This window comes from Vreelandella sedimenti (genome assembly GCF_013416325.1).
Taxonomy (GTDB): domain Bacteria; phylum Pseudomonadota; class Gammaproteobacteria; order Pseudomonadales; family Halomonadaceae; genus Vreelandella; species Vreelandella sedimenti.
In genome coordinates, this window is sequence record NZ_JACCGK010000006.1 from 115344 (window position 1) to 172815 (window position 57472).

Consider the following 57472-nt stretch of genomic DNA (forward strand, 5'->3'; position numbering starts at 1 on the left):
TCCATGACTACCTGGGTGGTGCCATCGGGTAGTGTGAGGCGAAAATAGCGCCGAAAACTTGCATCGCCCACGGCGGATGAAAGCGAAATATCGGTCTCAGAGAGACCGTTTTGTTGGGCGGCCCACATGGTGAGGGCGTTAATCCGATATGAGAACATGCAAGCTCCTTGCTGGTCGGGCATCATGCGGGCTGTATAATACCGATTCTGGATGCCAAGGATAACGAACATGGGCAAGCGATTTTCGCGCACGTTGCCGGTTGCGCATACGCTGATGGGCAGTTTGCTTGCTGGCGCCTCGTTTACAGCGGTGGCTCAGGGTCAAACCATGTCCGCTGAAGCGCTGGATTGGCAACCCTGGGGAGAAGAGGAAGCGGCTAACCAACTGTGCCGGGGCCGCTATGTAATGCCCAGCTACCGTTTGCCAGCGGAAGATAACCCGGAAACCGTCTCGTTGGAGGCCCGGGAAGTCGATTACGCTGCCGATGGCGAGGCATTGCTACGCGGTGATGTGGTACTGCGTCGCGGCAATGAAGAAGTTGAAGCGGAGCGTATCTTTTTACCCGCCGACCGTCAGCAGGTCGATGCAGAAGGTAATATCGCCATCCGCGATGGGCGCGCTTTGGTGCGTGGCGAACAGGCGATGCTCAGGCTAAACGAAGATCGGGCCACCCTGGGTGACAGCCACTATGTGCTCTACGAGCAGCATCTGCGCGGTCAGGCTAGTCAGCTAGAGCAGACCGGGGAGGGCGAATACCGCCTGCAAGACGCAAGCTTCACCACCTGTGACCCAGGCACTAATAGCTGGCAACTGGTCAGCAGCGATATTCGCTTGAACCAGGCCGAAGGCTTTGGTACTGCGCGTCACGCCCGTTTACAGGTAAAGGATGTGCCAGTATTTTACTGGCCATGGCTGCGTTTCCCCATCGATGACCGCCGCCATACCGGGCTGCTTTCCCCATCAATTGGCTTCTCATCGGACGGCTTTGATTACGCCCAGCCGTTTTATTGGAATATCGCCGCTAATCACGATGCCACCATCACGCCGCGCTGGATGAGCGACCACGGGCTGTTGATGAACGGTGAGTACCGCTACCTGTTTGAGGAGAGCTCGGGCATCGTTGAAGGCGGCTATTTAAACAGTGATGACGGTGGCTCTGGGGGCGGAGAAAATCGCTTTGAGGGTGATGATCGCTGGTATGTGGATGCCCGCCATGCCGGGCGGGTAAACGAGCGCAGTAATTATCGGCTGCGCTACGGGGCGGCCAGTGACGGACGCTATTTCGATGACTTCGGCGGTGAGTTTGGCGAGAGTGATCGCGCCAGTATGGAGCGTTTGGCTCAGGTCGATTACCGCGGCCAGCGCTGGCAGTTGGATGCCCGCGCCCAGGGTTTTCAGCGCTTGGAAGACCCACTTAGCGATAGCGATAAACCTTTTTATCAACTGCCGAGTCTGAGCGCGAATGCCAACTGGCAGTTCGACAATGGCCTATACACCCAGTGGCGGTCGAACGCGACCTATTTTTGGCGCGACGTGGATGAGCGCCGCGTACCGGAGCGCGAAGCGGCCACCGGTAGCCGTTTGCACCTAATGCCTGCGGTTGGCTGGCGTTTCGAGCGCCCTTGGGGCTACCTGGAGCCGCGTACCGAACTGTGGAACACTGCTTACGAACTGGATTACGGCGAGCGCGATACGCAGCGTAGCGACTCACCCAGCCGCAGTGTTGCGCTGACCTCCATCGACAGCGGGCTCGTCTTTGAGCGTGAACTTGCCTTGGGAGGGCGGGACTACCGCCAAACCCTAGAGCCGCGTCTGAACTACGCCTATGTGCCGCGTACCGATCAGAGCGAACTGCCTGACTTTGATAGTCGCGAACGCGCTTTCTCATGGGATCAGCTTTGGTCAGCCCAGCGCTTTTCCGGCACTGACCGCGTTGGCGATCTCAACCGGCTCTCTTACGGCGTGCAGTCGCGCTTATTGGAAGACGCCTCCGGTCGTGACCGGCTCTCGTTTGGGGTAGGTCAGAGCGTTTACTTTGATGACCGCCGCATCGATAGCGAGGGCGATGCCGATACGCTGCCGGATCGGCCGGAAGATAACCCAAGCGTCAATCCGGAAAGCCGCTATCAGGCCACCCGTGATCGTTCGCCGCTGGTTACCCGCCTTGACTGGGAGATCAATGATCGCTGGAGCAGCGGAGCAGAATGGCTCTACGATGACCACCGGGAACGCACCGAACGATCAAGTGTTGATGTTGGTTACCGGCATCCCGAAGGGCACGTAGTGAACCTTGGCTACCGTTGGGAGATCGAAGGATTCGACCCAGGTGTATTGCCGGGCGATGATGGCTTCCGCGACTATAACCGCGAAGAGTGGGATCTCTCATTTGCCTGGAAAGCCAGTACCAACATTGATTTGATTGGCCGCTACCTGCACGATCAAACCAATGAACGCTCACTGGAGCAATTGGCAGGCGTGCAGTGGAACAACTGCTGTTACGGTCTGCAGTTGGTGTGGCGCGAATGGGTAGATGACAATGACACCGCACCCATTGATGATGACTTTAATGATCGCGGGCTATTTTTACGCTTCGTATTCCGTGGCTTAGGCGGCGTTGGTCAGGATGCGGATAGCTATTTTGAACAGACCATTCCTGGCTATCGTCCGACTGCCCTGTAAATGACTTCCATAGAATGGCTAATGAAAGAGACGTTTGTTATGAAAATGAGAAAGCCCCTGCTAGGCCGTATGAAACAGCTATCTGCTGGTAGCCTGCTCGCTTTGTGTGTAGGCGCAGGCCTTGCATTGGCCCCGCTAGCCCTTCAGGCGCAGAACTTCCAGTCCACTCAGCGCCAAGTGCTGGACAGCGTCGTGGCCGTGGTCAATAACGATGTAATTATGCGCAGCGAACTAGACGATCGTATGGCGAAAGTCGAGCAGCAGGCCCAGGCCCAGGGCGGTAACCTTCCCCCGCGCTCCCAGTTGGAGCGGCAGGTGCTTGAGCGCATGGTGATGGAAGAGATTCAACTGCAAATGGCGAAAGATGCCAATTTAAGCATTGATGATACCGAACTCAATGGGCAGGTGCGCTCGATTGCCGAATCCAACGGCATGACGCTTGATGGGTTTGCCGATGCCGTGGAAGCTGATGGTATGACGCTGGCCAGCGTGCGCGAAGATATTCGCCGCGAAATGCTGATGCGCCAGGTGCAGCAGCGTCAAATTAGCAATCGCGTATCGGTTAGCGACCGTGACGTTGAACGCTTTTTAGACCAGCAGCCAAGCCAGTCCGGTGAGCAGAACTTTATTGAAGAGACCCGTGCCCGCCACGTGCTGATTACGCTGACCCCGAACCGCGATGAAAACCAGGCCCGTTCACGAGCGGAAGAGGTGCGCCAGCGGCTGATGCAAGGCGAAGATTTTGCCTCGGTGGCACGTGAGTATAGCGATGATAGCGGTACTGCCCTCAACGGCGGTGAGCTGGGCTGGGTTCGCCCAGGGCAAACTGTACCCGCCTTTGAAGAAGCGATGCGCGAACTGGATGTTAACCAGGTATCTCAGCCGGTGCGCTCTCAGTTTGGCTACCACGTCATTGAAGTAGAAGAACGTCGTCGTCAAAACGTTACCCAAGAGAGCCAGCGTGAGCAGGTGCGCCAAGCGATCTTCCAGCGCCGTGCGAACGAAGAGCTAGAGACCTGGCAGCAAGAGGTGCGCTCTCAGGCCTTTGTTGATATTCGACTCTAATGGTAGTGGGCACTTTATCTTCCGATAGCGAGCTGCCGGTAGTGGTGACCACCGGCGAGCCGTCGGGCATTGGCCCCGAGTTAATGCTGATGTTAGCGGCCCAGGGCATCCTCCCCGCTGGAACCGTAGCGATTGGCGACCCGGATATGTTGCGCCAGCGTGCAGCAGCGCTGGGAATAAGTGTCACGGTGATTGAGTGTTCGCCTGGCGAGTGCCCAAGTGGCGCCCATAGTTTGCCGGTCTGGCCGGTTGCTCTGAACGAACCGGCCACGCCGGGCGTTCTCAATCCGGCCAACGCTGACTATGTGCTGGCTACCTTGGCGTTGGCGGTGGATGCCTGCCAAAAAGGTCAGGCGGCCGCTATGGTTACGGCGCCACTCCATAAAGGCGTCATCATCGAAGGTGGTCACCCAGCCTTTACCGGCCACACTGAGTGGTTGCGAGATGCCTGCGGTGTCAATGAGGTGGTAATGATGCTCGCCACCGATACGGCGCTGCATGCGGCGTCACCAAGCTGGCAGGGTAGTGGCGATCTTCGTGTGGCGCTGGTGACTACCCATTTGCCGCTGCGCAATGTTGCCGACGCCATTACCTTTGAGCGGGTAACCCGTATTAGCCGACTGCTGGCGGCTGATTTGCAGCGCCAGTTTGGGATTGCCCAGCCACGTATTGCGGTATGTGGCTTAAATCCCCACGCCGGTGAAGATGGTCACCTGGGGCGCGAAGAGCTGGATATAATTATTCCTGCGCTTGATGCACTGCGCGCTGAAGGAGTGGATATACTTGGCCCCTTGCCCGCCGACACGCTGTTTACCCCCAGGCATTTGGCAGGTGTCGATGCGGTGCTGGCGATGTACCATGACCAGGGGTTAGCGGTATTAAAATACGCAGGTTTTGGTCAGGCCGCTAATATTACTTTGGGCTTGCCATTGGTACGCACTTCGGTTGACCATGGCACCGCGCTGGATCTGGCAGGCAAAGGCGTGGCAAACCCCGGCAGCCTAAACGTCGCTATCGCCCTTGCGCGCCGTTTAGCCGCAAGGCGGTTGTCTGCTGCTGAAATTTAATCCGGTGCCAGGATAGGTTGCAGCGAGGGTCTTTTTCCAGGGCCGGAAAATGTTCCTGACAATTCCGGCATTTACGCCATCCATGGCGGTCAGATGGAAAAAGTAGCGCCCAAGGACGGGTTCACAGCGCCCTCGCGGAAACCTACTCTGGTACTGATGCAAGCAGACGACCAGTTGCAACAGTACTGGCTACTACATACTCCCGATTGAATCCGCACCCCAAGGAACACCGTTTGATGTCTACTGTGCCCCAACACCGCGCTCGTAAACGCTTTGGTCAGAATTTTTTACGCGACCTCGGCATTATCTCGCGGATCGTTCGCGCTGTTGGCCCGCGCTCGACGGATCGCCTCGTCGAAATTGGCCCAGGCCAGGGAGCGCTGACCGAGCCGCTGCTGGAAGCCGCGGGGCACTTGGAAGTGATCGAGTTGGATCGCGACCTAATTCCCGGTCTGCGGGTACAGTTTTTCAACTATCCCGATTTTGTGATTCATGAAGGAGACGCACTGAAGTTCGATTTTGCCGCGCTGAAAGGCGATGGCCCCTCGCTACGCGTGGTAGGCAACCTACCCTACAACATCTCCACACCGCTGATAATACATCTGCTGGCTGCAGGAAGTGCCATAGAAGACATGCACTTTATGCTGCAAAAAGAGGTGGTTGAGCGCTTAGCCGCAGAGCCCGGTGGCGCTGATTGGGGACGTCTATCTGTTATGGCTCAGTACTACTGCCAGGTCGAACAGCTGTTTATTGTGCCGCCGGAAGCCTTTGTGCCACGACCCAAAGTCGACTCTGCCATTGTGCGCTTAACCCCCCATGAAACGCTGCCTCATACGGCGGATGATCCAGAGATGCTGTTTCAGCTGGTGAAACTCGCCTTTGGCCAGCGGCGCAAAACGCTGCGCAATAACTTCAAAGGGCGGGTGAGTGCCGACACTCTGGAAGACCTGGGCATTGACCCCATCCGCCGTCCGCAAACGTTGACCGTGGCGGAGTACGTGGCGATTGCTAACCGTGTTGCCGCCGATGAGCAGGCAAGCGGTGAGCGGGGCAGCCAAACGTGAGTAGCCTAGCAATCAAAGTCAGCGTCGTCCCTAGCTACCGCGCTGACGAGTCTAATGATGACGAGTCGCGCTATGTGTTTAGCTACACCGTGACTGTCCACAATCAGAGTCCCCATAGCGTTCAGCTGATGGCGCGCTACTGGAAAATCACCCAGGGTAGCGGCGACTGCCAGGAAGTGCGCGGCAAAGGGGTCGTCGGCCAACAGCCGCTGGTTGGCCCCGGTCAGAGTTTTCGTTACACCAGTCGCGCTATTCTACAAACCCCAGTGGGGGTAATGGAGGGTGCCTATACGCTGTTAGATACCTCTACTCAACGTGTTTTTGAGGTAGCCATTAGCCCCTTTAGGTTAGCCGTGCCGCTTCAGCTCCATTAGGGCCTGTTGACGTTAGCCTACTCTCTAGATGGTCGCAAAGCCGCAGGGCCAGCTGCACAAGCGTTAACGTAGGGTTGGCGTGTCCGGCGCTGGCAAAAACGCTGGAACCCGCCACGTAGAAGTTATCCTGGGCAAACAGTCGGCAATCTGGATTAACGATGCCTTGCTCGGCATTAAGGCTCATGCGCGTGCCGCCCATATGGTGACGGCCAGCCAGCTCGCCCTCGGTGGGCAGCTGTACCGGCGTATCGGCGAGCCAGTCAGCCAGTTGTAGCCTACCTACCTCATTGTCGCGCAGATACTCCCCCAATAGCAGCATGCTCTCGCGGATAGTATGACGATCCAGCTCGGACTGCTGCCACATCAATCGGCCGCGGGGTACGCCCAGCTCATCCAGCTCTTCGCTTAACTCTATGCGATTGTCAAAGCGAGGTTCTTGCTCCCAGGCAGCTCTTAGCACCGCGCCGTGTATCACCCGCCCCTGGGCCTGCCAGATACGCAGCCGTCCCGCCAGCGTGGGGGCCTGATTCGCGAGCTCGTCAATCAGTTCCTGGGTGGCTTCAGCGCTCATGCGGTGCAAGCGCAGTCCACAATTCAGTATTTGGCGTGAGCTAACGGATTGAGCGGTGGGGGAGAGGAACACGTTATAATCCTCGTCCAGGCCCAGGGCCGCTGGCTCAAAAATTAGCGCCTGACCCACCGTGGCGTGGGGATGCTCCATCCAGTAGCGCCCTAGGGTGTTAGCTTGAGGTATAAGCTGGCCATTTAACTGCTGGTTGCACCATAACAGCAGGCGCGAGTTTTCGATGCCGCCACAGGCCAGCACAAAGTAGCGCGCCTGAACCTTGCGGTAATCGCCTTGGTAGTTTTTGAAAGTAGCGCCGGTGACTTTGCCCTCCTGGCTTTCCAGCGCCACCAAGTTGGCCGTTAGGCAGCACTCCAGCGTGGTCGATTCGCTTAGCGTGGTGGCATATTTCTCCTTCAGGCGCGTCGGATGGCCCAGTGAGAAATAGATGCGCTTGAGCCCAGAGTCCGTGATCGCTTGATCAGCAGGCGTAGGCGCCAAGTCGAGCACGTTAGCGGCGGCGCGGTAGTAGGGCGATAACGCATCCTGGCCAATAGGCCAGGCCGTCTCACTGGCAGCTCTTTTGGCGGTAAAGTCATAGCGATCAAGTGGCCGGCAGATGCCGCCCCAGTGGTTGGTCGACCCGCCCAAATGGCGCAGGCGTGCGCCATAGAGTGGAATATAAGGGTCGCCGATGACTTCGCCCCGGTAGCACTCCTGTGAGCGTTCGCTGTAGTCCGCATCGCCCCCTTCGCAGAGCAGTACGCGGTGCCCCCGCTCCGCCAGTGTAGCGGCCATGGAAATGCCCGCCGCACCCGCGCCGATAATGCAGACATCCACAGCATCGCTGTGTTCGTTGATATCCTCAAAAGCGATATACATCAGCGGTCATTGCTGCCCAGTAGCCAACCATTAACCGTTACCGCAGCGGGCGGTGGGTCAAGCTTGGGAGCGGCGGCTCGTGCGGCTGGAAGAAGCGTTGTGCCGGGGAGTATAAGTGCGCCAAGACCTGCCAGCGTTGCTGCTCGCAGCAGCCCGCGTCGAGAGTAATCCATTGTCATAAGCGTACCGTTTTCCTTAACAGTTGTTGCGAGGTGGCTATTCGATTGACCAACTACTCAATTGACCAACTACGCGATTGAGTGGCTAAGCTAGCGAGAGGCTTAAGAGGGTCAGAGCGTACTTTTTATAGTGATCCAGGTTTGCCTTTTTTACCAGTGTTAATCATCAACATAAACTGCCAACAACAGGCAGAGGGTGTTGGTGAAGTGGTAGTATTTAGCCCACTCATTTTATTAAAAAGGCCTCGCGCATGAGTACCTATGCGATCGGCGATCTGCATGGCTGTCACGCTGAATTTGTAGCCCTTCTTGAGAAGCTCAGCTTCAACCCCGCGCGGGATACGCTATGGCTGGTGGGCGATTTGATTAATCGTGGGCCTAGTTCATTGGAGTGTCTGCGAGAAGTGCGCACGCTGGGTAGCTCGGCACGCAGCGTATTGGGCAACCACGATTTTCATTTGCTGGTCGTGGCGCGCGGCGGCGGCAAGCTGAAAAAAAACGATACCCTGAGCGATATTCTTGGTGCGCCTGATCGCGAAGTACTGCTGGATTGGCTGCAGAGCCAACCGCTTAGCGTGTTTGAAAACAGTACGCTAATGACCCACGCTGGGCTGCCTCCCCAATGGAGCGTAGCCCAGACCGAGTCCCTGGGGCGTGAAGTGCAGGCGGCGCTTTCGAGTGAAGCATCCGGTGAGTTTTTAACCCAGCTATTTGGCAATCAGCCGGATAGCTGGCACGACGATTTAGACGGCATGGATCGGCTGCGCCTGACTGTCAATGTGCTGACTCGGATGCGCTTTATTGATGCCCAGGGCCGTTTGGACTTTGCTGCCAAGGAGGGGCTGGATAGCGCGCCAGAGGGCTTCCTGCCTTGGTTTCAATACCCGCGTGACGATGACACCCGGCTGCTCTTCGGTCACTGGGCGGCACTCAAGGGGAGCACACCCCAGGCGCGGGTACCCGTTGAGGCGCTGGATACAGGCTGTGTTTGGGGTGGTCGACTGACCGCGCTCAATCTGGACAGCGGTGAGCGAACCAGTGTAGCTAGCCTTCCGCGGGGAAAACGACAGTGAAAGAGACAGACAGTGATCCCCGCCTAGCGGGCTTGAACGTGTACAGAGTGGGCGGCGCCGTACGTGATGAGTTACTTGGCTGGCCGGTATATGACAATGACTGGGTCGTGGTGGGCGCTACGCCAGACGCCATGCGCAAGCGTGGTTTTAAGCCCGTGGGGCGCGACTTTCCGGTTTTTCTGCATCCTGAAACCGCTGAGGAGTACGCACTGGCCCGCACCGAACGCAAGTCGGGACACGGCTATGCCGGGTTCGAGGTACATGCCAGCCCCGATGTCAGCCTGGAAGAGGATCTGTTGCGGCGTGATTTAACCATTAATGCCATTGCCCAGAGTACCAAGGGCGAATTAACCGATCCATTTAATGGTCAAGGCGATATCGAACGGCGTGTGTTGCGACATATCTCTGCGGCATTTAGCGAAGACCCGCTGCGAGTACTGCGTACCGCACGTTTTCTGGCCCGCTATGCGTCACTGGGCTTTACTATTGCCCCTGAAACCCTGACGCTAATGCGTAAGGTGAGCCGCAGCGGCGAACTTGAGCACCTGGCCGCCGAGCGGGTGTGGGTCGAAACGGAAAAAGCGCTGGGTGAGCCAAGCCCAGAGGTCTATTTCACCACCCTTGAACGTTGCGACGCGCTCAACGTCTGGTGGCCAGAATTGGCGGGCGAAGTGTTAGTGAAGGGCTTGGCAGCGATGGCTCAGGTGCCAGATAGCGACATGTTCCCATTGGCTCATTGGCGCCATGCTCAGTTGGTATCGCCGCTAAGCGATGAGCAGCGCGATGCCTTATCGGAACGACTCAAATTACCCAATGCCGTTGCCCAATTAGCTCGCCATACCGCGCTTACCTATTCTTTAATAAACCATTCGCTAACAAACCATGCGCTGCCTGCCGACGCATTAGAGGGCGCCAGCGTGTTGCGGTGGCTGGAGCGTTTGGATGGTTGGCGTAAGCCAGAGCAGGTCGAGGGACAGCTGGCGTTAGTCAAGGTGCTGGCGCCTGAGCAGGTTGGCCCGCTTGAAAGCGCCTGGAAAGCTGCTCGGGAGGTAAGCCCCCAAGCACTGATAGCCGAGGGGTATCAAGGGGCGGCGCTGGGAGAGGCCTTGCGCGAGCGCCGAGAGCAGGCCGTGGAAGCTGCGCTAACCTAGCAGCTTACCGGCGTGCCGCCGCCAGCAGGGGCTGTTCGTCAGCTTGGGAGATCCAGCGGCCGCGCCAGCTGAAATCCACCGCCCAGAGGCGTTGGCTGCCTAACTCGAAGGCACTCCATAGCGCGGCATAGGGCGTGCCACAGCGGGGGTGACGCTGATTGGGCAGCAGCTCAGCAAGCGGCTGTAGCACGAACGCATTATGGGTAATTTCGCTACGCGGTAAGGCGATTTCGTCAACCGTGCCGCAAAGGCTGCCCACGGTGAGCAAGTCGATATCCAGCGCGCGGGGGCTAAATTTGGCAAGACCAGGCAGGCGGCCATGCTCTATTTCCAGCTGCTTCCCCCACGCCTGAAGTTCGCCGGGTGTCCAGGCGCTGTGAAACGCCACCACCAGGTTATAGAAATTGCGGCTGTCGGCGAAACCTACCGGCTCGCTTTCAAACACACGGGAGATTTGCAGGGGGCCGAAGGTATCAGCAAGCGCATCGAGGCAGCAGCGAATATGCCGAGTAGGGTGAATATTGCTGCCTAAGCTGACGGTCACCAGGTTCATGCGCTGATCTCCTGGGTTGCCTCCGGCAGGTTGCCGCGGGTGATTTCCAGGCCGACGCTAACGGCGTTGGCAACCGCGCCCGGTTTACGTACCGTCAAGCGTAGCCAAGTGATAGGGAATTCCGTCCGTAGGCACTCAGCGAGGCGTTCGGCGAAAGTCTCTACCAGAGCGAATTGATGGGCATCGGCAAACTGCTGAATGCGCTGGCAGATAGCAGCGTAATCCAGGGTGAGGCGTAAATCGTCGGTGGCAGCCGCCGAGCGAATATCGGTCGCCAACACCAAGTCTAAGCTTAGCGACTGTTGAATCGAGCGCTCCCAGTCGTAGACACCAATCACGGTATCGACGCTTAACGCTTCAATCAAAATACGATCCATCCAGCTTCCCTCTACGGTAACAAGCGGGCGATTGTACGTTAGGATGGGGCTAAACGACAGCGGGCCGGGCTAACGAGACGGTCTACAACGCGAGTAGAGCGCCATGCTATGGATAGTGGTGGGGTATTTAAGCGGCAGTTGGCTGGCAGCGCTGAGCGTCTGCCGCTTGGCGGGCGTGGGCGACCCCCGCCAACATGGCTCATTGAATCCCGGCTTTTCCAACGTACTGCGCCTATATGGCCCCCGCTTGGCGGCAGCGACACTGCTGTTAGACGCCTTAAAAGCCATGCCTGCTGTTTTGGGTGCAAAGCTGATGGGCTGCCCGGTCTGGCTGCAGGGAGTAGTGGGGTTGGCAGTATTATTAGGTCACAGCTTTCCACTGTGGCATGGCTTTCGTGGCGGTAAAGCGGTCGCCAGTGCCTTCGGTGTGTTGTTGGTGTTGGTGCCCCAGGTGGCGCTACTGAGTGCAGCGATATGGGTACTGCTGGCGTGGCGATTAAAAACGGCGGCATTGGCTTCGTTAGTGAGCGCACTCGTGGCGCCGCTGGCCTGTGGCTGGCTAGCACCGGAGTACGTCATGGTAGTGGGTGGATTCAGCCTGTTGGTGCTGGCCCGTCACGGGCTTAATATTCGCCGACTGCGACGCGGTGAAGAGCCGCCGTTTCGTGGTTCTTAGCGTGAGGCAGGCGGTGTCAACTGATCCAGCGGCCAGCGGGGCGTCGCCTGCATGATTCCAGGGGTGTCGCACTCTCCCTCTGCCAGGCGTTGAGCACCGACATAAGCAATCATGGCGCCATTGTCAGTACAGAACCGCCCGCGTGGGTAGTAGGCGCAGGCTTGGCGTTTTTCACACTCAGCCTGCAGTCGTTCGCGCAGGCGATGGTTGGCGCTGACTCCGCCCGCCACCACTAAGCGCTTCAAGCCGGTTTGATCCAGCGCTCGACGGCACTTAATCACCAGCGTATCGACAACGGCCTCTTCAAAGGCGCGGGCAACGTCGGCGCGGGCCTGGGCGTCGAATTCGTCGGCTATATCCAGCTGGCGAATGGCCGTCATGGTGTGGGTTTTTAGGCCCGAAAAACTGAAGTCTAGCCCTGGCCGGTCGGTCATGGGGCGCGGGAAGCGAAAGCGCTTTGGGTCACCCTGTTCCGCCAGCTTGGCGACCTGAGGGCCGCCTGGGTAGGCCAGTCCGAGCATCTTGGCGGCTTTATCAAACGCTTCACCAGCCGCGTCATCCACCGATTCGCCGAGCAGTTGATAGCGACCCAGCCCCTGAACTTCTACGAGCTGGGTATGGCCGCCGGATACCAGCAGCGCCACGAAAGGGAACTCGGGTGGCTCGTCTTCCAGCATCGGTGCCAGTAAATGGCCTTCCATATGGTGTACGCCGAGCACGGGGATGTTCAAGGCGCGAGCCATTCCGTGTGCCGTACTGGCACCCACCATTAATGCGCCGACCAAGCCGGGGCCTGCGGTGTAAGTGATGCCATCCAGGTCGCCGCGCGTTAGCTTGGCGTCGCCGAGCACTTGCTCGATCAGCGGCAGCAGTTTGCGGGTGTGATCGCGAGAGGCGAGTTCGGGCACTACGCCGCCAAATTCTGCATGCATGGCGATTTGGCTATACAGCGCATCGGCAAGTAGCCCCTTGCCGCCGGTTGACGAGGTGTCGTAAAGCGCGACACCCGTTTCGTCGCAGGATGTTTCAATGCCCAGAACTCGCATAAAAAGGGACTCTCAAAGGCTATTCAAAAGATGTAAAGGTGAAAAACACAAGAGCACTAGTCTAGCATTGTCGTCCTGGGTCAGCGTAAGCATTTGCAAAGATGGCCAACGGCGACTAAACTACTGTGCGCTGTAAAACTGGGTCGTACACCGCGTTCTAAATGTAATATCGCAGTGTACGTACTATCCGAACTCAAGACTCCTTAAGGTAGGTGAGTGCTTAATGCCTTCTGTAAAAGTACGTGATAACGAGCCGTTTGACGTCGCCCTGCGTCGCTTCAAGCGTTCTTGCGAAAAAGCCGGTGTTCTTTCTGAAGTACGCCGTCGCGAGCACTATGAGAAGCCGACTGCTGAGCGTAAACGCAAAGCGGCAGCTGCCGTAAAACGCCACGCTAAGAAAGTTCAGCGTGAGCAAAAGCGTTTCGAACGGCTCTATTGATCCGTACCCGAGGGGGCCGGAGCAGTTAGCTGGTCGTCTCAAGAGGGATGCCAAGCGGCCGCCACTAGGTGGCCGTTTGTTTTTGACTGTTGTTCTTCAAAGCTATCGTTTTTCAAGGCTGTCCTTCAAGACCGTCGTTGCTAAAGAACGTCGCTGTTTATGATGATCTGATCTGGCAATGGGTCTGATGACTTTAAGCAGTGCCTTAAAAAACTGGTTTTGAAAACAGTCTCGAAAGTTAGCGCTTTGCGCGAGGATGCCCGTAGTTCATGGCAGGCCAAATTCCACAGCGTTTCATTGATGATCTGTTAGGCCGCGTTGACGTGGTCGAGGTGGTTGGTGAGCGCGTGCAGCTTAAAAAGGCTGGCCGTAACTACTCTGGGCTGTGTCCCTTCCATCAAGAGAAAACCCCATCGTTTACCGTCAGTGCTGATAAGCAGTTTTATCACTGCTTTGGCTGCGGAGCTAATGGTAATGCACTACGCTTCTTGATGGAGTACGACAAACTACCGTTTCCTGAGGCGGTAGAGCAGTTGGCCGGTCGCCTGGGTATTGAAGTGCCGCGTGAAGGCGCTGATGACCCGCGTGCCCAGCAGCGTGAAAAGAAGCGCAAAGAGGGCGTTAACCTGCTCGAACTCGCCGCCAGTTTTTATCGCGAGCGATTAAAGATGCAGGAGGGTCAGTCTGCCCAACGCTATTTGTCGGGCCGTGGGCTCTCGGACGAGGTGATCAAGACCTATGGCATTGGCTATGCCCCGGCGGGTTGGGAGGCGCTAAAACAGCACCTCAGCGAGCGCGGTATTGGTGAGCCAGTGCAGGTGGAATACGGCCTGCTGATTCACCGTGAGGATACCGGGCGTACCTACGACCGTTTTCGTGATCGGGTAATGTTCCCCATTCGCGATTTGCGCGGTCGTACGATTGCCTTTGGTGGTCGAGTGATGGGCGATGATCAGCCCAAATATCTCAACTCGCCGGAAACGCCTGTATTCCATAAAGGTCGTGAGCTTTACGGCTTGTATGAGGCGCGCCAAGCCTCGAACAAGCTTGAGCAGTTGGTCATGGTCGAAGGCTATATGGATGTGGTGGCACTGGCGCAATACGGTATTCATAATGCTGTGGCGACGCTGGGTACCGCCACCACGGAAGACCATTTGACCCGCCTGTTTCGACTGGTAAGTCGCGTAGTGTTCTGTTTCGACGGTGATCGTGCAGGGAGGCAGGCGGCTAGCCGGGCGTTGGAAACTGCACTGCCGCAAATGATAGATGGCCGTGAAGCGCGCTTTCTGTTTCTGCCCGAAGGTGATGACCCGGACACCCTGGTGCGCCGTGAAGGCACCCAGGCATTTCAGGATCGCGTGACCTGCGCCATGCCGCTGTCGGAGTTTCTATTCGAACAGGCAGCCCAAGGGCGCGACTTGAATACCGTGGAAGGACGCGAGAGGTTTGCCAGTCAGGTGCTCGAAGCATTGAACAAAGTGCCTGAAGGCATGCTCAAATCGCTATTGCTGGAGTCATTGGCAAAGCGTAGTGGGCTATCGCAAGAGCAGTTGAAAGTGCTGCTCGAAAGGCGTGCCCAGGCGTCGCAGCGATCCGTCACCCAAGGTGATGTTTCGCAAGAGCCGGCAGAGCAGTTGGAGTCCGAATCGGCCTCATCCGCCATGAATGGCGCTGTTTTGGCAGCGCCAGCCCGCTCGTCGCGCTCACGTTCTCAGGCGCTCCCCCCGGTTGGGCGTATCGTGCAGTTGTTATTGCATGAGCCCAACTTGGTGGCCACGCTCCCTGAACATTTGGAATGGTTGCCGGAAGATGACGATGCACCGCTATGCCGCGAGCTGATTGAGTTGCTCAAGGCGGGGCGCTACCGCAGTCCACAAGTGGTGTTGGCGCATTTTCAAGGCAGCCAGCAGGGGCAGGCCTTGGCGGCTTTCGCCAAGCGCGAGCTGTTGATTCCCAAAGCAGATCGGGAAGCAGAGCTGAAGGGGTTGGTTGAACACTTGCAGTACGTTCAGCGCCAGCGTTCTCCCCAAGAGGAGTACACGGCGTTGCTGGCGCAGGAACGCGCCGGACAAAAGTTAGATAAGGAGCAGCGCCAGCGTTTGGCAAGCTTGGTAATGGAGCTTGCTCAGCGCCAATGAGGCGGTGTCTTGGGCGATGGGGGTTGAATTCCTAGCGTTTCAGCACCAGATATAGGGTCAGCCACCAAACGTTGGCCTAACCGAACAAACTAACACACCTGAATTGCCGCGCAAATACGTCGAGCTGGAAAATTTCCTGCTTTTTACGCTATACTGTACGGCTTGTTGAGTTTAATCGATTCAGCGCTCCAGGTGTTTCATTCTTCTTCGTCGAGATAGGGTTTCTATGGCTGGAAATGCGCAGCAGCAGTCGCGTCTGAAGGAGTTGATCGCTCGAGGCAAGGAACAGGGTTACCTGACCTATGCCGAGGTCAACGACCATCTACCCGAGGATATCGCCGACCCGGATCAAGTGGAAGACATCATTGGCATGATCAACGACATGGGTATAAGTGTCGCTGAAGAAGCGCCAGATGAAGACACTTTGATGATGTCGGATCAATCCACGGACGAGTCCGCTGCGGAAGAGGCCGTAGCGGCCCTTGCCGCCGTGGAAAGCGATGTAGGCCGCACCACTGATCCCGTACGCATGTATATGCGTGAAATGGGCACGGTTGAGCTTTTGACCCGTGAAGGCGAAATTGAAATCGCCAAACGGATCGAAGAGGGTACCCGTGAAGTGATGTCGTCTCTGGCCTATTTGCCGGGTGCCGTCGCGTCTATTTTGGACGCCTATGACGCTACCCAGGATGAAGAAGCGCCGGGGCGTCTTTCGGATCTGTTTTCTGGTTTCATCGATCCCGATGAGGGTATCCCCGGCGTTGCCGAAGCAGAGGTGCCCGAGCCGGAGCCTGAAGCCGAGATTGACGACGACGTTGAGAGCGACGGCGACGATGAGGATGAGGATTCTACGGCCAGCGAGGGCGGTCCGGATCCCGAAGAGGCGCGTGCGCGTTTCGAGCAGATTCGCGAGCAGAACGCTTTGGTGGAAGAGGCGTTTGCCAAGCATGGCCGCGGCAGTGCTGAGTTAAAAGCCGAGCAAGCCCGCTTGGCTGTGCTTTTCTCGCCTATCAAGCTGGTGCCTAAGCACTTCGAGCGCTTGGTCGGTCAGGTGCGTATCAGCGTTGAGCAAGTGCGTGCCCAAGAGAAAGCGGTCATGCAGCTGTGCGTGAAAAAAGCCAAGGTGCCGCGTAAGACGTTTATCAAGTCGTTTCCTGGTAATGAATCGAGCAAAACATGGCTGGATGAATTCCAGGCAGCGCAGAGCAAGTACGCAGATCGCCTTGAGCCGCTGCGCGCCGATATTGCTCGTGCCCAGCGCAAGATCGCCTTCGAAGAGGATATGGTGCAGCTCTCGGTTGCCGACCTTAAAGAGGTGAATCGCAAGCTCTCGATTGGTGAGGCGAAAGCTCGCCGTGCCAAGAAAGAGATGGTTGAGGCTAACCTGCGCTTGGTGATTTCGATCGCCAAGAAGTATACCAACCGGGGTTTGCAGTTCTTGGATCTCATCCAGGAAGGCAACATCGGCTTGATGAAAGCGGTCGATAAGTTCGAATACCGCCGTGGTTATAAGTTCTCGACCTATGCCACTTGGTGGATTCGTCAGGCAATTACCCGTTCGATTGCCGACCAGGCGCGCACCATCCGTATTCCGGTGCATATGATTGAGACGATCAACAAGCTCAATCGCGTATCACGCCAGATGTTGCAGGAAATGGGCCGTGAGCCAACGCCGGAAGAACTCGGCGAGCGTTTGGAAATGCCGGAAGATAAAGTTCGCAAGGTGCTCAAAATTGCCAAAGAACCGATCTCCATGGAGACGCCGATTGGTGACGACGATGATTCACACCTGGGTGACTTTATCGAAGACGGTACCATGCTGCTGCCCATTGATATGGCTACCGGTGAAGGTCTTATCGAAGCAACGCGTAACGTGTTAGGCGGCTTGACCGCCCGCGAAGCGAAGGTGCTGCGCATGCGTTTCGGTATCGATATGAACACCGACCATACGCTGGAAGAGGTGGGCAAGCAGTTTGACGTAACCCGTGAGCGAATTCGTCAGATTGAAGCCAAAGCGCTGCGTAAGCTGCGTCACCCTAGCCGCTCCGAGCCGCTGCGTTCGTTCCTCGACGAGTGAATGTCGTAAGTAGTGAGTGGTAAATAGAAAGTCGTAAGTGGTAAATAGCAAGTGGCAAGAAGATAGTAGCCGCTAAGATCAAAAACCCCGCCGTTAAGAGAACGGCGGGGTTTTTTGTGTGGGTGATGTTGGAGGCGATCATTGCTGCGCTTAAGCGCAGCAATTGGATGCCGTAACCATATAGTTTAAATAGTTGTCTGCCGGGCTTTGTAAATGCGGCGCGCTAGTAGCAATAGCTCCAGGGTGGCGATCAGAATTAGGCTATAACCGAGTAGTTCGACGACTTCTTCAGCAACACTCTTAAAGGTTCCTGAATAGCTGTCTTCAAGAACGGCTTGCCAGAACTCTTGTCGCCCATACAGGCGCGAAAATATATAAGTGGTCAGCACGCCTGCCGTAAACAAACCAAAGGCAAAGGTATTGCTGTAATGAGTGAACTCCGCAAGAAAACGTTGGCGCTGCTTCACCACCCAAAAAAGCGATGGGAGAATAATCAGTGCAACGAGTACCTTCCAGGTATTCTCAGCCACATAGTTATCTAAAAAGTGATCCTGTTCGCGCACTAGAGAGGCGGCCACAAAGGCTAGCAGCAGCAGCATAACGGTGGGCCACACTTTAAGTACATAGCGAATGTAAATCAGCATTGCACAGCAGGTGGCCAACACCAGCGTTTGGGTAAATTCGGTAAAACCCAGCTCAGAAAAACGTACTGAGGGAAGATAAAGCGCTTCAAAATAGGCGCCTTGGGTAATCGCACCTATAAACAGTACGTACAGCACTGCACGTACTAAAATGGTTTGAAATCCGATAGGCCAGGCAGGGGGGGAAGACATACCAACATCCTTTGTGGGTAAGCAGCGTCGCTATTCGCATATTAAAACATGCATGAGTGAATGTTCATTATATCGTCACACTTATGTGCGCGCACGTCGATATTGCGGTTAATCGCTCGACGTTTGGTCTTCGACGCTGCAAAGTGTCTAATAGGCATGTAATAACAGCGTTGTGAGGCGTAATAGGCATGGCTATTAGTGTGTTTGATCTTTTCCGAATTGGCATTGGGCCCTCGAGCTCCCATACGGTGGGTCCGATGCGCGCAGCCCGTGATTTCGCCCTGGCGCTTGGCGATACCCGCGTTACCCGGTTGATGGTGAGGCTGCATGGTTCGCTTGCCGCCACCGGGGTGGGGCACGGTACTGACCAGGCGGTGATCATGGGGCTAATGGGCGAAGCGCCTGAAAGTATCGATCCGGACACGATTGCCGCGCGGTTAAAATACCTTGAAGAGGGTGAGTCGCTGGTACTTGCCAATGGCCAATCAATCGCCTTTGAAGCCCGTAATGATGTCGAGTGGGATGAGACGTGTCTGCCGTTTCATCCCAATGCCATGGTGCTGAGTGCCTATTGCGATGACGTACTGGTGGCGACCAATACGTTTTACTCCCTCGGCGGCGGTTTTTATGTCGATCAAGCGAAGGCAGATCAAGGCGAGGTTGGTGAAGATGCTACTGAACTGACTTACCCCTTCAATACGGCGGCCGAACTGCTCGCACTATGTCAGCAGCATCAACTGCGTATTAGCCAGCTCATGTTAGAAAACGAGAAGGCCTGGCGTAGCGAATCGGCCATTCGTGAAGAGCTGCTGGCCATTTGGCATGCCATGAGCGATAGCATTGAGAATGGCCTACGCGCGACAGGCCATTTGCCCGGTGGATTAAATGTACGCCGCCGTGCGCAGTTGCTCCACCAGCAGTTGCTTCATCCACCGGAAAATCAGCGTTTGATTGTGTCGAGTTTTACCGTAATGGATTGGGTTAACGTGTTTGCGTTGGCAGTGAATGAAGAGAACGCCGCCGGGCGGCGGATGGTCACTGCGCCGACCAACGGCGCAGCGGGCATCGTGCCCGCCGTATTAGCGTATTACTTGAAGTTTGAACCCGACGCTAGCGAAGCTGATGTGGTGGATTTTCTGCTTACCGCCGCAGCAGTAGGCATTTTATGTAAAAAGAACGCCTCCATTTCCGGTGCCGAAGTAGGCTGTCAGGGTGAAGTGGGCTCCGCTTGCGCTATGGCGGCCGCAGGGCTTGCCGAAGTGCTAGGCGGCTCACCTGGGCAGGTGGAAAATGCCGCTGAGATCGGCTTGGAACATAACCTCGGTTTGACCTGCGACCCGGTCGGCGGGCTTGTCCAAGTGCCCTGCATCGAGCGCAATGCGATCGCCTCCGTCAAAGCTATAAACGCTGCAAGAATGGCGCTGCACGGCGATGGCGAGCACTTTATATCGCTGGATAAAGTGATCCGTACCATGCGCGATACTGGCCGTGACATGCAGGATAAGTATAAAGAGACCTCCAAGGGCGGGCTCGCTGTCAATGCCATCGAGTGCTAGCCATCAAGTGCTAGGCCAGCGGATTGGGAGGCAGTAAGCTGTCAATATTGGCGACTAGGTAGTCGACCAACTGGCGGATTTTGGGTGACAGGTGACGGTGGCGAGGGTATACCGCCCAGACAGCGGTATCGTGGTGCTGAAAAGGCTCAAGCACGGCCACCAGCTCACCGCTAGCCAAGTAGGGCGCTACATAATAGTCGGGCAGTTGTGCTAGGCCAAGCCCCTTGCGTGCTGCGTCTAGCAGCGCCGGTCCAGAGTTGCCCGTCCAGCATCCCTCGACACGTGCCTCGCGTCGTTGTCCGTTGACTTCAAACAGCCAGTTGGGCCGTGATCCAATCAAGCAGCGGTGCTGGCTAAGTTCCGCCAAGGTGTGTGGACGTGGCGCTTGGCGAAAATAGCCCTGTGAGCCGACGATATACTCGCGGCGGTCGCATAACCGTCTGGCGATCAGGCTGGAATCCTTTAATACCCCCATCCGTATGGCAATATCGTAGCCCTCTTCAATTAGCTCCACCGGTCGGTTAGTGAAGTGCATGTGGACATCCAACTGCGGATGCAAACACTGAAAGTCATTAACCAGCGGTGCGATAAAGCGCTCGCCGAAGGTAGTGGCTGAGGTGAGCTTAAGCAGCCCATTGGGGGTAGCCTGAAGTTCGCTAAGCGCCTGCTCTGCATCGCGCAGCCCATCAAATAGATGGCGGCAGTGTTCCACGTAGGTAGTGCCCGCATCGGTTAAGCGGATCTGGCGGGTGGTACGATAGAGCAATTGTACGCCCAGCTGGTTTTCGAGTTGACTGACCAAACGGCTAATATGCGAGGTCGATACCTTTAGGTGGCGGGCCGCAGCAGAGAACGTGCCTAAACGCACCACCTCAACAAAGGCTTCGATACGGCTCCAGTGCTGCATGCTAACTCCCTGGGTTGATAGCGATTGTTGCTGTATGGCAATAATCTTATGAGTGTATCCCGGTTTATCAAGAGCGCCTAGCTGGCCTACACTGCCAGCATCGCTAGCCTATGAATGGAGCCTTTTGCTTATGTCTATATCTTTATCTCAGTGGTCTCGCGGGGCGCTAGCAGTGGCCGTGAGCGCTGGCTGGGCAGTTAGTGCTCAGGCAGAGCTACCCACCCAGCAGCAGGAGCAGGCGCCAGGCTGGTTTCGCATGATGGTTGGGGAATATGAGGTAACCGCGCTGTACGATGGCCATACGGCTATTGATACCTCCTTGTTAAAAGGCATGGAGCAAGAAGAGATTCTCCGCCACTTGGATGCGCTATTTATCGATGCAGAGAGTGGCATGCAAACTGCGGTTAATGCCTTTCTTATTCACACTGGCGAGAACCTTGTGCTGGTCGATGCCGGCTCGGCTGCCTGCTTTGGCCCCTCATTAGGTCAGGTGGAGAGTAACCTGCGCGCTTCTGGCTACTCGCCGGAGGATGTCGACACGGTGTTGATGACTCACCTGCATCCTGACCACGTGTGTGGTTTGGCCAATGAGGAGGGCGAAGCGGTTTATCCCAATGCTGAACTGCGTGCCAGCCAAGCTGATGCCGATTTTTGGCTGGATGAGGAGCGTGCAGCAGCGGCCCCCGAATCTGCCCAACCCTTTTTTACCATGGCCCAGGATTCGGTAGCGCCTTATCAGGAAGCTGATCGTTTCAACCCCTTCACGGCTGGTGATGAAGTTTTGATGGGCATTGTTGCCCAAGATACCCATGGCCACACCGCTGGGCACTCAAGCTTTATGCTCAACAGCGATGATGACGCCATGCTGGTATGGGGGGACGTAGTACACAGCTACGGCGTTCAATTTGCTGACCCCACTGTCGCCATCGAGTTTGACTCTGACCCCGAGCAAGCCGTCCGTACGCGGCAGAGCGTGCTCGAAAGCGCGGTTGAAGATAAGCACTGGGTAGCCGGTGCCCATATGCCATTTCCTGGCATTGGTCATATCGTAAAAGATGAAGAAGGCTATCGCTGGCTGCCGATTGAATTTGGCCCAGTCACAGTTGACGAGTAACGGCTTAGTTTCTGTTGTTGAAGTAATGAACATTTAGGAGTCAATATGAAATCACGCGCAGCTGTAGCCCTGGAAGCGGGTAAGCCGCTTGAACTGGTTGAGATCGATGTTGAAGGCCCGAAGGCGGGGGAAGTGTTGGTTAAGATGGCTGCGACAAGCGTTTGCCATACCGATGCTTATACGCTCTCCGGTGCTGATCCCGAAGGTAACTTCCCAGCGGTGCTGGGCCATGAAGGTGCTGGCGTTGTTCAGGAAGTCGGCGAGGGCGTTACCAGCCTTAAGCCGGGCGACCATGTCATCCCGCTTTACACCGCCGAGTGCGGCAAGTGTAAATTCTGTCTGTCGGGTAAAACCAACCTGTGTGGCAGTGTGCGTGCTACCCAAGGTAAAGGGGTCATGCCCGACGGTACCTCACGTTTCTCACTCGATGGGAAGATGCTTCATCACTATATGGGCACCTCCACGTTCAGCGAGTACACCGTGTTGCCTGAAGTCTCTCTGGCAGTGGTTTCTAAGGAAGCGCCCATGGATAAAATCTGCCTACTGGGCTGCGGTGTGACTACCGGCATCGGTGCAGTGCTGAATACCGCAAAAGTAGAGCCGGGCGCTACGGTGGCGGTGTTTGGTCTCGGAGCAATCGGTTTGGCCGTCATTCAAGGCGCGGTAATGGCCAAGGTGGGGCGTATTATTGCTATCGACGTCAACGCCGATAAATTTGAGCTGGCCAAGCAATTTGGCGCCACTGATTTTGTGAACCCCAAAGAGTACTCAGATCCAATCCAGCAGGTCATTGTCGATTTGACCGATGGAGGCGTTGACTACTCCTTTGAGTGTATCGGCAACGTCAATGTGATGCGCTCGGCGCTGGAGTGCTGCCACAAGGGCTGGGGTGAATCGATTATCATTGGTGTCGCTGGAGCCGGTGAAGAGATCTCCACACGGCCATTTCAATTAGTCACTGGGCGGGTCTGGAAAGGCTCCGCCTTTGGTGGCGTAAAAGGACGCAGCGAGCTGCCGGGCTACGTTGATCGTTATATGAACGGCGAAATCAATATCGACGATTTCATTACCCACGATATGCCGTTCGAAAAGATCAACGAAGCGTTTGAGTTACTGCACGCGGGAAAGAGCATTCGTACCGTGCTGCATTACTAGGCCCAGCATTAGTAAGTAGTATAGAAAGCACGTTTGAAACGCTAAAACGCGGTAGGGTAGACCTACCGCGTTTGCTGCATTTAAAGGAACCTGCCCATGAGCATGAGTGAAACTCTAGAACTGGTGTCTGCCAACCGTAGTTTCGGTGGCTGGCATAAGCGCTACCGCCACTATTCCCGTGCGCTGGACTGCGACATGATCTTCGCCGTTTACTTGCCACCCCAGGCGGAAAACGAGCGCGTACCGCTGCTGTGGTGGCTCTCGGGGCTGACCTGTAATGACGAAAATTTCATGCAAAAAGCGGGTGCTCACCGTATTGCCGCTGAGCTAGGCGTGGCGATTGTTTGCCCTGATACCAGCCCACGGGGTACCGATTTGCCCGGTGAGCATGAAAGCTTTGATTTAGGTTCAGGGGCCGGATTTTACGTCAATGCCACCGAGTCACCCTGGAAGCCCCACTATCGCATGTACGACTATGTGATTGAGGAGCTGCCTTCCGTGGTGCGTCAGCACTTCCCGGTCAATGGACGCGAATCTATTAGCGGGCACTCGATGGGTGGGCATGGGGCATTGATCTTGGCGCTACGTCATCCAGGTCGTTTCCGCTCTGTGTCGGCCTTCTCACCGGTGGTTAACCCGATGAACTGCGCTTGGGGGCAGCAGGCGTTTAACGCCTACTTGGGTGACGATCAGTCCCGCTGGCGTCAGTACGATGCCTGTGAGCTGGTGGCCAACGGGGCATCACGCCAGCGCCTGTTTATCGACCAGGGCGAAGCAGATCAATTCCTGGAGGAGCAGCTTAAGCCTGAGCGTTTAGAAGCCGTTTGCGAAGAGCACGATCATCCGTTAACGCTGCGCCGCCAGCCGGGCTACGATCACAGTTACTTCTTCATTGCCTCGTTCATTGAGGATCATCTGCGCTATCATGCAGATCATCTCATGAAGCGTTAAGGATAACTGGATGCTCAATCGCTCGCTGCGCCGTTTTATGCGTCTGCTATGGCGGATTGTTTGGCGCGGCGTTTTAGCGTTTGTGCTGCTGTCGGTCGCGCTGGTCTTGCTGTTTCGGGTCGTTCCACCGCCGGGGTCGATGGTGATGGTCGAGCGCAAGATACAGAGCTGGATCCATAGCGATCCGATTCGTATACAGCGCGAGTGGCGAGGCTGGGACTCGCTCTCGGTGAATGCCAAACTGGCAGTGATTGCCGCGGAGGATCAACGCTTTCCGCATCACCGCGGGTTTGATCTGGTCGAATTGCGCCGCGCATTGCAGGCCAGCCAAGACGGTGGACGACTGCGTGGTGCAAGCACCTTGAGTCAACAAACGGCTAAAAACGTTTTTCTGTGGACAGGTCGCAGCTGGACGCGGAAGGGGCTTGAAGCATGGTTTACGCTACTGATCGAGATACTCTGGAGCAAGCAGCGTATTTTAGAGGTCTATCTCAACGTTGCAGAATGGGATCGTGGTGTATTTGGACTAGAAGCCGCTGCTCAGCACTATTTTGGCGTCTCTTCAACTTCGTTAACTGAGCGTCAGGCAAGTCTTCTCGCGGCTATCTTACCCAGCCCCCTGACGCGCAGCGCCGCACGGCCCGATGCCCAGGTTGAGCGGCGAAGCCAGTGGATTCGCCAGCAGATGCGTAACTTAGGTGGGGCTGATTATTTGCAACATCTATAGCTATTTTTTAGCCACGCTAGTCGTATTTAGCGTCGTCAATTTCCGCCAGTGCTTCCAGATTGGGGTAGGAGAAGTAATAGCCCTGCTGCATGGGAATGCCCAAGGCCAGCAGGCAGCGTGACTCCTCGCGGGTTTCAACACCTTCAGCAATTAGCTGAGTTCCCAGGGTTTTTGCTAGTGCCACCAGGCTACGCAGTATGGCTTGGCGGCGCTTGTCGCTATCGCAACCCATCACCAGGTCGCGGTCAATTTTCAGCGTATCGGGCCGCAGGTCGGTCAATAGATCGAGATTGGCATAACCGTTCCCAAAGTCATCCAGCGAAGTGGTAAAGCCCATCTCACGGTAGCTCTCAATAATCGAACGCATATGCATGCGGTCATTGACTCGCTCGGTTTCGGTAATTTCGAAATTGAGCTGCTTGGGGGGCCAGCCAACACGGTGCGCTGTTTCCAAGGTGGCTTGAATGCATGCTTGCGGCTCATAAACTGCATTGGGTAAAAAGTTGATAGAGAGCCGCTCCCGCATGCCCATTTCGCTGGCTAGCTCAATCGCTTTGATTCGGCACGCCTGGTCAAATCGGTACATCAACTCATCGGTTACCTGTTCCAGTATTGAAAAAGCGGACTCACCGTTGGGGCCGCGTACTAATGCCTCATAATAAATAACTTGTCGCTGACTGACATTGACGATCGGTTGAAACGCCATCGTAAATGCAAAAGGTACCGGAGAATCGCAACGGTTACAGTGTTCGTTCACCCTGGCACAGTGGTGTTGTGCTGACATGTTTATCCAAGCCCTGGAATAAAATTATCGATCATTATAAAAATCGGGTCATCGTCTAATAGCCTTAGGGCCGGATTTCCGTATAACCATCACTACCCCAGTGATGGCCACCAACATCCCCACAAGCCCTAACAAGGGAAGGTGTTCGTCGAAGAGCCACCACGCCTGAAGCGCCGTGACCGGTGGCACAAGATAAAAAAGACTCGCAACCCGCGAGGCTTCCCCCTTTTTAATCAAGGCCATGAGTAACAGAATAGCGGCAATTGAGAGAATCAACACCAACCAGCCCAGGGTCAGCACAAAGGTGCTGCTCCATTCCACTTGGCGGGACTCAAAAAGCAGGGCACCAACGCCCAGTAGGGCACCCGCTGCTAAGTATTGAATCACCGCCCCTGAAAGCAGCGGCATGCTGGTGCAGTATCTTTTCTGATAGAGCGTACCCAGCGAAATCCCCATTAACGCGGCGGTGACACACAGCAGAGCACTAATCCCGAAGCCGTCAAACAGCGACTCACCCAGCTCAAGCTTACTGCCGAGGACTAAACTAATGCCAATCAGGCCCAGCGCTAGACCTGTCCATTGGCGCCAAGAGAGCTGCTCACCCAGCAGTGGGCCAGCGAAGGCGGCGGTCAGAAGCGGCTGCAGTCCCACCAGTAAGGCCGCTAAACCGGCGGGCATGCCTAGGTAAATGCCATAGAAGACGCCACCTAAGTAAGCACCATGGACTAGAAAACCTGATATCGCGATATGTGTCCATAACCTGGGTGATGAAGGCCATGGAATCCGCATCACTACGACCAGCGGAATCAGTAGCAGTAGCGTGAGTAAAAAGCGAATAAACAGAAACGTAAAAGGTTCTGCGTAAGGCAGGCCGAACTTCGCACCAATAAAGCCAGTGCTCCAAAGTAGAACAAAAAGTGCTGGCATGGCGGCAAGCCCTGCTGAAGGCAGGTCGTTGGTACGTAACTTATTGAATATGCTAGGCATGTTATTTCCGTGGTGGCGTGTATAATTTGGTTTTTAGATACGTTTTGTTCTTTTTGTTACTAACTTTTACATAATAAATTGAACCTGCTTGAGCAGCGCGCGTCACAGTGGGCACATACACAACGCAATATTGAGGTTTCTTCTATGCAACGTATGACTGCTCTGTTCTCCGCTGCCCTGCTCGCGACCGGCCTGATGACGGCTACTGCCCACGCCCAGCAAGAGCAAGGCGCTGCGCAGGATCCAATGGCAACCCAGCAAGCGCCTGCCCAGGATTTTTCTGACGATCAGCTCCAGCAGTTTGCCGATGCTTCTCAAGAAATCGCGGTTATTTCTCAGGAATATACCCAGCGTCTGCAGGAAGCGGAAGATGAATCAGCACAACAGGAAGTGCGCACTGAAGCTAACGACCGCATGATCGAAGTGGTTGAAGATAGCGGCCTAGATGTTGATACCTTCAACGCCATTGGTCAATCCATTCAGCAAGACCCGGAAATGATGCAGCGTGTGCAGGAAATGGCTAACCAGTCGTAAGTCATATTGCTAAAAGTGGCTGATGTGTTTTTGCTAATTTGGTCTGGCTAATATAGCAACCCTCATTTAGCAACGTTAATATTAGTATGGTTTCGGCCACCAAAGCCCGGTGCATAACTGCACCGGGCTTTTTTTGTGAGCCGATTGGCCTACGAGTAGTTTTATTATCCTGAGTGGGGTTTACCTAACTTAGCCTTCCCGCCACACTTTAGATTATGCGTTGATTATCCAGCCTATTGACCGGCAACACCAAGGAGTCCGTATGGATGTCGAACTGTTAGAAATACGCCAACATATGGGACGATTTCCCCCTTTTGATGGGCTGTCGGATGACCTCCTTGATGCCATTGCTGAGCAGGTGGAAGTGAGCTACTTCAAAACAGGTAGCAGCATATTAACGCTTAACGAGATGCTCAATGATCTTTGCTATATCCGCAGTGGCGCCGTGGAGGTTTATCGTAGTCAGGGCGAGCTGTATAACCGCCTGGGCGAAGGCGATATTTTTGGTCACTTCAGCCTCTTACGTAACCATAAAGTGCGCTTTCCAGCCCAGGCGATCGAAGATACCCTGATCTATTTTATTCCCAAGGCGGTCTTCCTGCGATTGTGCGAGGAGGATGACCATTTTGCCGATTTTGTTGAGTTGGAGCGACCGCGGCTTGAGAGCGCTGCTGAACAGCAGAAGAAGTCCAACGACATGATGGTGACAAGGATACGCAAGCTGCTAACCCGCTATCCAGTAATGGTGGAAACGTCTACCAGCGTTCAGCTCGCCGCCCAGCAAATGAGCGAAGCCCAAGCCTCGGCGCTGCTAGTGTTAAAAGAGGGTAGCGACAATCCTCGCTATAGTTTTAAAGATAGCGAAGGGCAAACCTGGCAGATGTGCGGAATTTTAACCGATAGTGATTTTCGTACCCGCGTAGTTGCCGAAGGGTTATCGCCACAAACTCCAGTAGGTGAGGTGATCTCCTCCCGGTTGATTACTATTCAGTCTGACGCCTCTGTTTATGAAGCTATGCTGACGATGTTGCGCAGTAACGTGCATCACCTGCCTGTGCTCTATCGTCAGCGCCCTGTAGGTGTAGTGCATCTCTCCGATATTATTCGCTACGAGACCCATAGCGGCCTCTATTTGGTCAGCAATATTTTTAATCAGTCCAGCGCCGAAGGGCTGGCACGTTTAGCCCCGGATGTGCGCGCGGCGTTTGTGCGTATGGTGCAAGAGGACGCCAACTCACAGATGGTTGGCAGCGCACTCTCTACCATTGGGCGCAGCTTTACGCAGCGATTGCTGGAAATGGCTGAAGCGGAACTTGGCCCACCGCCGGTGCCTTACTGTTTTATGGTGAATGGCTCGATGGCCCGCAATGAGCAGAGCATCGTCACTGACCAGGATAATGCGCTAATCCTTTCCGACAAGTTTAATCCTGAAGAGCATGACGACTACTTTTACGCCCTGGCAAAAATTGTCAGCGATGGCTTAGATGCCTGCGGTTACACCTACTGCAAAGGTGACGTTATGGCAACCAACGTTCAGTGGCGCCAGCCGCTCAGCGTTTGGAAGGGGTATTTTCAGGATTGGATGGCCAATCCCACGCCTGAACGGCTGCTGCACAGCTCGATTTTCTTTGACCTGGATAGTTGCTACGGTGAAGACCTCTATGTGGAAACGCTGCAAGATTTGATTGCCGAGACAGCGCCAAAATCACCGCTGTTTTTAGCCGCCATGGCGCGCAATGCCTTAAACCGTACGCCACCGCTGGGGTTTTTCCGTACCTTTGTGATGGAGCAAGATGGCAAGCACAACAACTCGATCAACCTGAAGCGCCGGGGAACGGCGCCGATGGTGGATTTGGTGCGTATTCACGCTTTGGCCTGCGGTTCCAAAGCGCAGAACTCCTTTCAGCGCTTGAATGACATCAGTAAGACTCAACTATTGGCGACCGGCATGAGCGACAAGCTAAGTTATGCGTTTGAGTTTTTATGCATGTCACGGATTCGCCATCAAATGATCGATCTGCAAGAGGATCGCCTGCCGGATAACAATATCGAGCCCGAAAACGTGGCGGACAGCGAACGCCACACCCTGAAAGACGCTTTCCAGGTGCTTAGCAACGCGCAAAAATTCCTCAAGTTCCGCTACCCGATGCCCGCTAAGCGGCAGGGGCGATAAGATGTACGGTATACGCCCACGTCAAAAGGTTACCCAGGCTGACTGGAACGGGTATATGGCCCAGCGAGCGCAAGAGACGGGTAATTCTGCCATTCAGCAATTTTTTGGTACGCCGTTGCCTGACCCCGACACCCCGATTTCCGAGGTGCCCATGGTAGCGCTGGATATGGAGACCACGGGGCTAGATGAGCGGCGCCATGCGATTGTCAGTATTGGCCTCGTGCCCTTCACGTTAAATCGTATCAAATTGGCTGAGCGGCGCTACTGGGTGGTGAACCCTTCGCGACCGCTAGCAGAAGCCTCAATTACCTACCACCATATTACCCATTCAGAGATCGCCCAGGCACCGGACTTAGACGAGATACTGGACGAACTGTTGGCCCAGCTAGCAGGTCGCCTAGTGGTGGTACATTTTCGTAATATCGAACGACCCTTTTTGGATGCGGCTGTCAATGCCCGACGTGGGGAAGGGGTACTGTTTCCGATGATTGACACCATGTCGCTGGAAGCGCGGCTGCACCGCCAGACCCTTTGGGCACGGTTTCGCCGCTGGCTGGGCCGTCCACCGGTTTCCATCCGCCTGCATGCAAGCCGCGAACGCTATGGCCTACCCATTTATCAAGGACATCATGCCTTGGTGGATGCATTGGCCACCGCAGAGCTGTTGCAGGCGCAAATTGCCACCCACTATCGACCCGAGACGCCATTGAAAGATATTTGGTGTTGATACCTGTCTAGCAAAATAGCAAAAAAAACGGGCAACCAATGTTGCCCGTTTACTGCTAGCTAGCTTTAAAACTATGGCCGGCTTAATAAAGCAGCGCTAGACGGCTTTAGGTTCGCTCATCAAGCCTTTGATAATGGCATAGCAGGCCACTAGCAATATGATGGTGAACGGGAAGCCGGTAGAAACCGCCATGGTTTGTAGCGCAGTCAGGCCACCGCCTAGCAGCAGTGCAATGGCAATCGCGCCTTCGATGATCGCCCAGAACACGCGCTGTGGTTTCGGCGCATCGACCTTGCCGCCCGCCGTAATCGAGTCGATTACCAGTGAGCCGGAGTCAGAAGAGGTCACAAAGAAGATAATCACCAGCACAATCGCGATGAACGAGGTGATCTGTGACAGCGGTAATTGCTCCAGCATGACGAAGAGCTGCAGATCCACCCCAGCATCACGCACGGCTTCAATGCCCTGGCTTACGTATTGATCAATGGCTGTGCCGCCGAAAGTGGTCATCCATAGAACTGATACGAAAAAGGGCACCAGCATAACGGATATCAGAAATTCGCGTACGGTACGGCCACGGGATACCCGGGCGATAAACATACCAACGTACGGTGACCAGGAGATCCACCACGCCCAGTAGAAGGCTGTCCAGCCCTGACTGAAGTTGGCATCTTCACGGCCAAAGGGGTTCGACAGCGCAGGTAGGTGCACCGCATAGTTCCACAGGTTCTCAAAGAAGCCGGTGGCAATCAGCAAGGTAGGGCCAACTGCAATCACAAAGAACAGTAGGGCTGCTGCCATGGCGATGTTGATTTTGGAGAGTAGCTGAACACCTTTATCGACGCCCGCAAGAATCGAGCCGATGGCAATAACCGTAATACCGATGATCAACAGGATCATGGTGATATCGCTTTCCGGCGCGTCAAACAAGTAGGTGAGGCCCGCTGCAGCCTGGGTAGCCCCTAGGCCGAGTGAGGTAGCCAAACCGAAAAGTGTGGCAAACACCGCCAGAATATCAATCACATGGCCTGGCCAACCCCAAACGCGCTCACCCAGGATCGGGTAGAAAACGGAACGCATGGAGAGCGGTAGGCCCTTATTGAACGAGAAAAGCGCCAGCGAAAGCGCCACAACGGCATAAATTGCCCAGGGGTGTAGGCCCCAATGAAAGATGGTTGCCGCCATGGCCAACGCTTCCGCACCGGCAGCATTACCTTCTGCACCCGCTAGCGGCGCCCAACTGCCTCCGTCAAACGAAGTGCCGAAGTGGGTCAATGGCTCATTAACGCCGAAGAACATCAAGCCAATGCCCATGCCTGCAGCAAACAGCATTGAGAACCAGCCGATATAGGTAAAGTCAGGTTTGGCTTCGGCACCACCGATACGTATTTTACCTAACGGGGAAAAGATCAGGCCAACACATAAAATGACGAAGATATTCGCCGCTAAGATAAAGAACCACGCCAGATTGCCGGTTAAAAAACTGAAGATGGCATCATAAATAGGCGCAATAGTGTCTTGCAGCGCGAGCGTCAGCACCACAAACAGCAGCACGACAACGGCTGATATACTGAATACCTTGCCGTGGAGGTCAAGATTGAGACCCATGGTGCTAGTGGTGATGTTGTCTTGACCGATAACGTAATCGGTATCAATTAGATTGGCCGCACCCTCTGGGGCGGGTATGCCCTCAGAGACCGGCTCTTCAGGGGGGCGTTTATCGTCGTGGTTATCCACAGGAGCCTCTCTATTTCGATCAAGAAGTGTCGATCAAAAAGGTTGAAAAGAAACCAAAATGTGGTCATCAACCCACATTGCATGGCACGCGTTTAGGCGCTCACAATACCAAATTTGTTAACACGGTATTCAACGTAGTGTGAACTGTGGCGCTTAACACAGTACTTAATAACAGTACTTAATAACAGTACTTACAACGACAACAGAGGGCCGAAGCCCCCTGCTATCGTCACTGCTTTGGCTCGTTTAGCTATCGAGCCATTCTGCTACTACATCTTGGTTATCTTCGACCCACTGCTTCGCGTTCTCATAGGGGTCGCTGCCATCTTCCTGGTTCATCAGCATGACTTCACCCATCTGCTCAGGCGTCCACTCGAAAGCGTCGAGAATGGCATAAGCTTCTGGCATGTCATCTTCCAGGCCTTGGCGAACCGCGGTGTGAATCTGTTCTGCACCGCCATAGACGTTTTCAGGGTCTTCTAGATATTTGAGATCAAAGCGGGCAAACATCCAGTGGGGCGTCCAGCCAGTAACAACGACATCTTCCTCGTTATTAATTGCACTCGACAGTGCCGCCGTCATGGTGGCACCGCTGCCACTACGCAGATCCAGCTCAAGGTCATAGGTATCCACGACCTCTTCGGAGAGCGCCATTAGGCCTGCACCGGGGTCAATACCGATGATCTCGCCGTTAAAGCTGTCGGCGTTATCGTTAAGGTCTGCAATCGAGTCGACGTCGGTATACTCTGGAACCACAAGGCCTAGCTTGGTGCCGTCCAGGTTGGGGCCAAGGTCTTCAATACTCTCGCCCAGGCGTTCCATGTAATCGGCGTGAGTGGTCGGCAGCCAAGCAGCGACGATGGCATCCGCATCGCCAGTGGAGAGCGCTTGGAACATAGCCGCCGCAGAGAGTGAGGTTAGGTCGACCTCATAGCCCGCTTGCTCAAGTACTGCAGCAACCACGTTAGTTGAAGCGACTTCGGAAGACCACTCTACGTAGGCCAGGTTAACCGTGCCTTTCTCTTCTTCGGCCTGCGCCGCGCTGCTGACGGCCACACCAGCACCTGCTAGCAGTGCCAGCGAAGCAAGACGGATACGGAGGTTCAATGTGCGATGTTTCATTCACTTTCTCCCTTGAGTATTAAAATATAAGTGTACTGGTTATTAACATGCATGATGCTTAACGAGCACGGTTGCTGCAAAACACAGCATGGTGAGCAAAAGGCGACTTAGCAAGCAAATGGCTCAACGCAGCCGCTTCTGCCGTTTTGCGCTATCGTGTGTTTTCGCTATTGCCGGGTTTTTCTAAGCGATTGCGTCAGGCGGTCAAGCAGCATGGCCAGTATGACTACTGCGATGCCTGCTTCAAAGCCGTCGCCAGGGCGCAAGCGTTGAATTGCGCGCCATACTTCGCTGCCCAAACCATCTGCACCAATCATGGCGGCGATGACTACCATGGAGAGCGCGAGCATTATCGTTTGGTTGATACCCGCCATTACTGTGGGCAGTGACAGCGGTAGTTGTACTTTGAATAACTTTTGACCACGGGTAGCGCCGTAGGCATCGGCGGCTTCAATCAGCTCCACCGGTACTTGACGAATCCCCAGGGTAGTAAAACGAATGGCCGGGGGCATCGAGAAGATCACCGTGGCGAAAATTGCCGACACCGAGCCAATACCGAAAAATGGAATGGCCGGGATCAAATAGACGAACGCTGGCATGGTCTGCATAAAGTCGAGAATTGGCATAATGACCCGGTAGAGCCGATTAGACAGCGCCGCGGCAATACCCACAGGTAACGCGATGACGACTGCCACCATGGTAGCGAACACTACCAGTGTGAGCGTTTCAATCATCGGGTTCCAGAGACCCAGGTTCCAGATCAGTGCTAAGCCCGCAGCAGCGCCTATGGCTAAGCGAGTGCCCGCCAGCTTCCAGCAGAGCAGGGCGATCAAGCCAAGCAGCGCCCACTCGGGTAACCACATCAAGCTGTCATTTAAAACATCGATACCGGTTTGAGTGAAACGAGAGATGCCGCGGGTAACCAAAGAGTATTCGCTGGTCAACCAAGTTAGGCCGCCTTCAATCCAATCACCTAGCGGGATGCGTGGGATATCCATTATTGCTCTCCTGCTCGTGCCAGTTCGTCGAGTACCGCGCCTTTAACCACCACGCCTAGCAGCTGCTCTTGCTTATCAATAACGGCGATAGGGAAACTCTTTTCACTAAACATGGCAAACAGGTTATGCAGTGGCTCATCCATGGGGACTTTGCGGAAATCCTGGGTTAAGTAGGGAATAATCGAATCGGCACCCTCTTCAGTGGCCCGGCTGGCAGCATCGGCCTCGAGTAGCCCGATCAGGCGGCGGTCGCGATCAACCACATAAATAGAGTCAATAGCGTGGTCGCGCATGCGGTGTAGCGACGTGCGTGGGCCATCACTTTCCCGAGCGGTGGAGCGCAGTGGTCGCATGGCGCTCTCGGCGGTCAAGATGCGTGCCCGATCAACGCCTTCGATAAAGCGACGCACGTAGTCATCCGCAGGCTTGGTCAGAATCTCTTCCGGCGTGCCGATCTGTACCACTTCGCCATCCTTCAGCAGCACGATACGGTCGCCAATGTTGAGCGCCTCATCCAAATCGTGGGTGATGAAGACCGTGGTTTTTTGCATTTTGGATTGCAACTGCAAAAGCTCTTGCTGCATGTCTTTGCGAATTAGCGGGTCAAGCGCTGAGAAGGCTTCATCCATTAACAGCACGGTGGCATCGTTTGCCAGAGCACGGGCTAGGCCAACGCGCTGCTGCATACCGCCGGAAAGCTGATTCGGGTAGGCGTCTTCCCAGCCCTCCAGGCCCACTTGCTTCAGAGAATCATGGGCAATTTTATGGCGCTCTGTTTTCTCTACGCCGCGAATTTCCAAACCGAACTCGGCATTTTGCTGCACAGTGCGGTGGGGAAATAGCGCGAAATTTTGAAATACCATAGAGAAGTGGCGGCGACGGCACTCCAGCAACGCTTTCTCTTTTAGCGTCGGGATGTTTTCTCCGTCGATAATGATCTCACCTTCGGTGGTCTCAATTAGACGGTTAAGGCAGCGGATCAAGGTCGATTTACCTGACCCCGAGAGTCCCATGATGACCAGCAGTTCGCCTTCATAGACATCAAACGAAATATTGGATAGCCCCAGTGTCTGGCCGGATTTCTCCAAAATTTCGGGGCGCTTCATTCCCTGATTACGTAGCTCAATGGCTTTTTGTGGGTGCTTACCAAAGACTTTGCTTAATCCGCGCACTTTAATTTTGACGGGTCGTGTCTCGTCCATCGGCGATGCCTTTTTGTTGAGCTGAATGGGCGTGTGTCGTTATTACGCCATTCATAAAGAAATAAGAGCTTGAGTCGGATAATTTATTAAAAATTATTATACATAGGTAGGGCCTGTGTGTCACAACGGCTCGCTCAACGGGGCAATTAACGCTACATGTGTCATTTTTTACCCACTCGCGCGGGCTGCCTATAAGTGCATAATGGCATCGCTGATATTTTATAAGATATTGATTATTAGATGTTTATGTTATTTTTTATATTTTTGGCACGTAAAGTGAATATAGTTTAGTAAGAGCGTTATGAATAATTTGTATATGAGTACGAAAAGCTGACTGTCAATTGTCCAGTGAAATGTTTGGAAACAAATGTTTGGAAACAAGCAGCGTAAGTAATGGAGGTGGGTATTATGGATAAGCAACACGACCACATTGAGAGCAAGCAAATTTCCAATCGCCCACGCTGGTTAACGCTGTGCATGATGGCGACAGCGGCAAGTGTAATTGTGTTAGCTGGTTGCGGCGATAACGAAGAGACAGCGCCACCTGCTGAAGAGCCTTCGCCATTAGAGCAAGATGCCACCACTCAGCCGGAACCGGGTATGAGTGAAGAGCCAGCGATGGAGCAGGATCCAGGCTTAAGTGAGGAGCCTGCAGGAGAAAATAGCATGACGCAATCTGAAGAGCCCATGTCAGAAGAGTCCATGCCAGATGACACCATGGACGAGCCCGCAGAGGGCACTATGAACCCTGACGAAGAGCCTGGCTTTGGTGAAGGAACCGAACCTATGCCTGGCGCTGAGGAAGAGGATGAAAATTCGACCAGCAACTAGTCATTAGCAACTGTTTATTAATCAGTTACTCGTATTGAGCCAGTTTTAAGCAAGTGTACCGCTCCCTACGATGGTAAATCGCCTCAGCTGTTTGTTCCCTGCGGCTGCTCCACACGATTTGCCATCCTTTCCACCCCCGCGCCCGCGGGGGTTTTTTTGTCTGCTTTCTAGCTAGCGCATCCCGCTTTATCAGTAGTTACTCTTCACTATCTTCCAGGCGACGATAGAGCGTCCGACGAGCAATTCCCAGCACTTCTGCGGTGCGTCGCTTGTTGCCACCCGTTGCTTCCAATACCTTGTTAATATAGCGCTTTTCAACTTCTTCTAGGCTAGGCCAGCGGATTGGCGTTGGCGAGGGTACCTGGCTTCCTGCCAGCACTTCGCCGCTGACGGCAGGCACCAGTGGGGTGCCGCTTTCCACCGTTGATTGTTCGCGCAGCCGTTCGGGCAGATCTTTATGGCTAAGCGAGCCATCTTCGCTCAGGGTAACTGCCCGCATAATGGCGTTTTCCAGTTCGCGAACGTTACCGGGGTAGGCATAGTTGAGCAGGTTGTTGAGCGCTTCAGGCTCGATTTGCTCAATCTGTTTGCCCTGGGCTTCGGAGTGCTTGTCGATAAGTGCAAAAACAAGGTGCTCGATATCGGTACCGCGCTCGCGCAGCGGGGGAATACGCAGCGAGAACGTTTCCAAACGGTAGAACAAGTCGCTGCGGAAATTCTCCTGCTCAATTTCCTTCTCTAGGTTGCGGTGAGTCGCAGCGATGATGCGCACATCTACTGGTTCTTCGCGCTCGCCGCCCACCGGGCGAACGGTTCTCTCCTGCAAGGCCCGCAGTAGTTTAGCCTGCAGATTGATGGGCATTTCACCAATCTCATCTAAAAACAGGCTGCCGCCCTGAGCGCTTTGAAAGAGTCCTTTGCGCGCGTCATTAGCCCCGGTAAAGGCGCCTTTTACATGGCCAAAGAACTCACTCTCCATCAAATCTGCGGGAATACTCGCACAGTTAATCGGCACAAAGGGCTGGTCATTGCGAGGGCTTTCCTGGTGAATGGCGCGGGCGAGTAGTTCTTTGCCGGTGCCGCTTTCCCCTAAGATCAAAATGGGGGCATCGCTTTTGGCAAGGCGAGAGGCGTCATGAAACAGTGTCTGCATGACCTGGCTTTTACCCACAATGCCGTGAAAATGGCTGATATCCGTGTCGTGGAAAACCGCCAGGCGTTGGCGTTCCAGCACACGAAATACGGCATCGCGGATGGCATCAAGATCTAACGGCTTGGTTAAAAAGTCGTCAGCCCCTAGCTTAAGTGCCTCAACCGCCTGATCGATGGTACCGAAAGCGGTAATCACAATAATGCCCAGCTCACTGCCTGCTTGGCGGAGCTGCTGGAGTAGCTGAATGCCAGTCATACCCGGCAGTCGCACATCGGTAATTACCAGAGAGACGGTGGTGTGGCTTAGTAACGCGATCGCCTCTTCGGCGCTAGGTACGCCGAGCGTTGTGTAGCCTGCATCCTGCAGTTCTTCTTCTAATAACTCACGTATAGCGGCGTCATCTTCCACCACCAACAAAGGTAAAAGGGGGTCCTGTTGGGTCACAAACGTTTTCCTCACGCGGATGCGGTTTCACTAATAGGTAGCGTAATTTCAAATCCAGCGCCGCCAAGGGCGCTGTCAAACACGCCGATCGTACCGCCGTGGTCGTTAATAATGCGATGTACCATAGAGAGTCCCAAACCGCTGCCTTGACCGACCGGTTTGGTGGTGAAAAATGGGTCGAACACTTTGTGATGATGGGAGTTGGGTATCCCAGGGCCATCATCTTCCACCCACAGTATTAATTCGTGCTCTTGCTGCTGGGCGTGCACTCTGATTCTGCTCACTTCGGGGGCTTGCGCTGCATTGCGCAGCAAATTGGTCAGCACCTGCACAATTTGTTGGCCGTTGGCGAGTAAGTTGGGTGTCGGCGACGGTAATTCAATGTCTAAACGAATATTGCGTGGCTCTAGCTCATCTTCCACTAAACCACTGGCACTCATAATAAGCTGATCAAGCGCCAGTTCGCCTTTCTCTACGTTATGTTGGCGGCCTAATTCCATTAATTGGCGCACAATTTCAACGATACGCTCGACTTCGCCACGAATACGCCCTAGCCGTGCGCGTTCGTCATCGCCAATAACATCGCGTCGAGCCAAGCGCTGGGCCTGGCCATTAATCACTGTTAATGGCGCACCTATCTCATGGGCAACGCCGGCTGCCAAGACGCCCAGTTCAGCCAGCTTTTTTGATTTGCGCAGGCGCTTTTCGAGTTCTATTTCGCGCCGTTGGCGATTTTCGATCTCTTGGTCTTTCTCGGCCATCGCATCCAGCATGCCATTCAAACCGGAGGCAAGGTGGCGATATTCGATAGGGCCGTCTTCGGTGGCGCGTTGGCTACGGTCACCTTTTTCTACCAACTGCATTACGTGCAGCAGCCGGTTAAGCGGGCGCTCAATATGGCGGCGAAACCCCCACCAAATACTAAACACGATCCCAGCGGCGCCAATCACGAACACCAACACGGCCACAATACTGATAAAACCCGTGTAATTCTCAATACCGGTATTTAGCCGATTAACCTGGAGTACGCCATATACAGTGCCATCTTGTGAGCGCAAAGGTGTCAACGCAGAGTAGTAATTCCACCCGTCGTGTTGGCGATAGTTGCTATATAAGTCATCGCGCTCGATGATTTGCTGAATCTCTTCACGGCTGAAAATATCTTTGCCAAGGCCCAGCCCGTAAATATCGCGACCTTCGGTATCAAATACATAGGCGCCGTAAATACGGTGGAATGAGAACGCCGACTGTAACGCTTCTTCAAGCGGCGTATTGCTATCTGGCGTAACCGCGTAGCTGAGCGAAGAGCTCAGCGTTCGGGTAATAATCTCAACTTCCGTTTGCAGCTTTGAGCGCACGTTATCTTCGAGCGATTTGATCGCCACTAGGCTAAATACCACCAGGATGACAAATAGCGGCACAATCACCGTTAAAATAATCAAATTGCGTAGTCGCATGGGGCATCCATGGTGGTTTTAATACGTTTTAGTATCAGCCAATGAATAAAGCGCTACTGGTTCGTTGGCGCTAGGCGATACAAGCCGCCCTGGGGGGCGTCAGTGAGTAAGTAAATGGCGTCATCAGGGCCTTGGCGGACATCGCGAATGCGGCCAACTTCGCCTTGTAAAATCAGCTCTTCCTCGGCAACATGACCCTCTTCCAAACGCAGGCGGAGCAGTTTCTCGCTACCTAGCCCACCGGCTAATAAGTTGCCCTGCCACTCACCAAAGGCGTCGCTAGTTACTTCGGCCAGCCCGGCGGGGGCGAATCGGCCTTCAAATACATACACTGGGTCAACCATGCCGGGGAGCGAATCTGCGCCAATCGGCTCATTGGTTGCGTAGTCATTGCCTTGGCTGACTTCTGGCCAGCCATAATTATTGCCCGCTTGGATATGATTCAGCTCGTCGCCGGTGCGGGGGCCATGCTCTGACGCCCAGGCTTCGCCGTTAATGAGCACGGTCATGCCTTGAATATTGCGATTACCCATGGAGTAAATTTCATCCAGGGTGGTGTCATCACCGACAAAAGGATTGTCATCGGGAACGTCGCCAGTAGCGGTAAGACGCAGGGTAGAGCCCGCGTGGTCATCGCTTGCCTGGGCGCGGGGCGGGTCACTGCCGCGATCACCAATACTCATTAGTAGAGTACCGTCGGGCAGCCACGCCAGCCGCGAGCCGTAATGGCGACCTGGCCCAGAGGCGCGATCTTGTTCAAATAAGTGTTCGACCTCACCTAACTGACCATTCTGCCATTTTACACGGGATAGTGCCGAACGGCTGTTATTGCCCTCGGGCTTGCTCCAGGTGAAATAGATCCAATCGTTATCACCCTCGCCATTTTCGCCTTCAAAATCAGGATGTAACGCTACGTCTAGCAAACCGCCCTGGCCCTGAGTACTCACTTCGGGCATGCCTTCCAGCGTACTGGCTTCACCGCTTTCGGGGTCGACAAGTTTCAGTTGCCCGCTACGTTCGCTCACCAAGTAGCGGCCATCGGGTAAAAACGCCACCGCCCAAGGGTGCTCAAAACCGTCGGCGATACGCTCAATAGAAAGGTTTAAATGATCGGTTTCCAGCGATTCCTGGACGGTTTCAGCATTTGCCGTGTTGATAGCGCTCGCCAGCATTAGCCCACTGATCCCTGCCCAAACCGCAGGGGGCAATGGGCGTTGGGTATGGTTGTTCATGTGAAGCATAGCGTGCCCTCTGGTGACGTTAATCGTTGGCATCCTTGCCAAGTAGTCTAGCAGTGACCTTTTAGCCACGTGTGGGTTCCACTATTACATGAGCAGGGCGAGTAGCACGGGTAGGTAAAATAGCGCTAATAACGTTGAGCAGAAGACCAAACTGGCGACATAAACGGGTTCGCGCTGGGCACGCTGAGCAAAGAGATAATTGAATACCGCCACTGGCATACACATTTGCAGCACTAAAATGCTCTGTGCCAGTGGTGGAAGGCCCACCCAGCCAGCGATCAACCAGGCGACTACGGCAGCGAGAGGTACGCGCACTAAGCTAAATCCGAGCCCTGAACGCAGGTTCTTCACCTGAATGCTGGCCAGCGATACGCCCAGGGTAATGAGCATGAGCGGTACCGTGAACCCCGACATTAAGTCCACCGTATTCGCCAACCAGAGCGGCAGGGAGGTGTTCGTCAGTAGCAGCGCCATGGAAACCGCAATAGCGTAAACCGTGGGCGTTTTGGCAAGCGTTTTGAGCGGGTTGCCCTGGCTATTAAGCACCGCGCCTAAGGTGAACTGAAACAGCGAGACGGTCACCATCACCGTGATGCCGTAGGCAAACCCGGCACTGCCAAATGCGTAAAGCACCACCGGTAAGCCCATGTTGCCGGTATTGGGGTACATCATGGGGGCAAGCAGCACTCGCCAACTGCGGCGCAATAGTTTTGCCACCACAAAGGTAGCGGCCCCCATGGTGAGAATTACCAGCGCAGCGGCCAGCATCGTCTGACCAAAGGTGGTGGCATCGATATCGGCACCCGCCAAGGAAGCCAACACCAACGAAGGTGTGCCAATGTTAAACACTAGCCGGGTAATGAAGTCGACCGGGTAGGGGTGGCCTAAGCGTACCCATAGGTAGCCGAGCCCTGCACCCGCCAGCACGGGTGCCATGACGGCGAAAAGTTCGGCAAGCATTGACTATCCTTGGCAATCAGAGAGTTCTTAGAGGCCTATTGTCGTTAATAAGCGGGCTAACTGGCAAGGTAAACACTCGAATTAACTTACACCGTCGCGGCTGACGTGCGCCACTGGGCGGGCACTTGGCTACGCAAAAACTCTAACAGCGCATGGGTGCGGCGTGATTGGTGACCGTAGGCGTAGAGCAACGTGATGGGGAGAGGCACTGGCTCCCAGCCCGGCAGGCAGTTAACCAGTTCGCCTGGATGGTGCTGTTCGCGTTTGGCGGTAAACCAGTGTGAGAGCAAGCCAATCCCCTGGCTGCGTGCAATGGCATCGATATGTAGGGCAGTGAGGTCTACCCGCAGCCGTGAGCGGGGCGGATTAAAGGTGTACTGGCCATGTTCTTGGTGAATGAGCAGCAGCCCATCAGAGGCAGAGCCCAACAGGTCTATCCAGGCGTGCTGGTTGAGTTCGTCGGGATGGTGGGGCGTGCCAGCCGCCGCTAAATAGCGTGGGCTAGCATAAAGCCCGCGAGTTAAGTGCCCCAAGCGCTCCTGATTTAGCCCGCACTCGTGAGTGGGGCCAAGCCAGACATGTACGCTATTGCTGTGCATTTTAGTTGGCGGGGTTTCCCTAGTGTGTAGCGTTAGTTCCGCCTTGGGATGGCGATTTAAGAACGCATCAATAGCGCTGGCTAACCAACTGCGCGCTAGGGCACCGTGCACCTCAAGCGTTATTTCCCCACTAATCTCCTCACGTAGCTCTGCTAGTGCCTCCTGGCTATGAGCCGCCATTGCCAAAAGCTCGGTGCAATAGTTGTGAAATAGCAGCCCCGCTTCGGTTGGAATTAAGCGATTGGCCTGGCGCCGCAGCAACGGCTGGTTAAGCCGGGTTTCAAGCTGGCTGATGCGGCGGCTAAGGGTCGATTTGGCTAATCCGAGCTTTTGAGCGCTGCGTGTCAAACTGCCCGTGGTCATTACATCGGCAAAGGCGGTAAGTTCGTCAAAGTCATACATGGTCAGGCCCACGGGAAAAGGGTGAATGTTAATTGTGCCATTTTTCGGTGCGAATGAAAATAATAGGCATTTGTGTTCCTCTTCTTTGAACGTACCGTCTCACCTGATAGAGCAGAGAGTGTGTAAGTATATAAATGCTAACAATTCGCATTTATAAAGCGATTGATCACACACTATGAAGGATTTTGCTATGTCTCCCTGTTTGCGTCGCACGCTGCTGGCCAGCACCGTTTCAAGCCTTGCCAGCGGCGCTTTGTGGGCACAAGAAGCGCCACGGCTAGATGATATGGTCGTGACGGCCTCCGGCTTTGAACAGCAGATTGCTAATGCGCCTGCCTCTATCAGCGTGGTTTCCCGTGAAGAGTTAGAGCGAGGCCACTATCAAAGTCTCACCGATGCACTGCGCAATGTGCCCGGTGTGATCGTGACCGGTGGCGGTGCCGGGGACAATGGCCACGATATTTCGATCCGCGGCATGCCCTCCCAGTACACGCTAATATTAGTGGATGGACGCCCGCAGAATACCCGCGAATCTCGGCCCAATGGTAGCGCCGGGTTTGAGCAAGACTGGCTGCCGCCGCTACAGGCCATTGAGCGTATTGAAGTAGTGCGTGGGCCAATGTCGACGCTCTACGGCTCCGATGCCATCGGCGGGGTCATTAACGTGATTACCCGCAAGGTTGCGCAGGAGTGGCACGGTAATGTTCAACTCGACACCGTGCTTCAGGAAGACAGCGACTCTGGCGACAGCCGCCAAGCCAATTTTTATCTGAGTGGCCCGCTGGTAGGGGGTCGTTTAGGACTTCAGCTCTATGGTCGCGCCTCTCAGCGCGATGAAGACAATATCCTTAACGGCTACGAAGATAAAAGTCTGCAAAGCCTGACGGCGCGATTCACGCTTGCCGCCTCGGATAACCACGACTTTACCGCTGAAGCCGGGGTTACCGAGCAGGAGCGCCAATCGCTGATGGGCAACTCGGCGCCGTCAGAGGGCTGCCGCGGCGGTTGCACAGACAGCTACAACGACTATACCCAGCGCCACGTAGCGCTCACCCATAGCGGGCGCTTTGATATTGGCACCAGTGAAAGCTTTGTCCAGCGGGAAACCAGCGAAAACCCATCGCGGGAAATTGAGATCACCAACACCACTGCTAAAACCAGTTTGGTGATGCCGTTGGGTGCACATATGCTCACCCTGGGTGCAAGTTACGAGGAGGAGTCGCTGGATGATGGCACCACCAACCAGGTTTCCGATCGTACTCACATAGAGCAGCAGCAGTGGGCTCTGTTTGCAGAAGATGAGTGGCTGTTGACCGACACCTGGGCATTGACTGGCGGCATGCGGCTAGACGATGCCGAAAACTACGGCAGCCATATCAGCCCGCGGCTCTACAGCGTGTGGAACATGACCTCTGACTGGACGTTAAAAGGCGGTGTCTCCACCGGTTTCCGTTCGCCCAATCTGCGCGAAGTCACCGCTGACTGGGGGCAGACCAGCCGAGGCGGCGATGTTTACGGTAACCCCGATCTGGAGCCAGAAACCTCGCTTAATAAAGAGTTTGCGCTGCTATACGCCAACGATGCCGGGCTAAGTGGTGGTCTCACGCTATTCCATAATGACTTTAAAGATAAAATCACCCGCATTGCCTGCCCTGAAGGTGTGTGTGCCGATGAGCCCAACCAGTTCGGCAGTGATCCGACTTATCGCATCAACATCGATGAAGCGGTTACTCAAGGCGTAGAAGCCAGCGTAGCGGCACCGCTAAACGAGGCGATTGAACTCACGGCCAGCTACACCTTTACCGACAGTGAACAGAAAAGCGGCGAGTATGCAGGCGAGCCGCTCACACAGCTACCGCGCCACCAGATATCGGCCACGCTGGATTGGCAGGTGTCGCCCAAGCTGCGCCAGTGGACCAAAGTGACCTACCGCGGCGAAGAGAGCCAACCCAACACCGGCCCTTCGCAAAGCGCGATCGTAGCGCCTTCCTACACCTTTGTGGATGCAGGCGTTGGCTACCAACTTAATGAAATGACGCAACTCAATGCGGGTATTTACAACCTGTTTGACGAAGCGATCGACTACGACGAGTACGGCTATGTGGAAGATGGCCGTCGGGTTTGGCTGGGTCTTAATGTCGCTTTCTAGATGTTACGTTTAAAAAAATCAACGCACTACTGCAGCGGCTATCCAGCGATAGCCGCTTTTTTTGGCTAAGTAAATAGCGCATTAATAAACAAAAAGGCCCCGGCGCATGGCCGGGGCAGATGTCAGCATTGAAACAGTAGCGAGCTGAAACGGGTTAGAACTCGTAGGTGGCCGAGATCCAGAAACTGCGGCCATCTAACGCCACGCCATCAGTAGAGCGGCCAGTTTGGGTGAAGTTGTAAGCACGCAGGGTTTCACCGTTATGCTCAAAGGTATCTGAACTGGTGAAGTCCTTATCGAACAAGTTATAAATCGTGCCGGTTAGACGTACGTTGTCAGAAACTCGGTAGGAACTGCGTAGATTAAACAGCTCATAGCCATCCAACTTGTTACCTAACTGCTCATAAAGCGATAGAGACTCACCTGATGTAGGTAGACCTGCAGCGAAGCGCTCACGTGAAGAGTAGTATTCGCCCTCAAGGGTAGTACTCCAACGCTCATTAATGGCCCATGTTAAATCGGCGGTGAGTTTGTGGTCAGGTGTGTTGGTTAGCACCATTCCCTCATTATCGCCTGAGGTAATTTCAGAGTCCGTAAAGGTATAACCGCCGCTAATGCGCCAAGCAGGTGCAATTTGATAGTTTGCAGTTAGCTCTATACCACGCGTTTCAGCTTCATCAATATTAGTTAGCTGGCCAAAGCTTTCTTGCTGTGTAAAGTTACCCACGCTCAGGCAGTTTGCCAATCCTGAATTAGGGGTATCACCATTACTATCGGTAAACTGACAGTTAGGTAGATCGTTAGCGCTAGCAATACGGTCAGTAAAGAGATTGTAGAAGACCGTCGCCCCCGCTGAAAAACTGCCCTGGTTATCATAGATAGCACCAATTTCATAGTTGGTGCTTTTTTCTGGTTCAAGGTCCGGTGAACCAATATTAACCGTAGTGCCTTGGCCCCCAAAGCCATTAATGCCATCGTGCAGGTCGTTTAGCGAAGGTGTTTTGTAACCCCGGCTCACGCCGCCTTTTAACGTCCAGTTAGGCGTTGTGTTCCAGACGAGATAACCACGCGGGCTAAAGTTACCGCCGAAGGCGTCGTGATGTTCATAGCGGCCGCCTAGAGTTAGCGCTAAATCGTCACGAAGCAGCCACTCATCCTCGGCAAATAATGCCCAGCTGTTTTGTTGAAAGGTCTCGTTGCCAGCAATCGCATCTTCTAACTCGGCATCTATATATTGTCCGCCAATCGTGGCCATATGATCACCTAGAGGCGCGACAAACTTGGTATCGACGATAATATCGCGGTTCTCAAGAATACGATCTTCGCCACCTTGGGCTTCATAGCCATAATCAGGTGCGCTGCCTGCTGGAAGAGTGCGGCCTAAGGTTTCAGTGGTGCTGTGAGTGATGCTGCTTTCCCAAGTGCCCTGCGCATAGTGCCCAGCGTGGCCCACCGCAAGTTGATCACGGTTAAAGCGAAGCTCATCTTTATAGCCGTTAAAGGTACCAGGTGAAGGATTCCCGCTTCGGTCAGTGCCGTCCTGAGTGCCTAGACGGTTATCGTCGTTGGAGTAGCTTTGGCGTGAGCGCTCAGCATCAACCCATAGTTCATTATTGTCATCTGGCGTAAGGTTTAGGCGGCCACCGATTGAGTAAATGCGCGCTTCAGAAGGGCGTGGGTCACGCCCAGCGCTATCTTCGATTATGCGTTCGGAGCTGTCTCGGTCGTATAGGCGGCCACGTAGCTGTAAACCGAGGGTATCTTCGATTAATGGGCCAGAAGTGTAGAGGTTAATGGCTGAGCTATTACCTGCATCACTATCTTCTTGGAACGTGTTTTCGACCGACACCGAGCCAGCCCAATCCTTGCCTACGCGACGAGTGATAATATTGATAACCCCGCCCATAGCGTCGGACCCGTAGAGCGTCGACATTGGTCCGCGAATTACCTCAATGCGCTCAATAGCGGAAAGTGGTGGCATAAAGCCGGTTGAGGTTTCACCAAACCCATTTGGTGTGACGCTGCCTGAGGTGTTTTGGCGGCGTCCGTCGATCAAGATCAGCGTGTACTCGCTGGGCATGCCGCGAATGGAAATATTTAATCCACCCGTTTTACCTGTGCCAGAGCGAACATCAACGCCAGGAACATTGGCAATTGCTTCGGCAATGTTGGAAAACTGCTTTAGCTCCAATTCTTCACGGGATACCACTGAAATGCTGGCGGGTGCATTTTTCAGCGTTTGCTCATAACCGGCAGCAGTGACCACCATATTATCCATTTGGGTACTTTCTTGCGCATAAGCACCTGAAGAGAAAGCGGCTAGTGCAATGGCACTGGTTAAAGTGCGACGAGTAAAGTCTTGCATGGGGGCTCCTTGGTAATACGATTCTCTTGCTAATGATATTTATTATCAAATAGGGGTGTGAGTCTAAAAAGAAAAGTTCCTATTTGCGATGCAAAATTTAGGAACGTTCCGTTGCTTAAAATGAAACCTTTAGTCCCTCAAAACGTTGCGTTAAATGGAACGCTCTATTCGCTCAAATAATAGTGCAAGTGCTTTTGAGAATCGTTACTATCTTTTTCTGTCTTCTTTGTTCGAGAGAAATCAATGCTGGCTCAAATCACATCGTTAGCTTTCGCCCGACCCAAGCGCGGGCGTCTGAGCATGGCTGCCGCGTTATTCAATGTGTTATTCATCAGTGCATTGGGCGTGTCTGCCGCGCACGCGCGAACGCTGGAAACGGCGTTTGGCGACGTAGAGATTGAAGGAACCCCCGAGCGGGTGGTGACGCTTTACGAAGGCGCACTGGATGCTGCCGTGGCAGCGGGTGTGAAACCGCTAGGCGCGGTTACCTCCCGCGGTGGCGACAATGTCGCCCGTTATATAGAGGCGCATCTGGGAGATGACCGCCCCGCGATTATGGGCGTGGTGCGCGAGATTAATATTGAAGCCGTGCTGGCGCAGCAGCCGGACCTGATTCTGGCGCCTGCGCAACTGGCTGATGAGCAGTATCAGTTGCTTTCCCGCATTGCGCCCACGGTGGTGCCACCCACTCAGCCGCTGGCGCCTGATAACTGGAAAGCCGAAGCGCGCCTTTATGGCGAAGCGCTTAATCGTCAGGCCGCAATAGATGACGCCATTGCAGCCGTGGAACAGCGTGCCGCTGAGGTTAGTCAAACAGTGGACGAAGCCGGTGTAGCGGGTAGTACTTTTCTCATTCGCTGGATGCCCGGCGGCCCCATGGTGATGTCGGAAAACCTTTTTTCTGCAGGTTTGTTAGCTCAAGCGGGTCTGGATGTTCAGGACGCTGGCCTAGTGGGCGAGCGCGGCGTACATAGCGATGTGCTCAGCCTGGAAAACCTTTCCCAAGTGGACGGCGACTGGCTATTCCTGGCAACGCTCAACGAAGATGGTCAAGCGGCGTTGGAGTCGGCGAAGCAGAGCAGCGCCTTTACGCGCTTAAACGTGGTGCAGCAAGAGCGCGTCGTCCCTGTGGATGGCCAGCTCTGGACAAGCGCCAACGGCCCACTGGCCGCACAAGCCATTCTTGATGAGATTGAGGCTGCGCTGTTGCCGTGAGGGTTTCACATTTTGCAACCTTAGCCATTAACAGAGCTAACCCGCACACGTTAATGCTGCTCCTGCTCACCGCCCTTGTGGCGGTGAGCCTCGTTAGCCTGCTGATCGGCGCGGGCAGTGTTGGCCCCGGTAGAGCCATAGCGCTCTTAAGCGGCGCCCAAGACAGTGAAGCACACTTTATTGTATGGGAACTGCGCGCACCGCGTACGTTAATCGGCATTGTGGTGGGTATGGCGTTAGGCGTGGCGGGTGCGCTGTTACAAGCGGTGGCGCGTAACCCGCTGGCTGAGCCAGGCTTATTAGGGGTGAGCGCAGGCGCGGCCTTTGCCGTGGCGCTGGCCTTGGTGCTGGGGGCCAGTGCGGCCACGCTGCGCATTTCTGTTGCCCAACTGGGCGCCTTGATGGGCTGCGTGTGCGTATTGAGCGTGGCGCGCTTTCGGGGTGTGGGTAACGACCCTATACGGCTAGTGCTTGCGGGCGCTGCGTTTTCGGGGCTGCTGGCGTCACTCACCTCGTTGATACTGCTTTATGACCAGCGCGCCGCTGATGAAATTCGGTTCTGGGTCATTGGCAGTTTGGCTGGTCGCCGCTTGGATGATCTGCTTTCGGTGCTGCCCAGTATGCTGGTCGCTTCCATTATCGTATTACTGATCGCCCGGCCGTTAGCCGCGTTAGCACTGGGGGAGCGGGTTGCTTCGGGGTTGGGTCACCACCCCAACCTTATTCGTTGGTTGGTGGTCGCCTGTGTGGCGCTTTTGGTCGGTGCGGCTACCGCTATTGCAGGGCCCATCGCGTTCGTTGGGCTGGTCGTGCCGTTTGTTGCGCGCGCATTTGCCGGGCCGGATATTCGTCGCACGCTATGGTTCTGCCTTCCCATTGGCCCTTTGATGGTGTTGTCGGCGGATATTGTGTCTCGTGTCGTTGTTGCCCCTTCAGAACTGCCGCTGGGCGTGCTCACCGCGCTATGCGGTGCGCCCGTGCTTATAGCGGTAGTGCGTGCACGCCGTTTACCGATGCTATGAGTGGAACAATGAAACCTACCCCAGTCCGCTCATCAGTCCTGAATGCCGCTTCTGCGCGACCGAATCGTATCCCCATTGCGCCACCCCAAGGCTATTGGCGCTTAGCCTGGCGAAGCCGCCATGGCGACCAGAGTGTGCTGCTGGAGCGGCGTGCGGTAACGGTCAATGTAGGCTTGTTGGGCGCATTTCTGCTTGCCAGCGTGCTCTACCTGAGCCTGGGTAGCGTCAACGTCGCCCCGATGGCGGTATTGCACGCGCTGTTTGGCAAGGCGGATGTAATGGCGAACTTCGTGGTGCAGGAGCTACGCCTGCCGCGGTTAGCCGCCGCCGCATGCACCGGTGCGGCCTTTGCCCTGGCTGGCATTTTGATGCAAACATTAGCGCGCAATCGCCTGGCGACCCCCGGTATTATCGGTATTGATAATGGCGCGACGGCGTTTGCGGTGGCCTCTATTGTGGGCATCGGCGTTTCCATTGCGCCCCCCGCCATGGCATTAGCGGGGGCGACCACCGCCGCGGTACTCACGTTTGGTTTGGCGGCAGGCAGCGGTACCCAAGGCTACCGCTTTATCGTCGCGGGCATTGGCGTTGGCGCGGTGTTTGGTGCCGTCACTCAACTGCTACTCGCTCGCGTGGCGATCGACACCGCCAATGCCGCCTACCCCTGGACCGTAGGTTCGCTCAATGCCCGTCCCAGCGGCGCGCTGCAGTTGCTAATTCTTGGGTTAGTGCTAGGTTTGATCACTGCGCTGATGTTAGCTCGTTCGCTTACGCTGCTGCGTTTTAAGGATGCCACTGCCAGCGGGTTAGGGATCAATGTTAAACGCCGCCGATTAGAAGTGTTGCTGCTTTCGGTTGCGCTGACCGGTCTGGCCGTTGCCGTGGCAGGGCCTGTCGGTATGGTGGGGTTGATTGGCCCAGAGATTGCCCGCTCGCTGTCGAGTTCACGCGGTGTGCCTATTACGGCGGCAGCGCTGGCAGGGGCTTTAGTGATGGTGCTGGCTGACCTGGCCGGGCGCACACTGCTGGCGCCAATTGAGATTCCCGTCGGTATTGTCACGGCCGTGGTCGGCGGGCCGTGGTTACTTTGGATTTTAATGCGCCCGCAACGGAGCTTTACATGAGCCAACCTTCCAACTCCGCGTTACCGTCACTGTCGACCCAATCACTCGGCATGAGCTATGGCGCCCGGCAGGTGATCAATGGCTTGGATATTGCTCTGCCCAGCGGCAAAGTGACCGCGATTGTGGGCCCCAATGGCTGCGGAAAATCGACGCTACTGGCCGGGCTTGCGCGCCTGCATAAACCTGATAGCGGAACGGTGTTGCTGGACGGTGCCGATATTCAGCGCCTGCCCACTCGCCAGTTAGCGACTCAGCTGGCGCTGCTGCCCCAAGAGGCGGTGGCGCCGGAAGGCTTGACCGTGACCGAACTAATCCGCTTTGGCCGCCAGCCCCACCAGGGCTGGCTGCGCCAGTGGTCCCTGGAAGATCAGCGTGTGGTTCAGCATGCATTGGCAGCCGCAGGGCTTGAGCAGCTTGCGGACAGGTCAATTGATGCGCTTTCCGGCGGCCAGCGGCAGCGCGCCTGGATCGCCATGACCATCGCCCAACAAACCCCACTGCTGCTGTTGGACGAACCCACCTCGGCACTGGATCTAGGCCATCAGATTGAAGTGTTTGAGTTGGTCAAACACCTTGCTCACCATGGCCGTACCGTCGTGATGGTGTTGCATGACCTCGCCAGTGCCTGCCGCTATGCCGACCATTTAATTGCTATGCGAGAAGGGCAGATTGTTGCGGAAGGGCCGCCCGCCACCGTGGTCACTCAAGATTTAGTACGCACGCTTTATCAAGTAGAGTGCACACTATTAACCGACCCCGATACCGGCAGCCCACTGCTTGCCAATGTACGGCGCTCATCGGTGAGTGGCTAGCTTAGGTTCTGTCTGAAAACTGGCTGCGCTCGACCATACGGCGTTAAAAATCGGCTCAAAGTACTCATTTACACCACGTAAACTCCGTCTTTTCGCCGATTTTTGCCTTGCCTGGCCTTCGCTCGCCGACTTTTCAGACAAAACCTAGACCTACAACAATCTTAGAAAGGTAACCTTGTGTCCTCTCCTGCACACAGTTTTCAAGCCTTGGTGCGCCTGCTGCGCTATGCCAAAGGCTATCGGCGGCGCATCATGGCGGCCACCGCCTGCTCCGTTATCAATAAGCTGTTCGATATTGCCCCCGAGATTTTGATTGGCGTCGCCATTGATGTGGTGGTGAATCAAGAGCAGAGCTTTGTGGCGAGTTTGGGGTTTGAAACGCCCCAGCAGCAGATCACCATGTTGGCGGTGCTGACGTTCGTTATCTGGGCGGGGGAGTCACTATTTGAGTACCTTTTTCAAATCCTATGGCGCAACTTAGCCCAACGTTTACAGGCAGATATGCGCCAGGATACCTACGAGCATGCCCAGCGGCTCGATATGGCGTTCTTTGAATCGAAAAGCTCCGGCCAGCTCGTGGCCACCATGAACGATGACGTCAATCAGCTAGAGCGTTTTCTGGACGGTGGTGCCAACGCCTTGATTCAAGTGGTTGTCACGGTAATAGCGGTGGGCGCGGTGTTCTTTGTGCTTTCACCGCTGATTGCGCTGTTGGCGTTTACCCCGATTCCTTTGATTATATGGGGCGCGTTCTTCTTCCAGCGCAAAGCGGGGCCGCTGTATAGCGATGTGCGTGAGAAGGTCGGTGATTTGGCCAGCCGGTTAACTAATAACCTAAGCGGCATCGCAACGATTAAAAGCTTTACCAGCGAAGACCGCGAAGCCGAGCGCCTACGCGAGGCCAGCGAAGCCTACGTAGAAGCCAATCGAAGAGCGATCAAGGTTAGCTCTGCGTTTATTCCAGTCATCCGCATGGCGATTTTGGCGGGCTTTCTCGCCACCTTCACCGTGGGCGGCATGATGGCGCTCAACGGCTCGCTGAATGTGGGTGCTTACGGCGTTTTGGTGTTTCTAACCCAGCGACTGCTCTGGCCACTCACCGGCCTGGCTCAGGTGATTGATCTATTCGAGCGGGCCATGGCCAGCACGCGGCGCATTCTAGACCTGCTCGAAGTGCCGATTACGGTCAAAGATGACAGCACCACATCGCTTACCCAGCCAGTACGCGGCGAAGTAACGATTGATAATGTGAGTTTTCACTACGCTACTAGCCTTGTCGGGGTCGATGGCATTCACCTGCACGTGCCTGCGGGTAATACCTTAGCGCTGGTAGGGGCGACCGGCTCGGGGAAATCCACCCTAATCAAACTGCTGCTGAGGTTTTACGACCCGGAAAGCGGGCGCGTACTGATCGACGGACAACCGATTACCAACGTCAGTATGAACTCGCTACGCCAGTCGATTGGCTTGGTCAGCCAGGATGTTTATCTATTTGAAGGCAGCATTCGCGACAATATCGCCTACGGTAAGCCCGATGCCGAGGAAGCGGCGATTATCGACGCCGCCAAAACCGCCGAGGCGTGGAGCTTTATCGAAACGCTGCCCCAAGGGTTGGATACGCCGGTAGGGGAGCGGGGCGTGCGGCTTTCCGGCGGCCAACGCCAGCGGCTTTCTTTAGCGCGGGCGCTACTTAAAGACCCGCCTATTTTGGTGCTGGATGAAGCCACCAGCGCAGTGGACAACGAAACTGAAGCGGCCATTCAGCGTTCGCTCAAGCGTATTGCCCATGGTCGCACGGTGATTATGATTGCTCATCGGCTTTCGACCATCGTGCATGCCGATGAGATAGTAGTGATCGAGAAAGGCCAGGTGGCCGAGCGGGGCACCCATTCCAGCCTCTTGGTAGCTAACGGCCACTACACCGCCCAGTGGCGGGTACAGACCGGCGAAGCCCAAGCGGGGGATGTGGAAGCAGTTAGTAGCCTTTAACGACTACCGATTAACTATTGCCTATTAACCAGGAGCGCATTGAGGGTGACGGGCACATGCTCGTCAATCTCCTGGTAGCCCAGTAACGACATCACGGTGCGCACCGTGGTGTTGGCCATCAGCGCTCGACCGTCCATCGCCATCGGCTCGGCGTGGGTCACGCGTATCTCATTCAGGCCTTCGCGGGTAAACCGCAGCGGCACGGATTCCTGTTGGTTAACCATGTCTGATTGAACGCTAAAAGTCAGCGTCTCCACCAGTGATTCGCCAATATCCAAACCGTCCAACCGCTCTGGTGGCATTTGCGCCTCTAGCGTCACCAAGGTGGTGTTCGCCAGCAAACCTATCCACGGCGGCAGCTCACCAAAGCGTTCAAGTACATCCGTTTGGCTGAGCTTTAACGGCAAGCGCAGGGTGCCATCGCTGGAGATATCACCCTGCAGATCGCGCACCTGGTGGTGATGAGTTTGCGGTGTTTCGCCGTTCAACTGAGTAATCGACGCCTGCACTCGCGACTGGCCAGGATCAAGCTGCCAGTCAGCGTGCACGGGCAGCGCCAACAGTAATGGGAATAGAGCAATCAATGCTTTCACAGCGCGTCTCCGCATAAAGAACTACTCACCAGACTGCCCAATCCACATAAAGTGCCGCAATGACATCAAGATAGCGCAAAGGGACTAGCCTCACCCGGCCACATTCGCTATGATATGCACGCTTTTCGGGCCTATAGCTCAGTTGGTTAGAGCAGGGGACTCATAATCCCTTGGTCGTAGGTTCAAGTCCTACTGGGCCCACCAATTAAATCAATTGGTTACAGAGATTAGAGCTTCTTTTTGTCAGTGCTTGGTTGCCATTTGGTTGCCGATGCGCGGCAATCTGGCGATCACACTATCCCATCGTGTCGGATCAGCGTGAGCATACCGGCTGGTCACTGTCAGCGATGAATGCCCCAGCAAATCCCTGATACTCGTTAGTGACTCCCCCTTGCTGGCGAGCAATGAAGCGTAGCAGTGGCGCATATCGTGAAAACGGATGTCTGGACGCCCAATGGCTTCTCGAGCTCTTTCGAACGCTCCCCTGACTCGATCTCGCGTTGTTGCAAACGGTAAGCTTTCAAGCAGCGGTATTGCTTCTTCAGACAGAGGAATGACCCTGGGTTTACCGTTTTTCGTCTGGTTTGGTTTGAGCACGATTCGACCGTTGTAGAGATTTCTCGGCTCCAGTGCCATCAGCTCTCCGCGCCTCATCCCTGTCAGCATGGCTAACAAAATCACCTTCCGTTCGACCTGATACCGCTCGGGTACGGCTTCTAGTAACTCAGCAAGCTCCAATTCGGAAAGATAAACATGGCGTTCATTTTTAGGCGAGGGCTTACGTAGCTTTCCGTCGAGCGGTAAGTCGATCCAGTCCCATTCGCGATACGACAGCGACAGCACTCGCTTAACGACCTGAATCCGGTTGTTAATGGTTGACTGCGCCAACCCCTTCTCTTTAAGAGCCTTCTGCATCCTTCGTGTGGCATCCAGTAGTTCCTGGCCAATAATGATGCCTGGGGCATGCTCATCCATCCATCTAGCGACCAGTAGTATGTGCTGCTTCTGGGAGCGAACGTCGTATTCGCTGACCATCCGCTGCAATCCCTCTGAAAAAGTGTATTTGGGCTTGCGGCCCATAACACCATTGAACTCATCTTCTTGGCGTTGGGCTTCTGCCTTTAGTGCATACTGCCTTGCCTCTCCTTCTGTGCGAAAAGTTCTTTGAGTGCGCTGGCCGTTGACCCTTGCGCGGACAATCCACGTTTCACGGTCCTTTCTTTTTGAAACGGTGTATCCCATTTTCGATCCCCTTTTAACTGAGGATCGCGTCTGCATCCTCTAGCGTACTCCTCAACGGCCTCATGCTCAAAGCGAACGGCTTTGCCAAACTGGATGAACCCGATGTTGTGTTTTTTGCTGTAGACCCAGCTGAGGCTCATTCCTAGTTTTTCTGCAACGTCTTCTGGTTTTAGCAATTTGTTTGACATGGGAAACCTCTGTTGCCTCATGGAGCTGGTCATAAGGCTATAATACTAAAACGCATTAGATAGTCAATTCGTTTTCGTATTAAAGAGGGCAAGCCTGGTTTGTGGAGAACCTGAGGTATGCACTAGGGAAGTTACAACTTGATCCTAGCTTCGATAGCTACCGCCAATATGTGACAGTTATCGTCTAATGAAATCAGTGGGTAGGCTGGGTTAAGTGGTTTCAAGTAGCGCCGACCACTCTCTTCTATCAGCATGCGGAGCGTTGGCGTCGGGCTGTCAGGGAGTTCGACAAGGACCAGCTTTCCGGGCACCGCCTGTAGACCTGTGTCTAATAGCACAAGCGTCCCCGCAGGCAGGCTAGGAGAGGCCCCGATCGGCGCAGCCATGGCATCACCACACATCTTGAGCCAGAAAGCCACTCCGATCTTTAAGTAGTCACATGATTCAAATTGATTTTTCTCGCCGGGTGCACTTGCATCCAGCCGATTAGCTTGCATAGCTTCGGACCAGGTGAGAATTGGGTACGACCAAAAGCGCGGGGGAGGGGCCGCTCTATCGGGCCGTGCAGGTACGGCTGAAGCAGTTGCTGCTCCTACTCCTGCTCCTATCCCCATCCACGGTATTCCCCTGTTCGGCAACCCAACGACACCTTGGCTTCCGTCGCCATGGGCAAGAAAACTAGCAGTAGTCCCTAACGAGGCTGCTAGCTTCTCTAAGTTATTAATTCTTGGAGAGTTGCTTACACCCTTGAGTATGCGATGTATGGTTGGCTGTGGCACCTTGGAGCGCCTAGCCAACTCATTTTCACCAATGCCCTGCTCTTCCATGAGCTGGCGTAGCCTCTCTCCGATCGTTATTGCTGTACTCATGCAGGGCTGCCTATCTATGTGGTGACTTTCTCAATACGCAAATGTATTGATTTTTCAGTCATTCGTCCATGCCAATAGCCAGATTTGCGGTCAAGTCCCAGAGCTGATAACAGAAACCTACTTCCGCTGGATGACGACAGAGCAGCAAGCGAAGGAATAGGGCATCCTGTAATCTACGAAAATTTTATTTCTCCCCGCCAGTTATTCGACCCATATTCTTCCTGCGCAAGTGCGTAACATGATTTGATGTTGTTAACCTTGCAGCATACGTTCGATCGTCTGGCCTCTATGACAACCAATAGAACCCTCGGTATTTTCTTGATGTTAGTAAGTATCCAAGCTGGTAAGTAGTGGTGAATTAGTGGCCGAAGCAGCCAGAAGTAAAGGTGTTCAAGGAAACGGCGCTCAATAACCACTTCGTTCATGGCAATTGAGAGGCTTTCGATGAGATTCAATGGAACGCACACCAGTTTAGGAAAGAACTACTGAATGCAGGGTCTCCTGGTGCCAACGGATGTCGGTTTCCTGTGGATGCGAGGCTTCGCCCATACGGTGGTGGTGTGGAAGGTTAGTATGGAAAAGAATATTTCGCTTCTTACATGCTGAAATTGTTTTTGGGTGGCTCGGATTAGAGATAGAACGTGGAGGGATTCGGTGATTTTCAACCCAGTTGTCCAAATGGCTGCACTTAAGCAGCCTTTTTATTACGCTCGATTTCCTGCACTTTCCCTGGGTTAAGCGACACTGAACCAGTGACCTCCCAGTTTCGGGTGCTGCCCGACCAGCGTTTCGGATAGCGACGCTTAGCGCTTTCATAAACCGCTTTACGACGTTCAAGGCGTTTTCGATCAACGCCACGATGCCGGTCAGCTGGCGTGACATATTGGATGCCACTGTGAAGGTGCTGTTCGTTGTAAGCCCGCTCGAACACCAACATCCATTCTCGTACCGCGCTCAGCGATGCAAAGCCCTTGGTGGGCCATGCTGGGCAGTATTTGACGGTACGGAACAGCGCTTCCGAGTAAGGGTTGTCGTTGCTTACTCTCGGTCGACTGTAAGACATCAACATCCCTAGTTCGGTTAACCTCGCTTTGAGCGTATAGGACGTCATCGGCGCGCCATTATCCGAGTGCAACACCGGCGGCTGACGCCAGCATTTCTCACGCAATAAGGCACGCTCCATCAGCTGTTTAGCCAAGTCGCCCGATTCCGTCTCATGAACTTCCCAGGCAATGATTTTGCGGCTGTAGATATCTATGATCAGGTAGAGATACCAGTGCTGGCCTCGTACAACGGAGGCGCAATAGCTAATATCCCAGCTCCAAATCTGGTTCGGCCCTGTCGCCGTAAAACTGGTCGGCGCGGGTACTGTGCGGCGTGCTTTCGTACGGCCACGATGATGCTGCTGGTGATGCTTTTTCAAGACCCGATAAAACGACGATTCGGAGGCCAGATAGACGCCGTTGTCTGCCAGTAAGGGCACGATTTGAGACGGCGGCAAGCTCTGATACTCGGGACGATGACACGTGTTCAAAATGGTCTGCTCTTCCTCATGCGTCAGCTGATGCGGCTGCCTGCCTTGTGCCGCCTGTGGACGCTGATCCTCAACAACAGTGCCACACTCAGATCGCCAACGCTTTAGTGTGCGCTCGCTTACATCGATAATATCGGCTGCTTGATAGCGGGAAGCGCCCCCCACAACCGCTTCGTCAAATAGCGCGATAAGCCTTGCACGTTCGTCGAGCGGCGTTAGTCGTCCTCGCCGCTGTCGGGATCTTCGCTGTACAAGGCGTCGAGCTTTTTTGAGAGCACCAGTAACGACGTCGTCTCTGCCACTACCTTGTCTTTGCGTCGCACTTCCGCTTTGAGTTGCTTGATGGTCTTACGGTCTTCTTTACGTTGCTT

51 protein-coding genes and 1 tRNA gene (2 of these 52 only partly in view) are annotated in these 57472 nt (G+C 54.8%); 27 read left to right on the forward strand and 25 right to left on the reverse strand.

Translation table 11 applies throughout. From position 1 onward, the window contains the following. Nucleotides 1-158 carry the 5' end (the start) of an aminoglycoside phosphotransferase family protein gene (locus HZU72_RS08250; protein ID WP_180091351.1) on the reverse strand. Its footprint begins 853 nt before the window's first position, so the window shows 158 of its 1011 coding nt (coding positions 1-158); it begins with the start codon at nt 156-158; its stop codon lies beyond the left edge, outside the window. A 70-nt stretch (nt 159-228) separates the two neighbouring features. On the opposite strand from HZU72_RS08250, the gene HZU72_RS08255 reads away from it, so the two are divergent. The 5 genes from HZU72_RS08255 to apaG all read left to right on the forward strand — a co-directional run bounded on the left by HZU72_RS08255 (nt 229) and on the right by apaG (nt 6249). Then, complete coding sequence (locus HZU72_RS08255) at nt 229-2679, forward strand: LPS-assembly protein LptD (RefSeq protein ID WP_180091352.1); 2451 nt, start codon at nt 229-231, stop codon at nt 2677-2679. Between the two features lie 39 nt (nt 2680-2718). Next, nucleotides 2719-3744: a peptidylprolyl isomerase gene (locus tag HZU72_RS08260; RefSeq protein ID WP_180091353.1), complete on the forward strand. Its 1026-nt coding sequence runs from the start codon at nt 2719-2721 to the stop codon at nt 3742-3744. Continuing rightward, on the forward strand, nt 3744-4811 hold the full coding sequence (gene pdxA, locus HZU72_RS08265; protein ID WP_180091354.1) for a 4-hydroxythreonine-4-phosphate dehydrogenase PdxA: 1068 nt from the start codon (nt 3744-3746) through the stop codon (nt 4809-4811). Before HZU72_RS08260 ends, pdxA begins: the two co-directional genes overlap by 1 nt. Before the next feature lie 236 nt (nt 4812-5047). Next, the gene (gene rsmA / locus HZU72_RS08270) at nt 5048-5875 is read left to right on the forward strand and encodes a 16S rRNA (adenine(1518)-N(6)/adenine(1519)-N(6))-dimethyltransferase RsmA (protein ID WP_180091355.1); all 828 of its coding nucleotides are present in this window, start codon (nt 5048-5050) and stop codon (nt 5873-5875) included. After that, complete coding sequence (gene apaG / locus HZU72_RS08275) at nt 5872-6249, forward strand: Co2+/Mg2+ efflux facilitator ApaG/CorD (RefSeq protein ID WP_180091356.1); 378 nt, start codon at nt 5872-5874, stop codon at nt 6247-6249. Before rsmA ends, apaG begins: the two co-directional genes overlap by 4 nt. On the opposite strand, the gene HZU72_RS08280 is transcribed toward apaG, so the two are convergent. After that, nucleotides 6218-7696, reverse strand: coding sequence for an FAD-dependent oxidoreductase (locus HZU72_RS08280; protein ID WP_180091357.1), 1479 nt, complete (start codon nt 7694-7696; stop codon nt 6218-6220). The genes apaG and HZU72_RS08280 overlap by 32 nt on opposite strands. After that, nucleotides 7696-7875: a hypothetical protein gene (locus tag HZU72_RS08285; RefSeq protein ID WP_180091358.1), complete on the reverse strand. Its 180-nt coding sequence runs from the start codon at nt 7873-7875 to the stop codon at nt 7696-7698. Before HZU72_RS08285 ends, HZU72_RS08280 begins: the two co-directional genes overlap by 1 nt. Nucleotides 7876-8126: 251 nt before the next feature. Between HZU72_RS08285 and HZU72_RS08290 the strand changes: the two genes are divergently transcribed. Together HZU72_RS08290 and HZU72_RS08295 are read left to right on the forward strand one after the other, a co-directional pair. Beyond that, nucleotides 8127-8948 (forward strand): symmetrical bis(5'-nucleosyl)-tetraphosphatase, encoded by an 822-nt coding sequence (locus tag HZU72_RS08290; RefSeq protein ID WP_180091359.1) that lies wholly within the window; start codon nt 8127-8129, stop codon nt 8946-8948. Then, the gene (locus tag HZU72_RS08295; RefSeq protein WP_180091360.1) at nt 8945-10099 is read left to right on the forward strand and encodes a tRNA nucleotidyltransferase/poly(A) polymerase-related protein; all 1155 of its coding nucleotides are present in this window, start codon (nt 8945-8947) and stop codon (nt 10097-10099) included. Before HZU72_RS08290 ends, HZU72_RS08295 begins: the two co-directional genes overlap by 4 nt. 4 nt (nt 10100-10103) lie before the next feature. Here the strand turns inward: HZU72_RS08295 and folK are convergent, their stop codons facing one another. Continuing rightward, nucleotides 10104-10652: a 2-amino-4-hydroxy-6-hydroxymethyldihydropteridine diphosphokinase gene (gene folK / locus HZU72_RS08300; RefSeq protein ID WP_180091361.1), complete on the reverse strand. Its 549-nt coding sequence runs from the start codon at nt 10650-10652 to the stop codon at nt 10104-10106. Beyond that, nucleotides 10649-11029 carry a dihydroneopterin aldolase gene (gene folB, locus HZU72_RS08305; protein WP_041158827.1) on the reverse strand — a complete coding sequence of 127 codons (381 nt, stop codon included), beginning with the start codon at nt 11027-11029 and terminating at the stop codon, nt 10649-10651. The genes folK and folB overlap by 4 nt, the downstream gene beginning before the upstream one ends. Before the next feature lie 103 nt (nt 11030-11132). Between folB and plsY the strand changes: the two genes are divergently transcribed. Beyond that, nucleotides 11133-11705, forward strand: coding sequence for a glycerol-3-phosphate 1-O-acyltransferase PlsY (plsY, locus tag HZU72_RS08310; protein WP_180091362.1), 573 nt, complete (start codon nt 11133-11135; stop codon nt 11703-11705). Here plsY and tsaD read toward each other — a convergent pair. Then, on the reverse strand, nt 11702-12751 hold the full coding sequence (gene tsaD / locus HZU72_RS08315) for a tRNA (adenosine(37)-N6)-threonylcarbamoyltransferase complex transferase subunit TsaD (RefSeq protein ID WP_180091363.1): 1050 nt from the start codon (nt 12749-12751) through the stop codon (nt 11702-11704). The two genes, plsY and tsaD, sit on opposite strands and share 4 nt — an antisense overlap. A 223-nt stretch (nt 12752-12974) precedes the next feature. Between tsaD and rpsU the strand changes: the two genes are divergently transcribed. From rpsU to rpoD, 3 genes are all read left to right on the forward strand, one after another. After that, nucleotides 12975-13190, forward strand: a complete 216-nt coding sequence (gene rpsU, locus HZU72_RS08320) for a 30S ribosomal protein S21 (protein WP_008956349.1) — start codon at nt 12975-12977, stop codon at nt 13188-13190. Between the two features lie 269 nt (nt 13191-13459). Further along, complete coding sequence (gene dnaG / locus HZU72_RS08325) at nt 13460-15328, forward strand: DNA primase (protein ID WP_180091364.1); 1869 nt, start codon at nt 13460-13462, stop codon at nt 15326-15328. A 226-nt stretch (nt 15329-15554) separates the two neighbouring features. Continuing rightward, nucleotides 15555-17405: an RNA polymerase sigma factor RpoD gene (rpoD, locus tag HZU72_RS08330; protein WP_027958016.1), complete on the forward strand. Its 1851-nt coding sequence runs from the start codon at nt 15555-15557 to the stop codon at nt 17403-17405. A 185-nt stretch (nt 17406-17590) separates the two neighbouring features. On the opposite strand, the gene HZU72_RS08335 is transcribed toward rpoD, so the two are convergent. Further along, nucleotides 17591-18238, reverse strand: a complete 648-nt coding sequence (locus HZU72_RS08335) for a hypothetical protein (protein ID WP_180091365.1) — start codon at nt 18236-18238, stop codon at nt 17591-17593. Nucleotides 18239-18426: 188 nt separating this feature from the next. Here HZU72_RS08335 and HZU72_RS08340 point away from each other — a divergent pair, with 188 nt between their 5' ends. Next, complete coding sequence (locus HZU72_RS08340; RefSeq protein WP_180091366.1) at nt 18427-19794, forward strand: L-serine ammonia-lyase; 1368 nt, start codon at nt 18427-18429, stop codon at nt 19792-19794. A 10-nt stretch (nt 19795-19804) separates the two neighbouring features. On the opposite strand, the gene HZU72_RS08345 is transcribed toward HZU72_RS08340, so the two are convergent. Beyond that, a complete protein-coding gene (locus tag HZU72_RS08345; RefSeq protein WP_180091367.1) occupies nt 19805-20701 on the reverse strand; it encodes a LysR family transcriptional regulator in 897 nt (298 codons plus the stop codon). Nucleotides 20702-20831: 130 nt separating this feature from the next. On the opposite strand from HZU72_RS08345, the gene HZU72_RS08350 reads away from it, so the two are divergent. From HZU72_RS08350 to mtgA, 4 genes are all read left to right on the forward strand, one after another. Then, nucleotides 20832-21815, forward strand: coding sequence for an MBL fold metallo-hydrolase (locus tag HZU72_RS08350; RefSeq protein ID WP_180091368.1), 984 nt, complete (start codon nt 20832-20834; stop codon nt 21813-21815). Between the two features lie 45 nt (nt 21816-21860). Then, a complete protein-coding gene (locus HZU72_RS08355; RefSeq protein WP_180091369.1) occupies nt 21861-22970 on the forward strand; it encodes an S-(hydroxymethyl)glutathione dehydrogenase/class III alcohol dehydrogenase in 1110 nt (369 codons plus the stop codon). A gap of 96 nt (nt 22971-23066) precedes the next feature. After that, nucleotides 23067-23921 carry an S-formylglutathione hydrolase gene (gene fghA, locus HZU72_RS08360; protein WP_180091370.1) on the forward strand — a complete coding sequence of 285 codons (855 nt, stop codon included), beginning with the start codon at nt 23067-23069 and terminating at the stop codon, nt 23919-23921. A 10-nt stretch (nt 23922-23931) separates the two neighbouring features. Further along, nucleotides 23932-24648 (forward strand): monofunctional biosynthetic peptidoglycan transglycosylase, encoded by a 717-nt coding sequence (gene mtgA, locus HZU72_RS08365; RefSeq protein ID WP_180091371.1) that lies wholly within the window; start codon nt 23932-23934, stop codon nt 24646-24648. A 16-nt stretch (nt 24649-24664) separates the two neighbouring features. Here the strand turns inward: mtgA and HZU72_RS08370 are convergent, their stop codons facing one another. Continuing rightward, nucleotides 24665-25432, reverse strand: coding sequence for an EAL domain-containing protein (locus HZU72_RS08370; RefSeq protein WP_443089490.1), 768 nt, complete (start codon nt 25430-25432; stop codon nt 24665-24667). A gap of 48 nt (nt 25433-25480) precedes the next feature. Continuing rightward, complete coding sequence (locus tag HZU72_RS08375; protein WP_180091372.1) at nt 25481-26419, reverse strand: DMT family transporter; 939 nt, start codon at nt 26417-26419, stop codon at nt 25481-25483. Nucleotides 26420-26563: 144 nt separating this feature from the next. Between HZU72_RS08375 and HZU72_RS08380 the strand changes: the two genes are divergently transcribed. The 3 genes from HZU72_RS08380 to HZU72_RS08390 all read left to right on the forward strand — a co-directional run bounded on the left by HZU72_RS08380 (nt 26564) and on the right by HZU72_RS08390 (nt 29853). Continuing rightward, nucleotides 26564-26953: a DUF4168 domain-containing protein gene (locus tag HZU72_RS08380; RefSeq protein ID WP_180091373.1), complete on the forward strand. Its 390-nt coding sequence runs from the start codon at nt 26564-26566 to the stop codon at nt 26951-26953. A gap of 262 nt (nt 26954-27215) precedes the next feature. After that, on the forward strand, nt 27216-29126 hold the full coding sequence (locus tag HZU72_RS08385) for a DUF294 nucleotidyltransferase-like domain-containing protein (RefSeq protein ID WP_180091374.1): 1911 nt from the start codon (nt 27216-27218) through the stop codon (nt 29124-29126). Nucleotide 29127: 1 nt separating this feature from the next. Then, the gene (locus HZU72_RS08390; protein ID WP_180091375.1) at nt 29128-29853 is read left to right on the forward strand and encodes a 3'-5' exonuclease; all 726 of its coding nucleotides are present in this window, start codon (nt 29128-29130) and stop codon (nt 29851-29853) included. Nucleotides 29854-29949: 96 nt separating this feature from the next. Here HZU72_RS08390 and HZU72_RS08395 read toward each other — a convergent pair whose 3' ends face one another. The 4 genes from HZU72_RS08395 to HZU72_RS08410 all read right to left on the reverse strand — a co-directional run bounded on the left by HZU72_RS08395 (nt 29950) and on the right by HZU72_RS08410 (nt 34912). Further along, on the reverse strand, nt 29950-31590 hold the full coding sequence (locus HZU72_RS08395; protein WP_180091376.1) for a BCCT family transporter: 1641 nt from the start codon (nt 31588-31590) through the stop codon (nt 29950-29952). Between the two features lie 246 nt (nt 31591-31836). Next, on the reverse strand, nt 31837-32712 hold the full coding sequence (locus HZU72_RS08400) for a glycine betaine ABC transporter substrate-binding protein (protein WP_180091377.1): 876 nt from the start codon (nt 32710-32712) through the stop codon (nt 31837-31839). A gap of 167 nt (nt 32713-32879) precedes the next feature. Beyond that, nucleotides 32880-33710 (reverse strand): ABC transporter permease, encoded by an 831-nt coding sequence (locus HZU72_RS08405; RefSeq protein WP_180091378.1) that lies wholly within the window; start codon nt 33708-33710, stop codon nt 32880-32882. Further along, nucleotides 33710-34912, reverse strand: a complete 1203-nt coding sequence (locus HZU72_RS08410; protein ID WP_180091379.1) for a quaternary amine ABC transporter ATP-binding protein — start codon at nt 34910-34912, stop codon at nt 33710-33712. Before HZU72_RS08410 ends, HZU72_RS08405 begins: the two co-directional genes overlap by 1 nt. 408 nt (nt 34913-35320) lie before the next feature. Here HZU72_RS08410 and HZU72_RS08415 point away from each other — a divergent pair, with 408 nt between their 5' ends. After that, entirely contained in the window at nt 35321-35743 is a 423-nt protein-coding gene (locus tag HZU72_RS08415) for a hypothetical protein (RefSeq protein ID WP_235976035.1), read from the forward strand. 196 nt (nt 35744-35939) lie between these two features. Here the strand turns inward: HZU72_RS08415 and HZU72_RS08420 are convergent, their stop codons facing one another. The 5 genes from HZU72_RS08420 to HZU72_RS08440 all read right to left on the reverse strand — a co-directional run bounded on the left by HZU72_RS08420 (nt 35940) and on the right by HZU72_RS08440 (nt 41999). Further along, nucleotides 35940-37340, reverse strand: a complete 1401-nt coding sequence (locus tag HZU72_RS08420; RefSeq protein WP_180091381.1) for a sigma-54-dependent transcriptional regulator — start codon at nt 37338-37340, stop codon at nt 35940-35942. An 11-nt stretch (nt 37341-37351) separates the two neighbouring features. Beyond that, nucleotides 37352-38797 (reverse strand): ATP-binding protein, encoded by a 1446-nt coding sequence (locus HZU72_RS08425; protein WP_180091382.1) that lies wholly within the window; start codon nt 38795-38797, stop codon nt 37352-37354. 53 nt (nt 38798-38850) lie between these two features. Continuing rightward, nucleotides 38851-40029 carry a PQQ-dependent sugar dehydrogenase gene (locus HZU72_RS08430; protein ID WP_371829539.1) on the reverse strand — a complete coding sequence of 393 codons (1179 nt, stop codon included), beginning with the start codon at nt 40027-40029 and terminating at the stop codon, nt 38851-38853. Nucleotides 40030-40122: 93 nt separating this feature from the next. Continuing rightward, a complete protein-coding gene (locus HZU72_RS08435; RefSeq protein WP_180091384.1) occupies nt 40123-40998 on the reverse strand; it encodes an AEC family transporter in 876 nt (291 codons plus the stop codon). Nucleotides 40999-41084: 86 nt separating this feature from the next. Next, nucleotides 41085-41999, reverse strand: coding sequence for a LysR family transcriptional regulator (locus HZU72_RS08440; protein WP_180091385.1), 915 nt, complete (start codon nt 41997-41999; stop codon nt 41085-41087). 190 nt (nt 42000-42189) lie between these two features. Here HZU72_RS08440 and HZU72_RS08445 point away from each other — a divergent pair, with 190 nt between their 5' ends. Further along, on the forward strand, nt 42190-44148 hold the full coding sequence (locus tag HZU72_RS08445; RefSeq protein ID WP_180091386.1) for a ligand-gated channel protein: 1959 nt from the start codon (nt 42190-42192) through the stop codon (nt 44146-44148). 154 nt (nt 44149-44302) lie between these two features. Here HZU72_RS08445 and HZU72_RS08450 read toward each other — a convergent pair whose 3' ends face one another. After that, the gene (locus HZU72_RS08450) at nt 44303-46513 is read right to left on the reverse strand and encodes a TonB-dependent receptor domain-containing protein (protein ID WP_180091387.1); all 2211 of its coding nucleotides are present in this window, start codon (nt 46511-46513) and stop codon (nt 44303-44305) included. A 300-nt stretch (nt 46514-46813) separates the two neighbouring features. Between HZU72_RS08450 and HZU72_RS08455 the strand changes: the two genes are divergently transcribed. From HZU72_RS08455 to HZU72_RS08475, 5 genes are all read left to right on the forward strand, one after another. Next, the gene (locus HZU72_RS08455; protein WP_180091477.1) at nt 46814-47728 is read left to right on the forward strand and encodes an ABC transporter substrate-binding protein; all 915 of its coding nucleotides are present in this window, start codon (nt 46814-46816) and stop codon (nt 47726-47728) included. Nucleotides 47729-47781: 53 nt separating this feature from the next. Further along, nucleotides 47782-48750: a FecCD family ABC transporter permease gene (locus tag HZU72_RS08460; protein ID WP_180091388.1), complete on the forward strand. Its 969-nt coding sequence runs from the start codon at nt 47782-47784 to the stop codon at nt 48748-48750. Between the two features lie 8 nt (nt 48751-48758). Then, a complete protein-coding gene (locus HZU72_RS08465) occupies nt 48759-49874 on the forward strand; it encodes a FecCD family ABC transporter permease (RefSeq protein ID WP_235976036.1) in 1116 nt (371 codons plus the stop codon). Further along, nucleotides 49871-50686: an ABC transporter ATP-binding protein gene (locus HZU72_RS08470; RefSeq protein ID WP_180091390.1), complete on the forward strand. Its 816-nt coding sequence runs from the start codon at nt 49871-49873 to the stop codon at nt 50684-50686. The genes HZU72_RS08465 and HZU72_RS08470 overlap by 4 nt, the downstream gene beginning before the upstream one ends. Before the next feature lie 177 nt (nt 50687-50863). Beyond that, complete coding sequence (locus HZU72_RS08475; RefSeq protein WP_180091391.1) at nt 50864-52675, forward strand: ABC transporter ATP-binding protein; 1812 nt, start codon at nt 50864-50866, stop codon at nt 52673-52675. Nucleotides 52676-52689: 14 nt separating this feature from the next. On the opposite strand, the gene HZU72_RS08480 is transcribed toward HZU72_RS08475, so the two are convergent. Next, nucleotides 52690-53283, reverse strand: coding sequence for a hypothetical protein (locus HZU72_RS08480; RefSeq protein ID WP_180091392.1), 594 nt, complete (start codon nt 53281-53283; stop codon nt 52690-52692). A gap of 112 nt (nt 53284-53395) precedes the next feature. Here HZU72_RS08480 and HZU72_RS08485 point away from each other — a divergent pair. Continuing rightward, a tRNA-Ile gene (locus HZU72_RS08485) sits at nt 53396-53472 on the forward strand. A gap of 39 nt (nt 53473-53511) precedes the next feature. On the opposite strand, the gene HZU72_RS08490 is transcribed toward HZU72_RS08485, so the two are convergent. The 4 genes from HZU72_RS08490 to HZU72_RS08505 all read right to left on the reverse strand — a co-directional run. Next, nucleotides 53512-54303, reverse strand: coding sequence for a tyrosine-type recombinase/integrase (locus HZU72_RS08490; RefSeq protein WP_180091393.1), 792 nt, complete (start codon nt 54301-54303; stop codon nt 53512-53514). Nucleotides 54304-54389: 86 nt separating this feature from the next. Beyond that, nucleotides 54390-54698: a helix-turn-helix domain-containing protein gene (locus HZU72_RS08495; protein WP_180091394.1), complete on the reverse strand. Its 309-nt coding sequence runs from the start codon at nt 54696-54698 to the stop codon at nt 54390-54392. A 131-nt stretch (nt 54699-54829) separates the two neighbouring features. Continuing rightward, nucleotides 54830-55567, reverse strand: a complete 738-nt coding sequence (locus tag HZU72_RS24110) for an XRE family transcriptional regulator (protein WP_180091395.1) — start codon at nt 55565-55567, stop codon at nt 54830-54832. Between the two features lie 688 nt (nt 55568-56255). Further along, nucleotides 56256-57472, reverse strand: a protein-coding gene (locus HZU72_RS08505) for an IS3 family transposase (RefSeq protein WP_328736755.1) whose coding sequence is annotated in 2 segments (ribosomal slippage) — nt 56256-57373 and nt 57373-57472 — 1572 coding nt in all (it continues 354 nt past the right edge of the window). Because the reading frame shifts where the segments join, the coding sequence is not laid out codon by codon here.

Coding starts and splice junctions, on each gene's coding strand:
- HZU72_RS08255 (WP_180091352.1), top strand. CDS start 229: ATGGGCAAGCGATTTTCGCGCACGTTGCCGGTTGCGCATACGCTGATG.
- HZU72_RS08260 (WP_180091353.1), top strand. CDS start 2,719: ATGAAAATGAGAAAGCCCCTGCTAGGCCGTATGAAACAGCTATCTGCT.
- pdxA (WP_180091354.1), top strand. CDS start 3,744: ATGGTAGTGGGCACTTTATCTTCCGATAGCGAGCTGCCGGTAGTGGTG.
- rsmA (WP_180091355.1), top strand. CDS start 5,048: ATGTCTACTGTGCCCCAACACCGCGCTCGTAAACGCTTTGGTCAGAAT.
- HZU72_RS08280 (WP_180091357.1), bottom strand. CDS start 7,696: ATGTATATCGCTTTTGAGGATATCAACGAACACAGCGATGCTGTGGAT.
- HZU72_RS08285 (WP_180091358.1), bottom strand. CDS start 7,875: ATGACAATGGATTACTCTCGACGCGGGCTGCTGCGAGCAGCAACGCTG.
- HZU72_RS08290 (WP_180091359.1), top strand. CDS start 8,127: ATGAGTACCTATGCGATCGGCGATCTGCATGGCTGTCACGCTGAATTT.
- folK (WP_180091361.1), bottom strand. CDS start 10,652: ATGAACCTGGTGACCGTCAGCTTAGGCAGCAATATTCACCCTACTCGG.
- folB (WP_041158827.1), bottom strand. CDS start 11,029: ATGGATCGTATTTTGATTGAAGCGTTAAGCGTCGATACCGTGATTGGT.
- plsY (WP_180091362.1), top strand. CDS start 11,133: ATGCTATGGATAGTGGTGGGGTATTTAAGCGGCAGTTGGCTGGCAGCG.
- tsaD (WP_180091363.1), bottom strand. CDS start 12,751: ATGCGAGTTCTGGGCATTGAAACATCCTGCGACGAAACGGGTGTCGCG.
- rpsU (WP_008956349.1), top strand. CDS start 12,975: ATGCCTTCTGTAAAAGTACGTGATAACGAGCCGTTTGACGTCGCCCTG.
- dnaG (WP_180091364.1), top strand. CDS start 13,460: ATGGCAGGCCAAATTCCACAGCGTTTCATTGATGATCTGTTAGGCCGC.
- rpoD (WP_027958016.1), top strand. CDS start 15,555: ATGGCTGGAAATGCGCAGCAGCAGTCGCGTCTGAAGGAGTTGATCGCT.
- HZU72_RS08335 (WP_180091365.1), bottom strand. CDS start 18,238: ATGTCTTCCCCCCCTGCCTGGCCTATCGGATTTCAAACCATTTTAGTA.
- HZU72_RS08340 (WP_180091366.1), top strand. CDS start 18,427: ATGGCTATTAGTGTGTTTGATCTTTTCCGAATTGGCATTGGGCCCTCG.
- HZU72_RS08345 (WP_180091367.1), bottom strand. CDS start 20,701: ATGCAGCACTGGAGCCGTATCGAAGCCTTTGTTGAGGTGGTGCGTTTA.
- HZU72_RS08350 (WP_180091368.1), top strand. CDS start 20,832: ATGTCTATATCTTTATCTCAGTGGTCTCGCGGGGCGCTAGCAGTGGCC.
- HZU72_RS08355 (WP_180091369.1), top strand. CDS start 21,861: ATGAAATCACGCGCAGCTGTAGCCCTGGAAGCGGGTAAGCCGCTTGAA.
- fghA (WP_180091370.1), top strand. CDS start 23,067: ATGAGCATGAGTGAAACTCTAGAACTGGTGTCTGCCAACCGTAGTTTC.
- mtgA (WP_180091371.1), top strand. CDS start 23,932: ATGCTCAATCGCTCGCTGCGCCGTTTTATGCGTCTGCTATGGCGGATT.
- HZU72_RS08370 (WP_443089490.1), bottom strand. CDS start 25,432: ATGTCAGCACAACACCACTGTGCCAGGGTGAACGAACACTGTAACCGT.
- HZU72_RS08375 (WP_180091372.1), bottom strand. CDS start 26,419: ATGCCTAGCATATTCAATAAGTTACGTACCAACGACCTGCCTTCAGCA.
- HZU72_RS08380 (WP_180091373.1), top strand. CDS start 26,564: ATGCAACGTATGACTGCTCTGTTCTCCGCTGCCCTGCTCGCGACCGGC.
- HZU72_RS08385 (WP_180091374.1), top strand. CDS start 27,216: ATGGATGTCGAACTGTTAGAAATACGCCAACATATGGGACGATTTCCC.
- HZU72_RS08390 (WP_180091375.1), top strand. CDS start 29,128: ATGTACGGTATACGCCCACGTCAAAAGGTTACCCAGGCTGACTGGAAC.
- HZU72_RS08400 (WP_180091377.1), bottom strand. CDS start 32,712: ATGAAACATCGCACATTGAACCTCCGTATCCGTCTTGCTTCGCTGGCA.
- HZU72_RS08405 (WP_180091378.1), bottom strand. CDS start 33,710: ATGGATATCCCACGCATCCCGCTAGGTGATTGGATTGAAGGCGGCCTA.
- HZU72_RS08410 (WP_180091379.1), bottom strand. CDS start 34,912: ATGGACGAGACACGACCCGTCAAAATTAAAGTGCGCGGATTAAGCAAA.
- HZU72_RS08415 (WP_235976035.1), top strand. CDS start 35,321: ATGGATAAGCAACACGACCACATTGAGAGCAAGCAAATTTCCAATCGC.
- HZU72_RS08425 (WP_180091382.1), bottom strand. CDS start 38,797: ATGCGACTACGCAATTTGATTATTTTAACGGTGATTGTGCCGCTATTT.
- HZU72_RS08430 (WP_371829539.1), bottom strand. CDS start 40,029: ATGAACAACCATACCCAACGCCCATTGCCCCCTGCGGTTTGGGCAGGG.
- HZU72_RS08435 (WP_180091384.1), bottom strand. CDS start 40,998: ATGCTTGCCGAACTTTTCGCCGTCATGGCACCCGTGCTGGCGGGTGCA.
- HZU72_RS08440 (WP_180091385.1), bottom strand. CDS start 41,999: ATGTATGACTTTGACGAACTTACCGCCTTTGCCGATGTAATGACCACG.
- HZU72_RS08445 (WP_180091386.1), top strand. CDS start 42,190: ATGTCTCCCTGTTTGCGTCGCACGCTGCTGGCCAGCACCGTTTCAAGC.
- HZU72_RS08450 (WP_180091387.1), bottom strand. CDS start 46,513: ATGCAAGACTTTACTCGTCGCACTTTAACCAGTGCCATTGCACTAGCC.
- HZU72_RS08455 (WP_180091477.1), top strand. CDS start 46,814: ATGGCTGCCGCGTTATTCAATGTGTTATTCATCAGTGCATTGGGCGTG.
- HZU72_RS08460 (WP_180091388.1), top strand. CDS start 47,782: ATGCTGCTCCTGCTCACCGCCCTTGTGGCGGTGAGCCTCGTTAGCCTG.
- HZU72_RS08465 (WP_235976036.1), top strand. CDS start 48,759: ATGAAACCTACCCCAGTCCGCTCATCAGTCCTGAATGCCGCTTCTGCG.
- HZU72_RS08470 (WP_180091390.1), top strand. CDS start 49,871: ATGAGCCAACCTTCCAACTCCGCGTTACCGTCACTGTCGACCCAATCA.
- HZU72_RS08480 (WP_180091392.1), bottom strand. CDS start 53,283: ATGCGGAGACGCGCTGTGAAAGCATTGATTGCTCTATTCCCATTACTG.
- HZU72_RS08490 (WP_180091393.1), bottom strand. CDS start 54,303: ATGGTCAGCGAATACGACGTTCGCTCCCAGAAGCAGCACATACTACTG.
- HZU72_RS08495 (WP_180091394.1), bottom strand. CDS start 54,698: ATGTCAAACAAATTGCTAAAACCAGAAGACGTTGCAGAAAAACTAGGA.
- HZU72_RS24110 (WP_180091395.1), bottom strand. CDS start 55,567: ATGAGTACAGCAATAACGATCGGAGAGAGGCTACGCCAGCTCATGGAA.